The organism is Celeribacter ethanolicus (genome assembly GCF_001550095.1).
Lineage (GTDB): Bacteria > Pseudomonadota > Alphaproteobacteria > Rhodobacterales > Rhodobacteraceae > Celeribacter > Celeribacter ethanolicus.
This window is the reverse complement of record NZ_LRUC01000022.1, coordinates 1-56538: the sequence shown is the minus strand read 5'-3', so window position 1 is coordinate 56538 and position 56538 is coordinate 1. Positions and strand designations below refer to the sequence as shown.

The following is a 56538-nucleotide window of genomic DNA, read 5'->3' as shown; positions in this document are numbered from 1 at the left end:
TTTTCCTCGACCGTGAGGCCGGGAATGATGCGGCGATCTTCGGGGACAAGCGCAATGCCTTTCACGGCGGCCTCATAGGAGGTCTTGGTGTGGAGGCGCTCGTGATCGAGCCAGATCTCGCCATGGGTGACCTGCGGACTGTCGAGACGCGCGAGGGCGCGGAGCGTCGAGGTTTTGCCCGCGCCGTTCCGGCCCAGAAGGGCAAGGATTTCGCCCTCGTGGATGTTAAAGGTGACACCCTGCACGATGTAGCTTTCGCCATAATAGGCATGCACGTCCCATGCGGAGAAAAACGCAGGCGCGTTCTGGGCGTGGTTGGCGTTGGGATTGAACTGTTCTGTCATGTCTTACACCTGCTGCGTTTCGCCAAGGTAGGCTTCTTTGACTTTCGGATTGCCCTTGATCATGTCGGGCGTGTCTTCCACGAGAGGCGTGCCTTGGGCCAGAACGGTGATGCGGTCGGCGAGCGAGAAGACCACATGCATGTCGTGTTCGATGATGGCGATGGTGATGTCGCGTTTTTCTTTGATTTCCTTGAGCAAAGCGATGGTGTTGTTGGTGTCGGCGCGGGCCATGCCGGCGGTGGGCTCATCGAGCAGAAGGAGTTTCGGCTCCTGCACCAGACACATGGCGATTTCCAACCGCCGCTTGTCGCCGCGGGACATGGAAGAGGCGATCATTTCGCGTTTCTCCAACATGCCGACGTCTTCGAGCATGGCCTCCGCCTTGGCGATCAGGTCGGTCTCGGCTTCCATGCTCTCTATGGCATGCATGCGAAATGCGCCGTCGCGCTTGGCGAAACAGGGGATCATCATATTTTCCATCACCGTGAGATCGCCGAAAATCTCCGGGGTCTGGAACACGCGGGAGATGCCCAATTGATTGATCTCATGCGGTTTCTTGCCCAACACGGACGTGCCCGCGAAGGTGACGGAGCCTTCGTCCGGGATGAGTTTGCCGACGAGGCAATTGAGGAGCGTGGATTTCCCGGCACCGTTCGGGCCGATGATGGCGTGAACGGTGTTTTCCTGCACCGAGAGGTTGACGTTGCCGAGGGCCTGAAGGCCGCCGAAACGCTTGCCGACGCCTTTGACTTCAAGAATTCCCATGTTCATTCTCCTGCAACGCGTTTGCCGGGGTCGGGGCGGTGCTCCGGGTCCGGATCATCGTATTTGTCGCGCTTCTGCGAGCCATTGCGGATGCGCGAGGCGAGACGTTTCAGCCCTTCGATCAGCCCGCCCGGAAGGAAGGTCACGACCAGCATGAAGGTCACGCCAAGGGTGAGGTGCCAGCCCTCGCCGGTGAAGCGCGCAAAGACCCAGATCACCACATCTTCTACACCGTCGGGCAGGAAGGAGAACCAATCGTGCAGCACGCCCTCGTTGATCTTGGAGAAGATGTTTTCGAGATATTTGATCACGCCTGCGCCAAGGACCGGCCCCATCAGCGTGCCTGCACCGCCGAGGATGGTCATGATGACGACTTCACCCGAGGCGGTCCAAAGCATCCGGTCGGCACCCGCCAGCGGGTCCATCGCGGCGAGCAACCCGCCCGCAAGTCCTGCGTACATGCCGGAGATCACGAAGGCCGCCAGAGTGTAGGGTTTCGGATCGAGCCCGGTGTAGGTCATACGTTGCTGGTTCGATTTCACCGCGCGGAGCATCATGCCGAAGGGCGAGCGGAACAGGCGGATCGCGACATAGAAGGCGAGGATCGCGATCACGGCGCAGAAATAGAAGCCGACATTGAAGGTGAAGACCCGTCCCAGAGCCTCGACTTTATAAGACGAATTCATCGCGAGACCGAAGATGTTGGTGACCGGAAGCGAGCTGCCCTGCTGCGCGCCGTCGAGGATGCGCGGGTCGTTCAGCGTGAGTTGCAGGCCCGTTTCGCCATTGGTCAAAGGCGTGAGGACGGAATAGGCCATCTTGTAACACATTTGCGCGAAGGCCAGCGTCAGGATGGAGAAATAGATGCCGGAGCGGCGGAGGCTGACGTATCCGATGGCGGCGGCGAAGAGGCCGGAGACGACCATTGCCAGAAGGATGCCGGGGATCACGTTCATCGTCAGCAGTTTGAACATCCAGACTGCGGCGTAAGAGCCGATGCCGAGGAAGGCGGCGTGGCCGAAGGACAGGTAGCCGGTCAGGCCGAAGAGGATGTTGAACCCCACCGCGAAGATGCCGAAAATGGCGATTTTCTGCATCAGGTCGGGGTAGCCGCCGTTGAATTGCGCAAGCTCCGAGCCCGCCGCGAAGGGCTGCAACAGGATCGGGGTGAAGAGCGTCAGGAAGACGACGATCAGGAGGAATTTTGTGTCTTTCGGGTTCAGCCCGAGGATGTTCTTTTTCATGGTTTACTCCTCCATCACGCCTTTGCGCCCCATCAGCCCGCGCGGGCGGGTCAGCAGGATGACGATGGCGACGACATAGATGATGATCTGGTCGATGCCGGGGATGATGTCCTTAATCCAGTTCATCGAGGCGAAGCTTTCGAGAATGCCCAAGAGGAAACCTGCGGCGACGGCGCCCGGCAGCGACCCCATGCCGCCCACGACCACGACGACGAAGGAGAGCACGAGAAAATCCATGCCCATGTGATAGTTGGGCGAGAGGATCGGCGCGTACATCACGCCCGCCATGCCCGCGACGGCGGCGGCGAGGCCGAACATGAGGGTGAAGCGCCGGTCGATGTTGATGCCCAGAAGGCCGACGGTCTCGCGATCCGCCATGCCGGCGCGCACGACCATGCCGAAGGTGGTGAATTGCAGGAAGGAAAACACCGCGCCGATGACCACGGCGGCGAAGCCGAAATAGATCAGACGCCAATAGGGGTAGATGATCAGGTTCGGGTCGAAGCCCAGAAGCGCGCCGAAATCGAAGCTGCCTTTGAACGCATCGGGGGCGGGGGTGGAGATCGGGTTGGCGCCGTAGACATACTTGATCACCTCTTGCAACACGATGGCGAGGCCGAAGGTGACGAGGATCTGATCGGCGTGGGGGCGTTTGTAGAAATGCTTGATCAGCCCGCGCTCCATGATGAAGCCGACGGCGATCATAATCGGGATCGAGAACAGGATCGCCAGAGGCACCGACCAGTCGATGAGCGCATGGCCGAAATCGGGGCCGAACCACGCCTCGACATAGGGAGTTTTGACCTTGAGCGGGTTGCCGAGGAAGTCGGTGCGCGTGGGGTCGACGGTCTCGAACGACAGGTTCAAAAGACGCGACAGCGTCACGGCGCAGAAGGCCCCGATCATGAAGAGCGCGCCATGGGCGAAATTCACCACGCCCAGAGTGCCGAAAATCAGGGTCAGCCCCAGCGCGATGAGCGCATAGGCCGAGCCCTTGTCCAGCCCGTTGAGCAATTGCAAGAGGATGGTTTCCATGGACGTGCCGTCCTTCCCTGTGTCCTGTGTGGGTCCCCGGCGGGCAAAGCTTTCCCGATTCCGCGCACGGGCTGGGAGACGGAAGACCCGCAGTTTTTATGAGGGGGGTGGGGGCTGCCGCTTTGCGGTTCAGCCCCCAGTGAGGTGGCCAGTGAGCTGGCCTGTGAAGTGGGGATTGATCCCCGTGCGCGGAACGGTTTAACCCGCGTTGCACTCACCCAGAGCGCCGCCCGCGAACATCGGGTGATCCGGCGCATAGGTGACCTGGGCGGCGGGGGTGATCTCGACCACTTCGAGAAGGTCGAATTCCGAGGTCGGGTTTTCCTTGCCGCGCACCACGAGTACGTCTTTGAAGCACTGGTGATCCTCGGCGCGGTAGAGCGTCGGCCCGTTGCCCAGACCGTCGAACTCATAGCCTTCGAGTGCTTCGACGACGGCACAGGGGTTGAACGATCCGGCGCGGGCGACGGCATCGGCATAGAGAAGCGTCTGCACATAGCAGGTGTGCGCGGCCTGCGACGGCGGGAAGCCGTATTTCGTGCCGAAGCTCTTCACAAAGGCCTGCGAGCCCTCATCGGTCAAAGACCAGTGCCAGTTGGTCGAGCCAAGGATGCCCTTGATATTCTCGCCCGCGCCGCGCGCCATCAGACGCGAGAACAGCGGCACGACGATCTCGAATTGCTTGCCGTTGACCATCTTGTCGCGCAGGCCGAATTGCACCGCGTTGGTGAGCGAGTTGACCATATCGCCGCCATAATGGTTCAGGATCAGCACATCGGCATCGGTTTGCAGCACCGGCGTGATGTAGGACGAGAAATCGCCCGCGCCGAGCGGTGTGCGAACTTTGTTCACAGTCTGCCAACCGAGCGCCTCGGTGGCCGCCGCGATGCTCTCCTCCTGCGTCCAGCCCCAAGTGTAATCGGCGGTCAGGTGATAGGCCTTGCGATCCGTGCCATAACGCGCCGCGAGCACGGGGGCCAAGGCCGCGCCGGACATATAGGCGTTAAAGAAGTGACGGAACCCATTGGCTTTTTTGTCCTTGCCGGTGGTGTCGTTGGAATGCGTCAGACCGGCCATGAAGATCACGCCCGCTTCCTGACACAGGCCCTGCACGGCGACGGCCACGCCCGAAGACGAGCCGCCGGTGATCATCACCGCGCCGTCTTTCTCGATCATGGATTTCGCCGAGGCGCGCGCCGCGTCGGATTTGGTCTGGGTGTCGCCGGTGACATAGTCGACCTTCTTGCCGAGGATGCCGTTGCCCTCAAGCGCCTTGGAGCTGAAGGTGTTCAGCATACCACCGTCGCCCTCGCCATTCAGATGTTCGACCGCGAGCTGATAGGCGCGCAGCTCGTCGGCACCCTCGTCGGCATAGGGGCCGGATTGCGGCACGTTGAACCCGAGCGTCACTGTGCCGCCCATCGGTTCGTTGGTAAAGGCATAGGCGCCGGAGGTGAACATCGTCGGCAGCGCGAGACCCGCGCCCGCCACGGCGCCGGATTTCAAAACGCGGCGGCGCGTCAGATCGGTTTTGGTCATTGAAAACTCCTCCCTGAGTTTTTTGCCCGAGGTTTTTGGGCCCGAGCTTAATGGCCTGAGTGTTTCGGATATGATGTGGCCTGGTTTTTGCTGGCCTTGTCCGGTGATCGGCGCATCGCCCGGAGGTCCTCCCCGATCACCGGGCGATGCACGAAACCCGTTTTCTGGTCCGTGGTTTGCGGACGGCACCCGGCGCAGCGGGTATGTAAACGGGATGGGGGTATTATTGAGGGTGGATCGAAAACCGGGCAACAAGTGGCTTGGAAACAATGATTTTTTTGTTAAGAATTACACAATGTATTTGCATACAATGTAAAACCGTTTTCCCGCAGGCGCAAAAGAGCGGTGTTTGCGGGCGCGGCAGTGAGCTGAAATCGCGACGAGATTTCATGACGCAGGTGAAAACGCCACGGCCAGAGGCGGGAGCGCTCTGGCGAGAGCTTCGGGGGGATTATGCCACGCACAGCGCTGACAGGCACACGTATTCGCGAAAGGCGCACGCTTGAGGGGCTGAAACAGGCCGATCTGGCGCGCACGGTGGGCATCTCGCCCGCATATCTCAACCTGATCGAACACAACCGGCGCAGAATCGGCGGCAAGCTTCTGGTCGATCTGGCGCGTGCGCTGGGGGTTGAGCCGTCGGTTCTGACCGAAGGGGCGGATTTGCCCTTGATGGAGGGGTTGCAGGACGCGGCGAGCAATGCGGTTTTACGGGCGCGTCCGGACATCTCTCGGGCGCGGCGGGCGGCGGCGGAACCGGAGGCGGAACGAGCTGAGGAATTCGCCGGGCGGTTTCCCGGCTGGGCCGAACTGGTGGTGGCGCAGCGCGACCGGATCACCGCACTGGAGCGGCGGATCGAGGCGCTGAACGATCGCTTGGCACATGACCCGTTTCTCTCCGACAGCCTGCATGAGGTGCTCTCGACCGTGACGGCGATCCGTTCGACGGCAGGGATTCTGAATGGCATGGGCGAGATCGACCCGGACTGGCAGGCGCGGTTTCACCGCAACCTCTATGAGGACAGCCAGCGCCTTGCGCAGGGCTCGCAGGCGCTGGTGTCCTATCTCGACAGCGTCGGGCAATCGGAGGATACGCTGAGTTCGCCGCTCGAAGAGGTCGAGGCCTGGCTCGCGGCACGGGATTTCGCCCTGCCGGAGCTGGAGCGCGGTATGATGCCGGAGCTGACCGGCGAGGGCGGGCTGCGCTCGGCTCCGGCGCGGCAACTGGCGCGCAAATGGGTGCTCAGGGCGCGGGCGGAGGCGGAGAAAATGCCGCTGTCGATGGTCGAGGCGCTGATCTCGGAGCATGGCCCGGACCCGGCGGCGCTGGCGCAACTCGCGGGAGTAGATTTGGCCGCGGCGATGCGGCGTCTGGCGAGCCTTCCGGCGTTCGAGAACCGGGTGCCGACCGGGCTTGCGATCTGCGACGGCTCGGGGGCGCTGACTTACCGCAAACCGCTGGACGGGTTCGCGCCGCCGCGTTTCGGGGCGGCCTGTCCGCTCTGGCCCTTGTATCAGGCGCTTCTGCGCCCGATGGTGCCGATCCGCCGGGTGGTCGAGCAACAGGGCCAGCCCGCGCGGCGCTTCCTGGCTTATGCCATCGCCCAGCCGCAGCGCGCTGAGAGCTTCGAAGCTCCCGAGGTGGTGGAGGCGACGATGCTGTTCATCCCGCTCGACCGTCTCGACGTCACCCCGCGCGAGGCGGAGGTCTTGGGCGTCGGCACATCCTGTCGGGTCTGCGCACGAATGAACTGCCCGGCGCGGCGCGAGCCTTCGATGGTCCTGGAGGAGCCGGAGGAGGGGCTGTGAGCCTCAGGAGCGGGGCGGGTTCGGTGGGACGAGAAAGCGCGACACAAGACTGTCGGTGATCAGCGCAAGCGACAGCACAAGGGTCGCCTTGCCACTGAAAAGCAGGATGTCAAGGGCGTCGGCATCTTCGCCGTAAAGACGGGTGTTGCGCAAAGCCTCTGTTCCGACCGAGGTGACCGCAATGCCGATCAGGCCCAAGGCGATGATATGGAGGAGGATTTCGATGAGCGTGAGCCGTTTGCCGGACCGGAAAATCCGGACAAGCAAGGGCAGGATAAAGAAGAGGGGAAACGCCAGATACTCGTCCTGACCCGCCATTGAGCCGGTGCTGTCTTTGAAATACGCGATCGTTCCATTGGAGCGGATGTGGGAGACAAGGCTGTCCACGCCGAGCATGCTCCCGAGCATGAGGCCACCCATCAAAAGAAACGCGGAAGAGAGCAAGGGGCGCAGGATCATGGCTGGACCATCCCGCGCAGAACGGGGCGCGTCAAGCGAGATGTAAACTCCGAAATGGCGCGTGAATTATCAAATTTTTGACAGAGACGCGACAAATCGCCATAAGGTGCGACACGCGAGGGGGAGAAGAGGGCAATCATGGGCAAGCGCGTGCTCCTGATCGAGGACGAACCGAACATCATCGAAGCGATCCGGTTTATCCTGTCGCGCGATGGCTGGACGGTAGAGACCCATGCCGATGGGGCAACGGCCGTGGAGGCCGTGGGGCGCAAGCGTCCGGATGTGGTGATCCTCGATGTGATGCTGCCCAACAAATCCGGTTTCGACATCCTGCGCGACCTGCGCGCGGATGCCGACCATGCCGCCCGCCCGATCCTCATGCTCACCGCGCGCGGCCAGAAAAAGGACCGCGACATGGCGGAAGCTGCGGGCGTGTCGTATTTCATGACCAAGCCGTTTTCCAATTCCGAGATGCTCGAAACCGTGCGCCGTCTGGCGGGCACCTCTGATGAAGCCTCCGGTGAGGGGCATGGCTGAGCGGCGCGGGCCGCTTTATCTTGCGCGGGCGTCTTACCGGCGGCGGCGGCTGATTGATGCGCTGCGCCTCTTGCCGTTTCTGATGTTCGGGCTCTGGCTTTTGCCGCTTCTCTGGGGCGGCGAGGGTACGGACCAGCCGGTCGGCGCGGGGGCGCGAGCCTTTCTGCATGTCTTCGTGGTCTGGGCGCTGGGGCTTGTGGCGGCGGCTTTGCTCACCCGACGGCTATCGCAGGGCGAGGCCGCGGCGGAGCGTGTGGCGGCGCAGAAAGGCCCGGATGCGGAGGGCGGGCGCTAGATGCTGCGGTTCAACATTCTCGTCCTCGCCTGTCTGAGCTATGCGACGCTTTTGTTCGTTGTGGCCTTCTGGGCCGAGAAACGCGCCGAAGCGGGGCGTTTGGGCTGGCTGCGCTCGCCGATGATCTACACGCTGTCGCTGTCGATCTATTGCACCGCATGGACGTTTTACGGCGCGGTGGGCTATGCGGTGCGCTCGGGGCTTGAGTTCGTGACGATCTATCTCGGCCCGTCGCTGATGATGATCGGCTGGTGGTGGATCCTGCGCAAACTGGTGCGCATCGGACGGGTGCAGCGGATCACCTCGGTCGCCGACCTGATTTCCTCGCGCTACGGCAAGTCGACCACCCTGGGCGTGCTGGTGACACTTTTGGCTGTCATTGGCACGACGCCTTATATTGCGCTCCAGTTGCAATCCGTGGCGCTGTCCTTTGCGGTGTTCGGGGTCAATGACCCGTCGGGTGCGGTGCTGCCCGATCTCGACAAGACGGCGCTTTGGGTGGCGGTCGGGCTGGCGGTGTTCACGGCGCTGTTCGGCACGCGCAATCTCGATGCCAACGAGCGCCACCACGGGGTGGTGACCGCCATCGCGCTCGAGGCGGTGGTGAAGTTTTTCGCCCTCGTGGCGGTGGGCGTGTTTGTCGTCTGGGGCTTGGGCGACGGGATCGGCGATCTGATGGCGAAGATCGACGCCTCGCCGGTGGCGCAGCATCCGATCCAGGGCACGCGCTGGATCGCGCTCACCATGTTGTCGGCGGCGGCGCTTCTGACCCTGCCGCGGATGTTTCAGGTGCTGGTGGTGGAGAATTCGGACGAAAGCCACCTGTTCACCGCCGGCTGGGCCTTTCCGCTCTATCTCTTCGGCATGTCGCTTTTCGTGATCCCGATCGCGGTGGTGGGGCTCGAGGTGCTGCCCGCAGGCTCGAACCCCGACATGTTCGTCCTCACCCTGCCGCTCCATGCCGATCACCGGCTGCTGGCGACGCTGTCCTTTCTCGGCGGGTTCTCCTCGGCCACCTCCATGGTGATCGTGGCGGCCATCGCGCTTTCGACCATGGTGTCGAACCACATCGTCATGCCGATCTGGCTCTCGGCGCAGGGCAAGGGCGGTGCGACCGTGTCGGGCGATGTGCGCCGCGTCGTGCTCTATGCCCGCCGCCTGTCGATCTTTGGCGTTCTGGTGCTGGGCTATCTCTATTTCCATTTCTCCGGCGGATCGGAGGCGCTGGCCTCCATCGGCATGATTTCCTTTACCGGCGTGGCGCAGGTCCTGCCCGCGATGCTGGGCGGCATCTTCTGGCGGGGGGCGACGCGGTTGGGGGCGATCCTCGGTGTCGTAACGGGGTTCGTCGTCTGGGCTTACACCATGTTCCTGCCGTCCTTCGGGGCCGCCGCCGGGTTCACGCCGGAGCTTTTGGAGCACGGGCCGCTGGGCCTGACGCTTCTGCGTCCGCAGGCGTTGTTCGGCGTCACCGGGGTCGATCCGGTGGTGCATGCGGTGAGCTGGTCTCTGGCGCTCAACACGCTGCTGTTTCTGCTGGGCTCGCTGTTCTCCTTCCCGCGGCCCGTCGAACGCTTGCAAGGCGCGCAATTCGTCAATGTCTTCGAGCATTCCGGCTCGACGCGCAGTTGGTCGCATGGCTTTGCCGAGGCGGAGGATTTGCTGGTCATGGCGCAGCGTATCCTCGGCCCGTCTGAGGCGCAGGCGCTGTTTCAATCCGAGGCGCTCGCGCAGGGCAAGGAGGGCTATCTGCCCGACACCACGCCAGAATTCATCGAACGGCTGGAGCGCGAGCTGGCCGGGTCGGTGGGCGCCGCGACGGCGCATGCGATGCTGGGCCAGATCGCGGGGGGCGTGGTCGTCTCCGTCGAGGACCTGATGGCGGTGGCCGACGAGACGGCGCAGATGATGGAATATTCCTCCCAGCTTGAGCTGAAATCCGAAGAACTGAGCCGCACCGCGCGCAAGCTCCGCGAAGCCAACGAGAAACTGACCGCGCTGTCGATCCAGAAGGACGCCTTCCTGAGCCAGATCAGCCACGAGCTGCGCACGCCGATGACCTCGGTCCGGGCGTTCTCCGAAATCCTGCGGGATGGGGGCGCTGCGGGCGATCTCGATGCGGCAAGCCTTGAGCGGTTCTCGACGATCATCCATGATGAGGCTCAGCGGCTGACCCGTCTGCTCGACGATCTTCTCGATCTGTCGGTGCTGGAAAACGGGCAGGTAAGCCTAAACTGGGCGCGTGACAACCTGCATGACGTGATATCAAAGGCGGTGAACGCCAGTGCGGAGGGCCGCACGATGGCGATCCGGCGCAACGAGATCGCCGAACATATTGCCATCGAGACTGACCCGGACCGGTTGGCGCAGGTGTTCATCAACCTGATCGCCAATGCCCGAAAATATTGCGATGCGCCGACCCCGGAACTTCGGATCGAGACCCGGCGATTGGGCCGCGACCGTCTGGAGATCGACTTCATCGACAACGGTTCGGGGATTCCGAAGGACAAGCAGGCGGTGATTTTCGAGAAATTCTCCCGCCTCACCGATCACGCCAAGGCGGGCGGTGCGGGGCTTGGCCTTGCGATCTGCCGCGAGATCGTCGCCAATCTCGGCGGCACCATCGCCTATTTGCCGGGGCAAGGGGGAGCTGCGTTCCGCATCACCCTGCCACGGGTGCGTGCGCGCGGCTAAGTCGGAGGATTGGCGGAAAAAATCCGTCCGGCTTCAATGATTTGTTTACTTTGAGCATGGAAAAAGGACGGGAGAGTCCGAGCGAGTTGAGCGAGATCGTCCGTCCCCATGTCCGATGCCGACATCATTTCTGCGATGCGCCGCAAGGCGGGCGTCGGTCGCCCGCCGCCGGACGTCCAACCCTTGTCGCCCGCCAAGGCACTTCGGATCGCGGCGGCCAAGGCGGCGGAGGACACCATCGGGCTGGTGCTTCAGGTGCTTGAGGTCAGCGAGGAGAAAAGCGCGATTTCCCGCCTGCCGGGGGAGGTGCCCGAACATGCGCTCCTGTCGCTTCTGGAGGGGCCGGAGAACGCCTACGGGCTTGCCATCTTCGACCGGAATACCGTCGCGGCCATTGTCGAACAGCAGACGGTGGGGCGGGTCCTGTCGCTCGCGCCGGAGGTACGCCCGCCGACCGCCACCGATTCCGTCATGTGTGCGCCGCTCTGCGACCGGATGCTGCGGCTGTTTGAGGCGCAATTGGCCGAGTTGCCCGATCCGCCTGCGGTGGCGGGCTATCACACCGCCGCCCAGTTGCGCGAGGCGCGTTCCATCGCCATCGCCTTTGACGACGTGCCTTACCGGCTCTACCGGCTGAAACTGCTTTTGGGCCGCGAGGGGCGGGAAGGGGAGATTCTTTTGATCTTTCCGCATATGCCGGTTGCCAGCGGTCCGGCGCATGGCGCGGGGCATGATTTCGGCGCGGCCTTTCAGGAGGCGGTGAGGAGGACGGAGGCGCGGCTCGACACGGTGTTGCACCGGGTGTCCCTGACGCTCTCCGATGTGGCGGGGCTTCAGGAGGGGATGATGATCCCGATCCCGCGTGAGACGCTGTCGCGTGTCGAATTGCGCGCGGGGGAGCGGTTGATCAGCCGCGCACGGCTCGGCCAGATCAACGGCAAACGCGCGCTTCGGGTGGTGCTTGCGACCGAGGATGACGATGCGCTCGAAGCGGAGCTGTCCTCGAGCGGCGGCTTCGACATGGCAGCACTTGGCGGGGAGGGTTTTCCGGCGCTGTCCGGCGGCATGCAGGGAGAGATGGGGATGGAAGGGGATCTGCCCGCGCTCGGTGACCTTCCGGCGATGGGCGAGCTTCCCCCGCTTGGCGATCTCCCGCCCCTGGAGGATATGGCGGGGGATTCAGTGGGCGGTTTTCCGGCGGTGGACGGTCTGCCGCCGCTCGGCGACGGTGAGGGCTTTCCGACGATGGGGGAACTTCCGGCGCTGGAATGAGCCGCCGGGCGCATGGCCGCGGGGCCGCTTGCCTGAGCTTGCGTGAGACGGCATGATCCGGTTTCATGTGGGGAAACCGTGATTTCTGTTGATGTGAATCAAGGCCTGCGTGACGCTTTGGGAGGATGCTCGTTGTCCAAGGAGGAGCCGCGATGATCGACCTTGTTCAAAGAAAAGCGCAATTGCTGGAGCGCAAAACCGAGCTGACCCGGCGTCTCGAAGAGATCGACGCCGAGTTGGATGCGCATCAGTCGAAGGACTGGGAGGAACTGGCCACCGAACGCGAAGGCGACGAGGTGCTCGAAGGCATGGGGGCGCAGGGCAAGGCGGAGATCGTGATGATCAACGCGGCGCTCGAACGCATCGACGAGGGCGAATACGGCTATTGCGCCGTCTGCGGCGATGAAATCAGCGCCGAACGTCTGGATGTGCTCCCTTATACGCCGATGTGCCGCGACTGTGCCGCGCGGGTGGCGAAGCCGCATTGAAAAGGGCCGGTTGGGGCGTTTGGGAATAGGCTGCAAAGCAAGGCAGGAAACTCAGACAAGACAAGTCGGCCGGGAGAGCGATGGGACATGGATCAGGGAGGTTGAAATGACCCGTGTGACGAAGACCGAAGAAGAAATCGACAAGATCGTCGACGATCTGGTGAAGGATGAGGACACCGCCAACGCCTTGAAGGAAAAGCTGCATGACAGCTTCGAGGCCCAGGAGGCCCAGTTCCTCCATGAGGTGTCCGATCCGGCGGACGACGACGATGCGGATGATATGTGGGACAATATGCCGGTCTGATCCGGTTTGCGTGTCACGGGATGAAAGGATAGGGCCATGGCCTTTGAAGCGCTGAAAGCACAGGTCTACATGATCCTCGACGAGATCGCCGCCCGTCCGGCGGATCGCCACATCCTGCAGGAAAACCTGCGTGAGAAACTGGCCGAACTGTCGGCGCTCGGTTTGCCGCTGCCGGAGGATCTGGTGCGGCTGGAGGCCGAGTTGGAAGACCGTTCCGCCGACGATCTCTATCCCAAGGGCTGAAATCCCGGAGTGATGCGGGTTTTGCACCCGGGGCCGGGCCGGAAATCCGCGGTCTGAGGGTCTGTCGTCTTGCCAAGGCGGAGGTGTCGCCGCATGATGTGGAAAACCTGTGGATAACTTGCGCGTGGGCCTTTCGGGTACTTTGAAAGGCGCGAATGCGGGGCAAGTCGCAGGTTGTGCGGGGGCGCGGATGAGTGAGGCTGTGGGGCAGGCGCGAAAATACATGACGGAAGCGACGCAGGGCCGAGGATCGGAGAGTGTCGAGACGCCGCTTGTGCAGAGCCGCCGGGAGGGGCGGCTTGCGCTCCTGTGCCTCTCGTCGCCGCCGGTCAACACGTTGACGCCTGAGCTGCGCCGTGCCCTGCTTGCGGCGTTTGAGGCGGCGGAGAGCGCCCCGGAAGTGCAGGCCATTGTGTTGATGGCGGAGGGCACGTCGTTCTGCACCGGGTTTCCGGCGGATACTCTGGCGGCGGAGGAGCCTGCGCCCAGTCTCAACACAGTTTGCGACCGGATTGAAGCCTGCTCGAAACCGGTGATCGCGGCACTGCATGGCAGTACGCTGGAGGCGGGTTTCGCGCTTGCGCTGGCGGCGCATTATCGGGTGATCGGGCGCCGCTCCCGCCTCGGTGCGCCGGAGATCACTCTGGGGTTGGTGCCCACGGGCGGGGTGACACAGCGCCTGCCGCGGCTGGTCGGACCGGGTGTGGCACTCGAAATCCTGCTCTCCGGGCGGCCGGTGCCCGCGCCTCAGGCGCTCAAGCTGGGGCTGGTCGATGAGATGGCCGACAGCAAAAGCCCCGCCGAGGCGGCAATCGCCCTGGCTGAGCGGTTTCTGGTCGGAGAGCGCGGGCCGCGTCCGACGCGGGCGATTGCGCGGGGGCTCCGGGACGGCGAGGCCTACATGAAGGAGATCGCGGCACGGCGCGCGGAAATCAAGGGAGCACGGATCGCGGCGCCGGCGCGGATCGTCGATTGCGTCGAGGCGGCGCTGATCCTGCCGTTCGAGGCCGGAGTGGCGCGCGAAAGCGTGGCGCGGGCCGATTGTTTCGACAGCGAAGAGGCCAAGGCGCTGCGCCATGCCTATTTCTCCGAACGCCGTGCGGCGCGGCTCGATGGTGTCGAGGGGCTGCGCCCGGCGGAGATCGGGGAGCTCGGCCTCGTGGGCACCGGGTCTCTGGCGCTGGGCATCGCGGTCACGGCGCTCGATCACGGGCTCAAGGTGCGCCTGCTGGGCAGTGCCGCCGATCAATTGGTGGTGGCGGAACAGCGGATCACCACGGCCTATACCCGCGCCGAGCAACAGGGGCAGATCACCGCCGAGGTGCGGCGGGAACGGTTGGCGCAGTTCACCGCGACGACGCGCACGGACAGCCTGTCCGGGGCGGGGCTTGTGATCGAGGCGAGCGCGGCCTCGACAGAGGCGCGGGCGCGGCTTCTGGCCCGGCTCGAGGAGTTCCTGCCGGAAGATTGCGTGCTGGCGACCGTGGCGGATCACGGCTTTGCGCAGATGGCGCGCGATCTGGCTCATCCGGAGCGTTTTCTCGGGTTGCATTTCTGTGCGCCGTCGCAGGCGATCCGCGTCGTCGAACTGGCCTTGCGGGATGACGTGTCGAAGCAGGCGCTGGTGACGGCGCATGGCTTTGTGAAGCGGCTGGGCAAGGTGCCGGTGACGTTACGTGCCCGCGACGGGCTGATCGCCAATCGGGTGCAGGAGGCAGTCTGGGCGGCGGTGGATGTGCTTTTGCTCATGGGCGTGCGCCCGGCGCGAATCGATCGGGTGATGCGCGAGTACGGCTTTCCGGCGGGGCCCTGCGAGACCATGGATGCGCTGGGACTCGATCATATGCGCGGCGCGGTGGCGCAGTTTTTCGCCACCGAGGGCCGCCGGGGCAAAGAAGCCGGGCAGGGATTCTACGATTACGCCAGCGGGCAGGGGCCCGATGACACGGTGGCGGAGGCGATCCTTGCCGATCTGCGCGCCCAGGGCGGTGTGCCCGAACTCGAACTCAGCGACCGCGATATTTCCGAACGCCTTCTTTTGGCGGCGGCCAACGCAGGCGCGCGGCTGTTGCAGGCGGGCGTGGTGATGCGCCCGGTGGATATCGACGTGGTGATGATGCTCGCCAAGGGCTATCCGCGTTATCACGGCGGGCCGATGAAGGCGGCGGATCTGATGGGGATTTTTCAGGCGGAAAAACGTCTGAAAAGTTTTGCGGCTGCGGCGCCGGACATCTGGGAGCCTGCGACACTTTGGCATGAATTGTCCAAGAATGGCGACAATTTCGAGAAGCTGAATCTTCTCTGAGGCTTGCCACATAGGTTTTTCAGGTTTTTTCGCGGATTTTCGCGATTTTTTCGACCGGGACTTCCCCGATCTTTTCTGCATTTTTCCCAAGAAAATGCGGGTTTTCGCTGCGTCTGCACAGGCGTCAATACCAGAGTGAAATACCCTGTTGATCGAGATCAAGGTTCCGAGTCGCCCGCTCCCTTAGACAGGTACTCGAGCGCAGGACCTGTTCGTCAGCAGTCAGACACAGCCTCCTGCATTCCTCCCGCGGACTCTCCTTCCGATCGTCCGCGCCGTATCCTGCCTTTTGTGCGTGGGCAGAATACTACACTGGCGCTGCAGGGTTTGCGTTTCTCCTGCGGCGCCTCTTTTTTTCTGCGGATCGAATTTATGCGGCCCTGTTGACAGGCGGTTTACCTTGTCATGGCATGAGGGGAACGGCTCCGGTGAAAGACGACCATGCGCAAGGACGACAGATCATGATGTTCGGACCACGTCCACTCGCGGCGGCCAAGGGCACGCGCCTCGGGCGCGATACCGCGCTGCCCTCGGGCATGGTGTTGCCGCGTGGCACGGTGATCGGCCCGTCTGAGATCGCTGCGCTGACCATGGCGGGGCTGCGCGAGGTGATCTGTGCCGAGCTGGACCCTCATGACATCGTCGCCGATGACGCGCTCTTGCGACTTGTGGAGGCGCTGGTGCCGCATGAGGCGGATGCGGGACTCCGGCGCGGCAGGCCTTCGGGGGGGCGGCTGGTTTTGACCGCCACGGTCACGGGGGTGGTCGGGCTCGACACCGAGGGGCTGAGACGGATGAACCGGGTGGACCCGGGGCTCTCGATTGCCACCGTGTCGCAGTTTCAGAGGGTTCAGGCGGGGGAGAGGGTGGCCGTACTGCGCGCCCTGCCGCTGGCGCTGCGCCGCTCCGCCCTGTCGCGGGTGCTTGCGGAGGGGGAGGACATGATCCGGCTCCGACCGGTTCTGGCGGAGAAGGTGACGCTGATCCAGACGGTGGTGGGCGCGGCGCCGGACAGCCGGGGCGAGGGCGCGATCCGGGCAAGGCTCGCGCGGCTCGGGTTGCGGTTGACGGAAAGCCTGATCGTGGCGCATCGTGCCGATGCACTGGCGGAGACGTTGTTGTCCGCCCATGGCGAGGTGGTTCTGATCCTGCCCGCGCGCCCGACCGCCGATCTGCTCGACGTTGGCCCTCTGGCGGTGACGCAGGCGGGCGGGGTGATCACGCGCTTCGGCCTTCCGGTGGCGCCGGGGGCGGAGATGTTCGCGGGTGGCCTTGGGGCTGTGCCGATCCTCGGCCTGCCGGGGGCGATGCGTGACACGGCGGAGAACGGGGCGGATCGGGTGCTCGACCGGCTCCTGTGTGGCGTCAGCATTTCCGATGACGATTTGGCCGATCTTGGGGTCGGCGGGTTACAGTCCGGCCCGAATGCGGTCTAAGGGCAAGATTCTTCTTGCAAGGTCCTTTCGCATTTGCAGAAAATTGAGACATGTCAGGTACAGACAGGGGCACGCGACCCAGGAGCACGGCAGGGAGGTTCTGATCCGCCCCATGATAGGCCACGAGATTTGACCCCCTGACACTTTCTGAGGCCTGCCTCGAAATTCCCAAGGAAAGCAAGACCATGGCCCTTTCTCTTCCTCTTTCAGACATTGCCGTCACGACCCTCGCCCTGACGCTTGCGGGCGCCTTCGGGTTGTTGTTCGGCAAATTGCAGATCCGCAAGATCGGCCTCGGCATCGGCGGTGTGCTGTTCTCCGGCATCCTCGTCGGGCATCTGGCCTCGCGCGCCGGGATCGAATTCGACGGCGAGGTGATGCATTTCGTGCGCGAACTTGGCCTGATCCTGTTCGTTTACACGATCGGTATTCAGGTCGGGCCGAGTTTTTTCTCGTCCTTCGCCAAATCCGGTCTCAAGTTCAACCTCGTGGCCATCGCCATCGTTCTGGGCGGGGTCGCCGTGACGCTGGCGATCTGGGTGATCACCGATCTGCCGCTGCCGGTGCTCGTCGGGGTGATGTCCGGGGCGGTGACCAACACGCCGGGGCTGGGGGCGGCGCAACAGGTGCTGGGCGATGCCGGTTTTCCGGCCTCCGAAGTGGCGAATTCGGGCATGGGCTATGCCATGGCCTATCCCTTCGGCATCCTCGGCATCCTGACGGCGATGTTCGTGATCCGGGCGCTGTTCCGCATCGTGGTCGCCGATGAGGAAGCCGCCTACAAGGCCGAGACCCGCAGCGGCGAAGAGGCCTTGCCCTCGATCAACGTCGAGGTGATGAACGCCAATCTCGACGGGTTGCGCTTGGGCGATGTGCCGGATCTGTTCGATCAGGGCGTGGTGGCCTCGCGGATGAAGAAGGCGGGTGAGCTGGTGGTGCCGACGCGGGACGTGATCGTACATGTCGGCGACTGTCTGCACCTCGTCGGGCCGAAGGACAAGTTGTTGGCGATGAAGCTCATTCTGGGTCGCGAGATCGATGCGGCTCTGACCACCAAGGGCACCAAGCTGACCTGGACGCGGCTCGTGGTGACCAAGGAGCGGGTGCTGGGCAAGTCGCTGCGTGAGCTTGCCTTTCTCGAAGGCCACGGGGTGACCGTGTCGCGGATCAACCGTGCGGGGGTCGAACTTCCGGCGCAGGCCTCCTCGACGCTCGCCTTCGGCGATATCGTCACCGTGGTGGGGGCGCAGGCGGATATCGACGCCGTGGCGCATCAACTCGGCAACGAGAACGCCCGGTTGCAGGAGGTGCAATTCCCGGCGCTGTTCTTCGGCATCGCCTTGGGCGTGCTTCTGGGCTCGATCCCGCTGGCCGTGCCGGGGATTCCGGCACCTCTGAAGCTCGGGCTTGCGGGCGGGCCGTTGATGGCGGCGATCCTTCTGGGCCGTCTCGGGCACTGGGGCCCGTTCACCTGGTACATGCCGCCCGCCGCCAACCATGCGCTGCGCGAATTCGGCATCGTGCTGTTCCTCGCCGTGGTGGGGATCGTCGCGGGCGACCGGTTCTTCGAGACGCTTTTGCATGGTGACGGTTTGCTCTGGATGGGCTACGGCATCCTGATCACCGTCCTGCCGCTTCTCCTCGTGGGCATCCTTGCGCGCATCTTTGGCAAGTTCAATTACCTGAGCCTCTGCGGTGTGCTCGCGGGCTCGATGACCGATCCGCCGGCTTTGGCCTTCGCCGTTTCGATGAGCCCGACGGGGGCGGCCTCGGTGGCCTATGTCTCGGTCTATCCGCTGGTGATGTTCCTGCGCATCCTCGTGCCGCAGATCCTCGTCCTCGTGCTGGCGGGGATCGGCGCGGGGGCGTTCTGAGCGAAAAGAAAAACCCCCGGCCTTGGGTCGGGGGTCGTTTCGGAGTGTGATCTCGGTTTCCGGCCTGTGAGGCGGATCAGCCTTTCGAGGGAAGCGGGCCGATCATCATGATCATCTGACGGCCTTCCATCTTGGGCATGTTCTCGATCTTGCCGATTTCCTTGACGTCCTCGGCGACGCGTTCGAGAAGCTGGCGACCCAGATCCTGGTGCGCCATTTCGCGACCACGGAAGCGCAGGGTGACTTTCACCTTGTCGCCGTTCTCGAGGAACTTGATCACGTTGCGCATCTTGACTTCATAGTCATGCACGTCGGTGCCGGGGCGGAATTTGACTTCCTTGATCTCGATGATCTTCTGCTTCTTGCGGGCTTCGGATTCCCGCTTCTGCTGTTCGTATTTGAACTTGCCGAAGTCCATGATCTTGCAGACCGGGGGCGTGGCGTTCGGGGAGATTTCCACGAGGTCGAGCCCGGCTTCGATCGCCAGATCGAGGGCCTTGGCGGGCGTGATGACACCAATATTCTCGCCCTCTGCACCGATCAGTCGGATTTCCGGCGCACGGATGCGTTCGTTGATACGCGGTCCGGTGTCACGGGTCGGCGGGGCGTTATGCGGTCTGCGGGCTATGGTCGGCTCCTGTTCGTCGTTGCATGTGTTTCGCGGGAAAATAGGGCGTATCGCCTCTGCTTTCAACCCGCATTCGGCGGCTTCCCGCACAAGGGAGGCCTCGGGGGAAAATCCGCTCGACAGGCCCCTTTCATTTCGCCATGTGCCATGCCATATCCGCGCTGTTCGGGGGGGAAACACCCCGCAAGTATTTGTGAGGAAGACTGACATGACCAAACGTATTCTGACCGGCGCTCTCGTGGCCAGCCTCGCGCTGACGCTCGCGGCCTGTAAAGAGGAAGAGAAAGCCGCGGAAACCACGACGGAAACCACCTCCGTGATCGAACAGGCTTCCGAAGCTGCCTCCGACGCGGTTGATGCCGTGTCCGAGTCCGCCGAAGAAGTGGCCGCCGAGGCGACCGAGACCGCAACCGAGGCTGCCGAAGCCGCGTCCGAGGCCGCTTCTGACGCCGTCGAAGCTGCGACCGACGCCGCAGCCGCCGCAGGCGAAGGCGCTGTCGAGGCCGCAAGCGACGCCGCCGAAACTGCCGTCGATGCCGCGACCGATGCCGCCGACGCCGCAACCGAGGCCACGGAAGCCGCTGCCGAAGCCGCAACCGACACCGCTTCTGACGCCGCCGCTGTGGCCGCCGACACCGCCGACGCCGCGACCGATGTCGCTGCCGACGCAGCCGCCGATGCGATGGAAGCCGCCTCCGATGCCGCCGACGCCGCGACCGATGCCGTGGTGGATGTCGACCCGTCCTTCGATCTCGCCACCGCTGCCGAAGTTCTGACCGTCGACGGCTTCGATCTCGAGAAAGCCACCGATCTGGTGAACGCCTCCTCGCTGTCCGACGAAGCGAAAGCCACTGTCATCACCTCCATGGAACAGGCCGCTGACAACCCGGCGATCCTTGGCGCGATCCTCGACAAAACCAAAACCCTTCTGGGCATGTAATTATCGCTGAGTAAGAGCGAGCAGTTGAGGCCGCGCGGGGGACACCTCGCGCGGCCTTTTTATGTTTCGCCTTTCAGGCTTTCGTCCTTCCGGGTTTTCCGATGGTGGAAATACTCAAAAGAAAACCCCGCCGAAGCGGGGTTTCTCATATTCGGGAATGGGCGTGCGGGTCAGTCCACAAAGGCCTTCTCTACGACATATTCCTTGGGTTCGGAATTGGCCCCTTCGCGCAGCCCGAAGCCGTCGAGAATGGCCATGATGTCCTTGTTGAACGCCAGGTTGCCACAGACCATGCCGCGGTCGGTCTCCGGGTTCATCGGCGCGATACCCAGATCCTCGAACACCTTGCCGGAGGACAGGTTGTCGGTGACGCGGCCCATGTGATGGAACTCTTCGCGGGTCGTGGTCGGGTAATAGCGCAGCTTGCCCTGTTCGATCTCCGACAGAATCTCGTCCGACTTGATGTGCTCGACCAGTTGCCGCCCGTATTCCAGTTCCGAGACCTCGCGACAGGTGTGCATCAGGATCACCTCGTCGTATTTCTCATAAACTTCCGGCTCGCGCATCAGCGAGGCAAAGGGCGCAATGCCGGTGCCGGTCGCGAAGAACCAGAGGCGTTTTCCGGGCAGGAGCGCATCCACCACCAGAGTGCCGACGGGTTTCGGGCGCAGGATAATCTGATCGCCGGGCTCGATGTGTTGCAAACGCGAGGTCAGCGGGCCATCGGGCACCTTGATCGAGTAGAATTCCAGATGCTCTTCCCAGCTTGGCGAGGCAATGGAATAGGCGCGCAGCAGCGGTTTCTGCTTGCCGGTTTTCGGGTCCGGATCGTTCATCAGCCCGATCATCACGAATTCGCCGGAACGGAAGCGCAAGGTCTGGGGCCGCTCCACCTTGAAGGAGAACAGCCGGTCGTTCCAGTGGTGCACCTCAAGAACGGTGGCGGCATCGGGCAGGGTGGGCACGGGTTTGGTTTTTACGTCGGTCACTTGCATCAGCTCGTCGGTCAGCTCGGTCATTTGGGTCTCGCGCCATTTAAAGGGGGGATGCAGATGCATCTTTGATCCACATCATGTGTTGCGCGCAGGGTCTCGTCCCTTTTGGACTGTTCTGTGCGTGCGTGCAAGCTTGGCCGGGGGCGGGGCGCCTGCGGAGGCTATCCGCGCGCCCGCAAGCGCGTTTGGTAATCATGTGCCCGCCAATCGCACCGGGCGCGCCACTGATCCTCGGGCTGGCGGGTGGCGAGATCGGCAGGGATTTCCACCTCGTCAAAGCCCGCGCGCCGCGCCATGGCATATTGATCGGCGATCACATGACCATGGGCGCGCAACCGGCCCTGAAATCCGCCCAGCCGCAAGAGCCGCGCGAGCGTAAAGCCGCGCCCGTCCGAAAAACTCGGAAAAGCGATGCGGATCGCGGGCGCATTGCCGTGTTGTGCCAGGGTTTCAGGGTCGGTGTCGGAGGGCAGTTCAACCCAGTCGCCGGTGTAGTTTTCGGGGACAAAGCCCTCGTCGCGGATGATCACGCTCATGCTGCGTCTCCTTTGCCGGGATTGCCGATGCGGACGAATTTCCCGTCCACAATGTGAATCCCGCATTCCGTTTTGTCTTCGCCCCGCCAGCGACCCGCGCGCGGGTCTTCGCCCTCTTTGACCGGGCTGGTGCAAGGCGCACAGCCGATCGACGGGTAGCCTTTTGCGACCAAGGGATGACGCGGCAGGCGGTTGTTGATCATGTAGTCTTTCAGGTCCTCGGGCGCCCAATAGGCCAGCGGGTTGATCTTGATCCGCGTGTCATCCTCATTCTCGAAGAAATCGAGCGTGGCGCGGGTCGAGCCCTGAAACCGTTTGCGTCCGGTGATCCAGGCATCGAAATGCCCGAGCGCGTTTTGCAGCGGCACGGTTTTGCGCAGATTGCAGCAGGCGTCTTTGTCTGACAGGTGTAGCAACCCGTCGGGATCATGCGCATTGATCCGCGCAGGCGATGGCGAAATGCGTCGCACGTCCCGCAGATCAAGCTTGTCGATCAGGTCGAGCTGATACTGGATCGTTTCGGGAAACAGCATCTCCGTGTCGATGAAAATCACCGGCGTGTCCGGTTTCATCACCGAAATCATGTGCAAAAGCACGACGCTTTCCGCTCCGAAAGAGGACACAAGCGCGATCCGCCCAAGTTCGCGGTCCCTCAGCGCCAGTTCGAGTACCGAGGTCGCCGAATGATGGGCGTAGCGCGCGTTGAGGCGCTCGACACGAGTCTCGACCGTGCCGAATTCCTCCCGAAGCGCGAGATTATGCGGCATGGGCTTTTTCCTTTTCCGGATAAAGCGCGGCTTTGAACGGCGCCATGCCGAGGCGGCGATAGGCTTCGAGGAAGGTCTCCTCGGGGGCCTCGCGCAGCTCCAGATAGGTCGCAAGAATGCGCTCAATCGCGGGAATGATCTCGTCATAGGCAAAGCCCGGTCCGGTGCGCTCGCCGATCACCATGTCTTCGGTGCCATCGCCGCCGAGCGTGATCTGGTAATTCTCCACACCCGCCCGGTCGAGGCCCAGAATGCCGATATGGCCGACATGGTGGTGCCCGCAGGCGTTGATGCAGCCGGAGATCTTGATCCTGAGCGGGCCGATGTCCTGTTCGAGTTTCAGCTCTTCGAACCGGGTCGCAATGCCTTGCGCCACCGGGATCGAGCGAGCCGTCGCCAGCGCGCAGTAATCCATGCCGGGGCAGGCGATGATGTCGCTCACGAGGCCGATGTTGGCGGTGGCGAGCCCTGCGTCCTTCAGCGCCGCATGAATGGCGGGCAGGTCGGATTTATGGACATGCGGCAGGATGACGTTCTGTTCGTGCGAGATGCGCAGCTCGTCGTGGCCATAATCGCGCGCGAGTTGCGCCAGCACCCGCATCTGATCGGCGGAGGCGTCGCCCGGCGTCTGGCCCGGCGTTTTGATCGAGACGGTCGCGATGGCATAGCCCGGTGCGCGGTGGTCGGACAGGTTGGTGTCGGCCCAGGCGCGGAACACCGGGTCTGCCTCGTAAGCGCGGTCATAGGCCTCGGTTGCGGCCTCGCGGAAGGCGGGCGGGGCGAAGGCGGCTTGGATCTCTTCGAGCATCGCCATGTCGATGCCGCCGAACAGCGGTTTGACTTGGGCAAAGCGCGCTTCGACACGGGCGCGGATGTCCTCGATGCCATGCTCATGCACGGTGATTTTGATCCGGGCTTTGTATTTGTTGTCGCGTCGGCCCAAGGTGTTCCACACCGACACGGTGGCCTCGAGATAGGGCAAAAGGTCTGCGAGAGACACGAAGTCTTTCAGCACCTTGCCCACCATCGGCGTGCGGCCAAGGCCACCACCGACGATGATCTGAGCGCCGATCTTGCCGTTCTGCTCGCGCAGGTAGAGCCCGATGTCATGGGCTTTTATCACCGCACGGTCGGCTTTGGCGCCCGAGACGGCGATTTTGAATTTGCGGGGCAGGAACTGGAATTCCGGGTGATCGGTGGACCACTGACGCACCAGCTCGGCCACAGGCCGCGGATCGGCGACCTCATCGGCGGCGGCGCCCGCGAAATGATCGGCGGTCACGTTGCGGATCGTGTTGCCCGAGGTCTGGATCGCATGCATTTCGACATCCGCCAGATCCGACAGGATCGCGGGCACGTCGGGCAGTTTCGGCCAGTTGTACTGGATGTTCTGCCGCGTGGTGAAATGGCCGTAGCCGCGATCATAGGTCTCGGCGATATGCGCAAGTTGATCCATCTGGCCACTGTTGAGCGTGCCATAGGGGATCGCCACGCGCAGCATATAGGCGTGGAGTTGCAGGTAGAGGCCGTTCATCAGGCGCAGCGGGCGGAACTCTTCCTCCGTGAGGCTGCCGTCGATGCGGCGGGCGACCTGAGCGGAGAACTGCGCGACGCGGGCGCGGACAAAGGCTTCGTCGAAGTCGTTGTACTTATACATGGGCTTCGGCCTCCTGTTTTCCGTGGAAATAGTTGGACGGTCCGGTGCGGCGGAATTCCTCGCGGAAATGCGTGGGTTCCGGCCCATGTTCGCCGAGTTTGACGTCGGTCAGATAGGCGCCAACCACCATGCCGTCCTTCGCGGCCTCGGCCAAAGCGGCCTCGGCCACTTCGGCTTCGGTAAAGGCACGGGCCTGACGCAGGTCGCGGACCCACTGGCCCTTGTGGTCGAGATAGATCACATCGCCCTCCAGAAGGGCGTTGGCGGTGATGGCTTTGGGCGTGAAGGGGCGCGGCATGGCTCTTTCCATCTTGCGAATTCTTGTCGTTAATTTAGAATATTGTTCCAATAAATGGCCAGATGCGCGGAGAGATAAGGATGTTTGTTCCATTCCTCTGTGGCAGGCAGGCCGGAATTCCGAGATGAAGGGAAAAATCGAAATGGTGGACCAGATCGATGCGATGGACCGGAAAATTCTGGGTGAGCTGCAACGCGACGCGAGTCAGTCTCTGGACGAGATTGCGCGCAAAGTTGGCTCCTCGAAGACGCCGGTGTGGAATCGCATCCGCAAGATGAAAGAGGGCGGCGTGATCGGTCAGCAGACTGTCATTCTCGATCCCGAAAGCCTCGGGCTTGAGGCCTGTTTTTTTGTGCTGGTGCGCACCAATGCGCATGAGGCGGGCTGGCAGGAGAAATTCCTGAAAGTGCTGCAAAAACGGCCCGAGGTGCTGGAGGCGCACCGGCTGGCGGGGGAGATCGACTATATCCTGAAGGTCCGGGTGAAGAATGCCAAGGCTTACGATGAGTTCTATCAGGCGCTGATCAAGGAGGTGTCGATTTACAACGTGACGGCGCTGCTTTCGATGCAGGAGATCAAATCGACGACCGAACTGCCGCTTTGAAAGCGCCGGGGGTTTTGCACCCCCGGGCCCCCGCAGGATATTTGGGGACAAAAGAAAAGGCGCAGCGGAGAAACCGGTGCGCCTTCCATGTGACGAGGGTTTTCGTCAGCGATTTCCCGACCGTGTAAACAAGCCCGCATCCTCGGCGGCTTTGCGCAGCGCATTGGATTTGTTGACGGTTTCTTGGTATTCGCCCTCGGGCGAGCTGTCGTAGACGACGCCGCCACCGGCTTGGATATAGAGCTTTTCGTCCTTGAGGACGGCGGTGCGGAGCGCGATGCACATGTCCATGTCACCGCCTGCGGAAAAGTATCCCACGCCGCCGCCATAGACGCCGCGTTTCTCGGGTTCCAGCTCGTCGATGATCTCCATGGCACGGACTTTCGGCGCGCCGGAGACCGTGCCTGCGGGCAGGCCCGCGAGCAATGCGGAGAGCGCGTCTTCATCCTCGCGCAGCTCGCCCACCACATTGGAAACGATGTGCATGACGTGGGAATAGCGCTCGATGATGAATTCTTCGGTTGGATGCACCGTGCCGATCTTGGCGACCCGGCCAACATCGTTGCGCCCGAGATCCAGAAGCATCAGGTGCTCGGCCAGTTCCTTCTCGTCCGACAACAGGTCTTCTTCCAGCGCCTTGTCCTCGGCCGGTGTCGCGCCACGTTTGCGGGTGCCGGCGATGGGGCGGATGGTGACCTCGCCATCGAAGACGCGGACGAGGATTTCGGGCGAGGCGCCGATGATCTGGAATCCGCCGAAGTTGAAGAAGAACATGAAGGGCGACGGGTTGGTGCGGCGCAGCGAGCGATAGAGCGAGAAAGGCGGGAGCGGGAAGTCCTGCGTCCAGCGCTGTGCGGGCACGACCTGGAAAATGTCGCCTGCGGTGATGTAGTCTTTCGCCTTCTCCACGGCGGCTTTGTAGCCTTCGTGGGTGAAGTTCGAGGTGGCGGGTGGGGCAACATAGGCCTCGCCCATCTCATGGCTGGCTTTCGAGGGCGCGCGTTCGAGATCGCGGAGCGCATCCATCACGCGTTCGGCGGCCTGGGCATAGGCGGCTTTGGCGGAGAGACCCGAGGAGGCCCAGGCGGGGGACACAAGGATCACATCGCCTTTGACGCCATCGAGAATGGCAATCACCGAGGGCCGCATCAGAACCGCATCGGGCAGGCCGATGGGATCGGGATTCACATTGGGCAGATGCTCGACAAGGCGGATCATGTCATAGCCGAGATAGCCGAAAAGACCGGCGGCGGAACCCGGCAGATCGTCGGGGATGTCCACGCGGCTCTCGGCGATCAGCGCGCGGATCGAGGTGAGCGGGTCCTTGTCGTCCACCACATAGCTCTCTGCATCGAACCGCGCGTTGCGGTTGACCGAGGCGGTGGTGCCGTCGCATTTCCAGATCAGGTCTGGCTTCATGCCCACGATGGAGTAGCGCCCGCGCACCTCGCCGCCGGTGACGGATTCGAGGATGAAACTGTCGGTGCGGGCGCCTGCGAGTTTCAGCATGATCGACACCGGCGTGTCGAGATCGGCGGCCACCTTGGCATATACGAGCTGGTTCTGGCCTGCGTTGAACCCGGTTTCGAAATCGGTGAAGGACGGAATGAGCGTGGCCATGGGGGCGTCTTTCTTCGTGTCTTTTATTGCAACTGGCTGTGCACCGCGTTGAGGGCGGTCTGGCTCACCGTCACGCCGTCACGGGTGCGCAGCGCCCGGGCGAAGGCTTCGATCACGTCGGTGGAGACACCTTGTGCGGCGGTTTCAATATAATTCTCCGCGATGGCGGCGTTTTCGTCGGTATGTTCGGGCGCGTCGACGGTCTCGATCCGGGCGATGACCACACGGCCCTCGCCGGGGATCAGCGTGGTGCCTCCGGCCTTGAGACCCGGCGCGAAGACCGCATCCATGAAGCCCGCGGGCATGGTGGAGATGAAATCCTGACGGGTGATCGCGGTGAACTGCTCGACCGGCAGGCCGAGATCGGCGATAGCGGTGCCGGAGGCGACGCTGGTCTCAAGCTCTTCGGCGCGGGCCGTGAGTTTCTGGTTCAACGCATCGGCCTCCCAATCGGCGGCGACCTGATCGCGCACCTGATCGAGCGGTTTCACCGTGGCGGGCACGATCTCGTCGAGGCGCAGCGCGAAGACGCCGCCATCGGTCAGCTCGACGATTTCCGGGTAGTCGTCCAGCGTCACGCTGGCGGCGGCCTGTTGGAAATCGGTATAGGCGGCGATCCCGCCTTCGCTTTCGGGGGTCCAGTCGATCTGGCCCAGCTCCATGTCGGTCTCGTTCGCGAGATCCTCAAGCGTGTAGCCGCCCGCCAGATCGTTGTCGAAAGTCTCGATCTGATCGGCAATGAGGCGCGCGGCCGCATCCGCAGCCATCTCGGCAGCCAATTCGTTGCGGGCGTCTTCAAAGGAAATCTCGGTGCCCGCGAGCGTACCGTTGACGCGGTAGATCGCCGGGCCCAGATCGGACATCACCGGACCGACCACGCCCGTGCCCTCAAGCGCAAAGACCGCAGGACCGGCCGCAGAGGACAGGTCGTCTTCGGAGACGTCCCCCATATCGGTGTCGATCAGCGCGAGACCGCGCGCGGTCGTTTCGTCTTCAAAGCTGCTCTGACCCGAGGCTATGCGGTCGGCGGCGGCCTGCGCCTCGTCTTCGGTGCCAAACACCAGACGCTCGACCAGACGGCGCTCCGGCTGCACATAGCTTGCGATATTGTCCTGATAGAGTTTGCGCAGCGCGGTCTCGTCGAGATCGACCTTGTCGGTCAGCATCGCGGGGGTGAGCCAGGCATAGGTGATGCGGCGCGCCTCGGGGGCGGTGTAAAGATCGGGATGGGCGTCGTACCAGCTCTGGATGTCGCTGTCAGACGCCAGCGGGGCGCCGGTGTCGAGGGCGCTGGGGGCGAGCGTGGCGACCGTGATGGTGCGGCGTTCTCCGAGCCAGTCGACCACGGCCTGACCGTAGGAGGGCGGCATGGTGATGCCGGAGGCCAGAGCGCCAGAGAGGATCGAGCGGGCGGCCTCGCGGCGCAGATCGGCTTCGAAATCGCCCTCGTTCATGTTGTTGCGGGCCAGCAGGTCTTTGTAGGCGGCGGTGTCGAATTTGCCATCGACGCCTTTGAAGGCGTCATAGGTCAGAAGCTCGCGGCGCACCGCCTCGTCGCCGACGGAAATCCCGAGACGTGCGGTCTCGCCATCGAGGGCCGCCTGCGACAGAAGCTGATCGAGCACCTGTTGCGACAGGCCGAAATCCTGCGCCTGGCTGACGGAAAACGGCTGGCCGGTCTGGGCTTCGATTGCGCGCATCTGGCTGCGCAGCGCATTGGCGTAATCATTGACGGAAATGTCCTCGTCGCCCACCGAGGCCACGCGGGTCACGCCACCGCCGAAATTCGCCGTGCCAAATCCGCCGAGGCCGATGATGAGGAGGCCGAGAATCCCCCAGACCACCATTTTCGCGCCAGAACCCTTGCCGCTCGCCATGTTTTTCTTCTCCCATCAAGGTTGGGCAATGGTGTAGGGGCAAGCGACAGAGAGGGCAAGGCGGATCAGGGGGTGATTTGTGCCAATCGCGTGAAAAGCGTTGCGATCTCCGGCACACCGATATTGGCGAAGGCGATGCGCAATTGTCGCTCGCCGCGCGGATCGTTTGCGGGCATGAAAGCGGTGCCGGGCAAAAGCAGCACCCCCGCCTCGCGCAACAGCCAGGGCGCAAGCTCCGAGGAGGGCCTGTCGAACGGATGTTCGACATAGGCGAAGAAGGCGCCACAACCGAGCAGTTTCCAGCCCTTGAGCTGTTTGAAACCATCGGTCATCGCCGCGCGCCGGGCGAGGATTTCGGCGCGCTCTCCGGCGACCCACTGGCTGAGGTTTTGCAACCCCCAAAGCGCGGCGCGCTGGCCGATCTGGTTCGGGCAGATGGTGACCGTGTCGAGATATTTCTCCACCTCCGTCATGCGCTCCGTCCCGGTGATCAGCGCGCCGACGCGGTGGCCGGTGAGGCGAAAGGCCTTGGAGAAGGAATAGAGGTGCACCAACGTGTCGCGCCAGTCGGGCTGGCGGAACAGGTAATGCGGCACCTCCGAGCGGCTGTCGAAATCGCGATAGGTCTCGTCCAGGACCAGCATGATGCGATGTTCGCGGGCCAGCGCGTAGAATTTCGTCAAAAGCTCTGCCGGATATTCCACCCCGCCCGGATTGTTCGGCGTGATCAGCACGATGGCGCGGGTGCGCGGCGTGATCAGCCGGGCGCAGGTCTCCAGATCGGGCAAGAGATCGTCGCCGGTGGGCAGCGGTACGGCATGAACGCCCGATATGTCGCACCACATTTTATGGTTGAAATACCAAGGCGTTGCGAGGATCACCTCATCGCCCGCGCCAGCAATGGTGGTCATCGTGGCGGTAAAGGCCTCGTTGCAGCCGGAGGTGATCGCGACCTCTTCGGCTTTGATTTCGGCGTGATAGGCGGCGGACCATTGCGACGCGAGTTCGGCGCGCAGCTCCGGCAGGCCAAGGACCGGACCGTAGAGATGCGCCGCTGTGTCTTCGAGCGCGATGCGGGCGATTTCTTTGCGCAGCGCCAGTGGCGGCGCCTCCATCGGCGCGGCCTGGCTGACGTTGATCAACGGGCGCTCGGGTGTGAAGGTCATGCCCTGCATCCAGCTTTTCGACGCGACGATGGGCGAGGCCTGGGTGCGGGTCAGGGCTGGATTGATCGGGGTCGACATGGACATATCCTTTCGTGGTCAAACTGAATTTAGAAACGGCCCGCGCCGGATGCAATCGCCTCGCCGAGGCGTGATCGGCACCTGAAAACCGGTGTGCCGACGCATGCATTTCGATGAAATCCCCGGCAAGCTGCTGAAAAAATTACCTTTCACGCGGGGGGGAGCGGGTTTTGATCAGGCTTTCATGCTTTGTTTACCATTTTCGCATGAGCCTTGGATGACACTGGGTCAAAAGCGCCCCAGATGAAGGGCAAAAGACCCGGATCGTTCAATATTTCGGGCATAACAGTTGAAAGGTTCAAGATGGCAGTCATGATGCGAGGCGGGATGCAGGGCGATCCCTGTCTGATCGACGATTTGCACGCGGCGCTCGATATGGCGCGAACGGGCGATGCGGCGCGTGAGACGGAGATGACGGACCGGATCCGCGATCTTTCCTATGACATGGAGTTGCGGCAGGCGGGCTATCTGGTGCGGTCGGCCTGTGGCGCGATCGACGCGGTGCTGCGTGGCTCGGACCGGGCGGCGGGTCTGTCCTTTGCCGAGCACGAGATCGACAAGGTGCAGGACATGCTGCTGCGCGCCTCTGCCGCCTGATCATTCCTGTGGCAAAAGCCAGGCGGTGAGATAGGCGGTCAGCCGGGTCTCCAGCGCCTCCTGACTGTTCAGCGCACAAAAGGTCAGGGCGATGGCCTGAATGAGAAAGGCGCTGATGCCTTCGCCCAGAAGCTCCGGGGCGGCATCGCGACGAAACGGCCCCTCGGAGGCCCAGCGGCCATAGAGTAAGATCTGGGTATCGAACTGTTCGGCGATGGGGCCGATCTCCGCCACCGCAGCGGCGCCCGAATAGCGGATCATCACATCGAACACCCGACGTTCCGAGGTCGTGAAAGCGATCAGCGGGGCGAGCCGTGCGATCATCTCCGCGATGCTCTGCGGGGCGGGGGGCTGGGCCATCGCTTCGGTGATGTCGGCGAGACGCGCGCCGATGATCTGTTCCAGAAGCGCGTCCTTGTCCTTGAAATGGGCAAAAAAAGTCCCCTTCGCCACCCCCGCCGTACCGACCACCTCCTCGACCCGCAGGGCGTCGAATCCTTGCTCTGAAATCAAGGTGTTGGCGGCTGAGAGCAGCTTTTCCCGGGTGGCGATGGCGCGTTTCTGGATCGGTTTGGTCATGGCGACAGTTTGCATGTTTCGTGACCCCGGTCAATTTCATGAATTGACCATGGTCACGTTTTGCGCCTATTAAATTGACCACGGTCAAATTTTATGAGGGACAGCATGTCCAGGCGGATCTATATCCTGAACGGTCATCCGGCGGCGGACACGCTGTCGCACTCTTTCGCCGAAACCTATGGGACGGCGGCGCGGACCGCAGGCCATGAGGTGCGGCTGCATCACTTGCACGAGCTGCGCTTCGATATGGATTTTGAGCGCGCCGGCTATAAGGACCCGAAACCGCTCGAACCCGATCTCGAAGCGGTGCTGGCCCATATCGACTGGGCGGAGCATGTGGTGATGTTCGCGCCGATGTGGTGGGGGGGATTGCCTGCCAAGCTCAAGGGGCTGTTCGATCGGGCGTTCCTGCCGGGCCGGGCGTTTGACACGCGCAATCCGCTGCGCACGGGGATGCCGCGCCCGATGCTTTCGGGGCGCAGCGCACGGGTGGTACTGACCTCCGACACGCCGACATGGTTTCTCTGGCTCGCCTATCGCAACCCGATTGCGGCGACGCTCAAGGGCCATATCTTCGGTTTTGTCGGCATCAAACCGGTACGGGTGACGCAATTTGCAGGGGCCTCGGAGGCGACACCTGAAAAAGTGGCGCGCTGGCTGAAAACGGTTGAGGCTCTGGGCGCGAGGGGCGCATGAAAAAGGGGCCGCTTGGCCCCTTCTTGAAATCGTCTTGTGACCGGATCAGTCCCGCCCGCGATAGGGTTTGACGTATTGCATCGCCATATCCCAGGGGAAGAAAATCCACGTATCCTGAGACACTTCGGTGATATAGCTGTCGACCTGCGCGCGGCCCTTCGGTTTGGCGTAGACAGTGGCGAAATGGGCGTTCGGGTAGAGCTGACGGCACAGCTCAAGGGTGCGGCCGCTGTCCACCAGATCGTCGATCACCAGAATGCCGGTTCCGTCGCCCATCAGGTCGGCGTCGGGGGCGTTCAGAACCTTGGGTTCCGACTGGGTCTGGTGGTCATAGGATTTCACCGAAATCGTGTCGACGGTGCGGATGTCCAATTCGCGCGCGATGATCATCGCGGGCGCCATGCCGCCGCGGGTGATCGCCACGATCGCGCGCCATGCGCCATTGTCGGGGCCTTTGCCGTCAAGCCGCCACGCCAGCGCACGGCTGTCGCGGTGAATCTGGTCCCAGCTGACGTGAAAGCCTTTTTCATGGGGCAGGAGGTCGGACATCGTTTGATCCTTTCATCATCTTGGCGGGGCCGGGGGCAACTCCGGGGCTTAACTGGTGGCGATCCGCAGACCGAAAGCGGCAATCACGCCGCCCAAGATGCGGTCGGTCCAGAGCTTGGCCCGGCCATAGGCTTGTCGTGCTTTTTGCCGCGAAAAAAGCCGCGCGACAATCACATACCACAGGGTTTCGTCAAAAAAGACGAAAAACAATAAGACCGCCTTAACGACAAGCGGGGTTTCCGGCGGGATCAGCCCGGCAAACACGGCGCCATAGAACACCGCCGGTTTCGGATTCGACAGCTGGGTCATCAGGCCGAGGCGAAACGCGTTCGGCAAAGAGCGCGGGCTGGCCAGTGTCGTGGCCTCGGGCAGGGGATCGGCAGCATGGCGGAAGGTCTTGACCCCGATCCAGATCAGGAACAGCCCGCCAGCGAGTTTGAAGGCGAGATAGGCGCGGGGGAAAATCTCGAACAGGACCGACAGGCCGGAGAGCGCCGCCAGCGCCCAGATCACCGCACCCAGCCCGAAAGCCACGGCAAGGCCGAAGGCGGGGCGGAACCCGTCTGAGGCGGCGGTGCGCACGGCGACCACGAAAGACGGGCCGGGGCTCATGGCCGCGATCAGGTGAATGCTGAGGATCGACAGGAAAATCGCGAGTGTCATGTCTCCTCCCAAAGACATTGAGGAAAGAAAAACGGGAGCCGAAGCCCCCGTTTTTATATCATTATCCGAGGCGGATCAGCCTTTGGAAATGTCCGGCGCGTCCACGGCCTTCATGCCGACGACGTGATAGCCCGCATCGACATGGTGGGTTTCGCCCGTGACACCCGCACCCAGATCGGACAGCAGGTAGAGCGCGGAGTTGCCGACATCGTCGATGGTCACATTGCGACGTAGCGGCGAGTTGTATTCGTTCCACTTCATGATGTAGCGGAAATCGCCGATCCCGGAGGCGGCGAGGGTTTTGATCGGACCGGCGGAGATCGAGTTGACGCGGATACCGTCTTTGCCGAGGTCTTCGGCGAGGTAGCGCACGGAGGCCTCCAGAGCGGCCTTGGCGACGCCCATCACATTGTAATGCGGCATCACGCGCTCGGCGCCATAATAGGTCATGGTCAGCATCGAGCCGCCCTCGGGCATCAGCTTCGCCGCGCGTTGTGCGACGGCGGTGAAGGAGAATACCGAGATGTCCATGGTCAGGTTGAAGTTGGCGCGCGTGGTGTCGACATAGCGGCCGCGCAGCTCGTTCTTGTCGGAGAAGCCGATGGCGTGCACGATGAAATCGAGCTTGCCCCATTTCTCCTTGATCGCCGCAAAGAGCGCATCCATCGAGGCCTCGTCGGACACATCGCACTCTTCCACGAAGTCGGACCCGAGGCGTTCGGCCAGCGGATCGACACGTTTCTTGAGTTGCTCGCCCTGATAGGAAAAGCACAGCTCCGCGCCGTGATCCGAGAGCGCTTTCGCAATGCCCCAGGCAATCGATTTGTCATTCGCAAGGCCCATGATCAGCCCGCGTTTGCCTTCCATCAATTTCGTCATGGTCTTCCTCGAACCCATTATTTTTTGTGTTATCTCGTGCTTTAGGGGTTTTCAGATAGGCGATCAAGTCTGCGCAGGGTCAATTTCGTGACGCCGCATCACGGTTTGGCGAAAATCGCCGGAGCTCATCATCGGGGCTCAGGGGGGCTTCCGGGCCGCGGCGCAGCGATGCACAGGCGGTGACCCGTGATGGCGCTTGCCGCCCCGGAGCGCAGGGGCTATCCCGTGAAGTCAGACAGGGCGGTCCAATCGGGCTGCAAAGACAGGAGGGCGTCATGGTGTCACACACGGTTCCGCGCAAGGGCATCTTCGCAGGCGACGATCCGTTCGAGATCGCGCGCAAATGGCTCAAAGAAGCCGAGGCCAGGGAGGTCAACGATCCGAATGCCATCGCCATCGCGACGGTGGACCCGGAGGGCCTGCCGAACGTGCGCATGGTGCTGTTGAAGGAGATCGCCGACGACGCGTTCGTCTTCTACACGAATTACGAAAGCGCCAAGGGGCAAGAGATCGAAGCGGCCGGCAAGGCGGCCTTCGTGATGCATTGGAAATCCCTGCGCCGTCAGGTGCGGGTGCGCGGCCTCGTGACGCGTGAAAGCGACGAACATTCCGATGCCTATTACCGCTCGCGTGCTTTGGGCAGCCGGATCGGCGCCTGGGCCAGCCAGCAGTCGCGACCGCTCGAAAGCAAGGCGGCGCTGATGGAGGCGGTGGCGAAAGAAGGGCTCAAGCACGGGCCGAACCCGAAACGTCCCCCCTTCTGGGGCGGGTATCGGATCACGCCGGTGGAAATCGAGTTCTGGGCCGATGGCGAGTTCCGCCTGCACGACCGCTTCCGCTGGCGCCGGGCCGCGCCGGATCAGCCCTGGGACATCTTGCGACTCAATCCGTGAGGAGAAAGCCCAAGATACAGGCTGACGCGGGGGAACCCGTCCGCTTGGTCAAAAAGACAGGCCAGAGGGGGCTTGAACCTTCGGCCCGAATGGCACAGGGTCTGGCAGGGATGAGGGGCTCACGCCCCATGGCTTCGGGCCCTGCCGTTCGGTCGGGGCCCCAGTGAGTAATAGAGAGAATGAACGAGACTGACTTGGGCCAGGTTGTATCGGGCCATGTGAAATGGTTCGATCCGGCACGCGGATTTGGATTTGTGGTCGCCGATGACGGCGGGCCGGATATTTTGTTACACGCCAATGTGCTGCGCAATTTCGGGCAAAGCTCCGTCGCCGATGCGGCGGGCATTCGCCTTGTCGTGCAACGCACCGATCGTGGTGTGCAAGCGGTCGAGGTGCTCGAGATCCTGCCACCGGCCCCGGGCAGCGGCGCGGTGCTGGAAGATCTGGAAGACATCGACGAGAGCAGCCTGAGCCTGCCTCTGGAACCCGCGCGGGTCAAATGGTTCGACAAGGGCAAGGGGTTCGGTTTCGCCAATATCTTCGGCCGACCCGAGGATGTGTTCATCCATATCGAGGTGTTGCGGCGCTCCGGTCTGGCCGATCTGATGCCGGGCGAGGCCGTGGGCCTGCGCGTCATCGAAGGTCGTCGGGGCCGGATGGCGGCGCATGTCACCGCCTGGGATGCAGCGCTGCGCGAGCCCGTGGAAGAGCACATGGAAGATCATGGCTGAGCGGCGTGCGGTCCTGGCCTCTGTGGCGATCGGGGCCGCGCTGCTCGCCTCTGTCTCCGTCGCAGCGGCCCAAAGCACATGCGACCAGACCGAGGTGATCGTGACGGGGGAGGGCACATCCGCGCGCTTTTCCGTCGAGATCGCGGATGACGCTGGCGAGCGGGCGCTCGGTTTGATGAACCGGACCGAGATGGCGCATTCGCATGGCATGCTCTTCGTCTATGAAAAGCCGCAACCTGTGGCCTTCTGGATGGCCAATACGCTGATTCCACTGGATATGATCTTCATCGACCGGCGCGGTGTCGTGACCCGTGTGCATGAAAATGCCGTGCCGCTCGATCGCACGCCCATTCCGGGTGGCGATGCGGTCTTTGCTGTGCTGGAGATCAACGGCGGGCTGGCTTCGGGGCTTGGTATCGAAGCGGGCGATGTGCTGCGTCATCCGGCTTTCGGGCCCGAGGCGGCCGATCCCTGCGCGGAACAATAAGCCCTCTGCAACAAAGCCCTTTTCAACCGCGTCCCGGCACGGTAGGAGAGGCGCACGGTCGGGGCGTGGCGCAGTCTGGTAGCGCACCTGTTTTGGGTACAGGGGGTCGTGAGTTCGAATCTCGCCGCCCCGACCACTTTCCAAATTTTTGTTCGTCGGGGCATGTGGCCTTTGGGGTAAGACGTGCCCTCTGGGAGCCGTTGCATGAAAGACGGCGGGCCGGATTGAGGCCACTTTACAAGTTTTCTACATTGCAGCGAACGTCCGCTAGCTATGCTGCTTGAGGATTGGTTGTACTGGACATTAAGAGCCCAATGCGGACCGATAGCAGTTGAGCGCACACTTGACTATCATCGTTCACCCGATGTTAGCTGACGGCAGTTTCTGAGGTCCTTCTATGTCGATATTTCTGATGAAGTCCACGAGCCCGGGTTCTTCTCTACATTTCTCATACCGGTCACAAGACTATTTTGATGTGACTATCGAAACGCCGAATCTACGCGCGATGAAGAGCGTCTTCGTCTATGACTACACTTCGACCAACGGTTTTGTTGAATATTTTCAGATGTTAGCAGGGCATGCGGGCCCTTGGCTGGGCGAGAAGGTCTGGGAAACGCTAGAGGGAGAACTCAAGCTGGGGGCCACCTGCGATGCTTGGGGCCATGTCCGATACGAGATAGCTTTGAGAGACAGTAACCTCGACTGGTTGGTCCGGTGCAGTCTACTGTTTGATTTGGGGATGCTATCACAACACGCGAGTGATGCTGAAAACTTCATGATGTCGTCGCCGAGTTGATGACCGCTTCGTCCGCAGAGCTGCCTCACCGACTGCGCCGACCTCGGATAAATTCCCTAGGGAAATAGCAAGCTTTCGTCGCCGATCCCAAAGCGCCCCGTGTGCTTTCAAGAAGGAGCCGAATTTCAAACGGCCCCCGGTGTTTCGCGACATAACCCTCGGCGACACAGAAAAGGGCACGCCTCCCGGCATGCCCTTTATGTTTACGCGCTCACCGTCTCGCCCGCAAAGTGGCAGGCTGTGTGGTGGCTGCCGGTCAGGTGATCCGCCGGCACGGTCTCGCAAATGGCCTGCGCTTTCGGGCAGCGGGTGCGGAACACACAACCCTTGGGCGGCGCCATCGGCGAGGGCAGGTCGCCGTCGAGCGGGATCACCTGTTTGGTCTTCTCGATCTTCGGGTCCGGGATCGGTACGGCGGACAAAAGCGCCTGCGTGTAAGGGTGCCGCGGTTCGGCGAAGAGCTCGTCCGAACTGGCCTTTTCCATCATCCGCCCGAGATAGAGCACCATCACCTCGTCCGAGAGGTGTTTCACCACGGAAAGATCATGCGCGATGAAGATGATCGTCAGACCTAGATCGCGGCGCAGCTCTTCCAGAAGTCCGATCACCTGCGCCTGAATCGACACGTCGAGGGCGGAGACCGGTTCGTCGCAGATCAGTAGTTTCGGCTCCACCACCAAAGCGCGGGCGATGCCGATGCGCTGACACTGGCCGCCGGAGAACTCATGCGGGTAGCGGTTGATCTGGTTCGGCAGAAGTCCCACGCGTTCCATCACCGCGCGCACCTTGTCCTTGCGTTCCTTCGCACTCATGCCGGGGCGGTGGGTGCGCAGGGGTTCGGCGATGATGTCGCCCACGGTCATGCGCGGGTTCAGGGACGCCAGAGGGTCCTGAAAGATCATCTGGATTTCGGACCGGTATTTCAGCATCTGACGAGGCGAAAGCGTCAGAAGGTCGGTGCCATCCTGCCAGATCACCTGACCGCTGGCGGGCAGCATGCGGATGAGCGCGCGTGCCAAAGTGGACTTGCCACAGCCGGACTCGCCGACGATGCCAAGCGTCTGTCCCGGTTCCAGCGTGAAACTCACGCCATTGACGGCATGGAGCTGCGCGGGCGGGGTCCAGGGCAGGTCCGAGGGGCGGTGAATGTCGAAGGTGACCCGCACGTCGCGGGCTTCGATCAGGGGACGGCTCATGCGGCGACCTCCTCGATGGAGCGGAAACAGGCGCGGGCGCGGCCTTCGGCGAATTCCATGAGCGCGGGCGTCTCGACCCGGCATCGCTCATCGACCAGAGCGCAGCGCGGCGCAAACGGGCAGCCTTTCGGTGCGCCGGTCATATTGGGCGGGTTGCCCGGAATGGCGCGCAGCGCCTCCTGATCCTCGTCCACCCGCGGGATCGCATCCAGAAGCCCGCGCGTATAGGGATGGGTCGGGGTCTCGAACAGCGGATCGACCGGCGCCTCTTCCATGATCCGCCCGCCATACATCACGATGGCGCGCTCGCAGAAGCCGGCCACGACGCCCAGATCATGGGTGATCAGGATCGTCGCCATGCCGAATTCGCGCTGAAGTTCGGCCAGAAGCTCCATGATCTGCGCCTGCACTGTCACATCGAGCGCGGTGGTCGGCTCGTCGGCGATGAGGATTTCGGGGTGGCACAAAAGCGACATGGCGATCATCACGCGCTGGCGCATGCCGCCGGAAAACTCATGCGGATAAAGCCGCACGCGGTTCCTGGCGTCGGGGATTTTCACCGCGTCGAGCATCGCGACGCTTTCGGTAATGGCGGCGCGTTTCGACAGGCCTTTGTGCAGCATGAGCACCTCCGCCATCTGGTCGGAGATGCGCATATAGGGATTGAGCGAGGTCATCGGGTCCTGAAACACCATCGCGATGCGATTGGCGCGGATCTTGTTCAGTTCGCGTTCGGAGATCGACAAAAGGTCTTTGCCGTCGAACAGAGCCTGCCCGGTGGTATGCCCGTTCTTGGCCAGAAGCCCCAGAAGCGCAAAGTTGAGCTGGCTCTTGCCGGAGCCGGATTCGCCCACGATGCCAAGGGTTTCACCCTTCTCAAGGCTGAAACTCACACCGTTGACGGCATGAATCTCGCCCTCGGGCGTGTCGAAACGAACGGAGAGGTCTTTGACGTCCAGAAGTGCCATGTCAGCGATCCTTCGGGTCCAGAGCGTCCCTGAGCCCGTCGCCGACAAAGAAAAAGCCGAAGAGGGTGAGGACGAAGAAAAGAAGCGGGAAAGCCAGTTGCCAGAGCGTCCCGTAAGCGATGGTGCCGGCGCCTTCGGAGATCAGCGCGCCGAGCGACGTCATCGGTTCCTGAACGCCGAGGCCCAGAAACGAGATGAAGCTTTCGGTCAGGATCATGTTCGGCACCAGAAGGGTGGCGAACACCGTCACCACGCCGATCAGGTTGGGCAGGATATGACGGCGGATGATCACGGGGGCAGGGACGCCGATGGCGCGCGCCGCCTCGATATATTCGCGGCCCTTGAGGGTCAGCGTCTGGCCCCGCACGATCCGGCTCATCTCAAGCCATGAGATCAGGCCGACACCGACGAACAGCATGGTGATCGACCGGCCGTACATCACCAGAAGCAGGATCAGCACGAACATGTAGGGGATCGCGAGCAAAATATCGACGGCGCGCATCATGAAATTGTCGAGCCGCCCGCCGAAATAGCCGGCGGTGGCACCATAGATCGTGCCGACGACCACGGCGATGGCGGAGCCGATGATCCCCACGGCCAAGGAGATCTGTGTGCCCTGCACCGTGCGGGCAAACAGATCGCGGCCCAGATCGTCGGTGCCGAAATAATGCCCGTTGGAGAGCGAGGGCCCGCCTTGCTCGGCAACCATGCCCATGACTGAAAAGTCGATTTCCTCATTCGACCATTGCGCAATGGAATTGCCTAAAAGCGCAAACAGCGACACGAAGACGAGCAGAACCAGCCCGAACATCGCCGCCTTGTTGCGGAAGAACCTGCGCCGTGCATCGGCCCAGAGCGAGCGGCCCGCCACATCCTCGCGCGAGGTGGCTTCGGCCAATGACTTCATTTTCTGACTGTCGATGACCATGGTTCAGTACCGGATTTTCGGGTCGATCCATCCGTAGACGATATCGACGATGAGGTTGAACAGGATGGTGAGCGCGCCGACGAGGATCGTGACCCCCATCATCACCGCGTAGTCGCGGTTCAGTGCGCTGTCGACAAAGGCTTTGCCGATGCCACCCGTCGAGAAATAGATGTCCACGATCACCGAGCCGGTGATCATCGCAACAAAGGCCGGCCCGAGATAGGAGATCACCGGCAGAAGCGCCGGTTTGAGGGCATGGCGCAGGATCACCCGATGTCCCGGAAGGCCTTTGGCCCGCGCCGTGCGGATGTGGTTCGAGTTCAGAACCTCTAACATCGAGGAACGCATGATCCGCGCGATCGAGGCCATGTAGGAGGTCGAAAGCGCGATCACCGGCATGATCCAGAACGACGGGTCGGAAAAGCGCCATCCGCCGCCCGGCAACCAGCCGAGGATCAGGGTGAAGACGATCACGAGGATCGGCGCCATGACGAAGTTCGGCAGCACCTGCGCGCCGATGGAGATGCCGACCGCGAAATAGTCGATGATCGTGTTGTGTTTGACGGCGGCCACGGCGCCGAGCGTCACGCCCGCGAAGACCGCGACGAGGAAGGAAATGCCGCCATAGGTCAGCGTGACCGGAAAGCCCTGCGCGATGATCTCGTTCACGGTGCGATCCTTGTAGACAAAGGACGGGCCGAAATCGAAATGCGCGACGATGCCCCAGATGTAACTGGTGATCTGTTTCCACAGAGGTTGGTCGAGACCGTATTTGGCGTTGAGATTGGCAAGCACCTGCGCGGGCAGCTCGCGTTCCTGCGTGAAGGGGCCGCCGGGGGCCGCATGCATCAGCAGGAATGAGAATATAATCAGCAGGAGCAGCGTCGGAATGGCAATCGCCACACGCTTGAGAATGTAGACAATCATGGATGTGTCCCTATGGGTGGACGCGGGGGAAAAGCCCCCGCATCCTGCCTGTTTTCAAACTGAGATCACTCGGCGACGCGGTACAGGTCACGCCCGTACCAGGTCTGCATCACGTTCTCGGTCGGCAGGCCTTTGATGTCGGATGCGATCATATCGACCTTCGCATAGTGGTAGATCGGAATAAACGGCATTTCCGTCGCAAGAATTTGCTCGGCCTGGGTATAAAGCGGTTGAGGATCGGCCGCCGTCTTGGACTCTTTCATGATCGCATCGTATTCGTCATTAAAGAAGTGACCGTTGTTATGACCGGAATACGAGGTGAAGAAGTCGAGGTAGGTCGAGGCCTCGTTATAGTCGCCACACCAGGCGTAACGCGCCAGATCGAAGTCCTGGTTCTGCATGCGGTCGGTGTGAACTTTCCACTCCATGTTGTTGAGGGTCAGGTTCACGCCGAGAGGCTTGAAGAACTGTTGGGCCGCGATGGCGATTTTCTTGTGGCTGTCATCCGTATTGTAGTTCAGCGTCAGATCGAGCGGGTTCTCCGGCCCATAGCCCGCCTCGGCCAGAAGCTCCTTCGCTTTCGCGGTGCGCTCCTCCTGGGTCCAATGAGAATAATCGATCTCCGGCATGACAAAGCCCGCGGTCGCCCAATGGGTCCAGTTGTAGGAGGCACGCTGGCCGCCCTGAAGGATGTTATCCACCACGATGTCGCGGTTCATCGCATAGGACAGCGCCTTGCGCACGCGCACGTCTTTGAGTGCTTCCGGACCCTTTTCCGACAGGTTCATGTTGTAGATGTAGGAACAGGAATAGGGCAGCGAGGTCGCCTCGTCCGGATATTCCGCTTTCAGGCGGGGGTACTGACCGGCGGGGATTTGCACCCGGTCCAGCTCGCCCGCGAGGTAGCGGGTCAGCGCCTGATTGTTGTCATTGATCGTCAGGCCGGTGAGATGGGTCATCACCGTCTTGTCGGCATCCCAATAGGTGGCGGATTTGTCCATCTCGACGCGTTCGCCAAGGATGTGCTCGGACAGCGTATAGGCGCCGTTCGACACCATGTTCTCCGGTTTGGTCCAGTCGGCACCGAAGGCCTCGATCACGTCCTGACGCACCGGGAAGGTCGAGCCATGCACCAGCATCTGCGGGAAATAGGGCAGCGGCGTCTCGATCGTCACCTCAAGCGTGTGATCGTCGATGGCTTTCACGCCCAGATCGGAGGGCGGCAGCTCGCCCGCGGTGATTTTCGACGCGTTCACCACCTGCATCAGTTCCATGTACCAGGCATATTCCGACGCGGTCGCCGGATCGGCCAGACGCTGCCAGGCGTAGACGAAGTCGCCTGCCGTCACCGGTTTGCCATCGGACCACACCGCTTCGGGGCGCAGGTGGAACGTGTAGGTCAGACCGTCGTCCGACAGATCGTGGCTCAGCGCCACGCCCGGAATGAGATCGCCCTTGGCGTCTTCGTTGTAGAGGCCTTCGAACAGGTTGCGCAGGATGTCGGAGCCTTCGACATCCGTGTTGATCTGCGGATCCATCGACTTGATCGCGTCCAGAAGCCAGAACGTATAGGTCTGGTTCTCGGAGAGCACCGTGCCTTCGGGAATATCGGCGGCAAAGGCCGCGGGCGTGGCGGCAAGGATCGCCAGCGCGGAAAGGGCGGTGGTGAGTTTCATAAAGACCTCCTGGGTACTGTTTATCTTTTCAGTTCTTTTTGCACAGGCGGCGCCAACCGCTTCGGCGGGCGCAGCTAGAATGCATGAAAGGAAATGTATTCAGCCGCAGAAGGCAAGGCTTCGTGAAAAAAGTGACCGTAACGTCAACCATTCCCGCCCCGCAGGTGGCGCTCTGCCCTGTCTTTCGGCAAATGTTCCGGAGTTTTCGGGTGTTACCTTTGCGTTTCTGCTGCGTTTCGGCCTCTTGCGGGGCTACACCGGGCCGGGTCCGAGTCGAAAACCGGCACTGTCGGCGAAGATCTGCCTAGGGGCTGCCCCGCATGCCCCTGCCTGTATCCTTCTGCCTGCGTCCTTTTGTCGGGCGGTCCTGCGCCGTGTTGCGCCTACATCAGGGAAAAGGAGATCCGCATGACCGATACACAGATGACCCTCACCCCCATCGGACGCATCCGCACGCCGTACAAGACGCTCGAAGACTGCCCGAAAGGGCCGGGGCGCGCAGGGCAGGAGGCGCGCATCGAGCTTGACCCCGCCTTCGCGCCCGGTCTCAAGGGGCTCACCGCAACGGAGGTCGATGTGCTCTACTGGTTCGACCGCGCGCCGCGCGATGTGCTGCAATCGGTGCGGCCGCATGACGGGGTGCATTGCGGCGTCTTCGCCATGCGTTCGCCGCATCGTCCGAACCCCATTGCACTGTCTCGGGTGCGGGTGCGCGCCGTCGAGGAGACGGCCCTCGTGGTCGATGGGCTCGACTGTCTCGACGGCACGATTCTGGTCGATCTCAAGCCCGTGCCGGGCGCGATGTTGCAAAAATGATTCGTCACGTTCCGGGCACACGCTCTGGCATGGCTTCTGTGTGACTTTTGCCTTCGAAATTCACCTCAAGGTTGTGTTTTCCGGCTTTTTCCCAGCAAAACCGGGGGCTTTCTGCGCATGCGAAAGGTCGATTTCGACCACTAGATATAGTGTGCTGAGGGATTGGGCACACAGGGCGCGGCGGGCGATTTCTTATCCTCCACAGCCTTGCCGGACTTATCCACAAACACTCGCTTAAATTCTTAACATTTTGCGTGAAACCCATGGGAAACAAAGGAAAAAGAGTTAACGCTGCGAGAGACGAATCGAGACCTCCTGTGGGCAAAATCCGTCAACGAAATTTTGCCCGTAAAAAGGGTAAATTTTGCGTTGACCAGCGGGGCGGAGCCGCTGCACATTGTGTAAGCCGGATGGGACACACACTACATTTAGTTGATCCTGAGCGGCGAGGGACAAGGGTCCCGGGGGACAGATCCGACAAAGGGCCGTGCGGGATCGAGGCGAAGATGCCTTGTTTTCGCGGAAACGGACGGGGTGAAAACGGATATGACCGCGGTGACCGGGGCGACGCACTGAGGCGAATCTCTCTTCGGACCGAACCTGCGCTGCGGGATCGGATCGCAGAGGTTCTGCCTGCAGCCCAAGGCCGTCTTTCGTCGGATCAGACCACAAGATGTAGCAGGGGCCGGAAGGCGGCAGGCGACGGAAAGGGCCAAGGGCCAGGCTCCGGAGCTTGCAGGTCGCAAATGGTGCGGTGTCGGGGACGTCTCTGGGACGGTTCGGGCCGCGGTAACAAGATTTGGTCGGGGCAGACATGAAGATCGAACGCAAGTTTACGACGGCAGGCAAGGACGCATATTCGGAGCTTGAGTTCTCCACGACGAGCTCGGAAATCCGCAACCCGGACGGGACGGTGGTGTTCAAACTCGATGATTGCGAAGTGCCTTCGAAATGGTCGCAGGTCGCCTCCGACGTCATCGCCCAGAAATATTTCCGCAAGGCCGGCGTGCCTGCGGCGCTGAAAAAAGTCCGCGAAAAGGGCGTGCCCTCCTTCCTGTGGCGTTCGGTTCCCGATGAGGACAAGCTGGCGCAGCTTCCCGAAGGCGACCGTTTCGGCGGGGAATCCTCCGCCAAGCAAGTGTTCGACCGTCTGGCGGGCGCCTGGGCCTATTGGGGCTGGAAGGGCGGCTATTTCTCTTCCGAGGACGACGCCCGCGCCTATTACGACGAAATGCGCTTCATGCTCGCCGCCCAGATGGGCGCGCCGAACTCGCCGCAATGGTTCAACACCGGCCTGCATTGGGCTTACGGCATCGACGGTCCGGGGCAGGGGCATTATTACGTGGATCACGCTACCGGCGAGCTGACCCGTTCGGCGTCGGCCTATGAGCATCCGCAGCCGCATGCGTGCTTTATCCAATCCGTCGCCGACGATCTCGTGTCCGATGGCGGCATCATGGATCTTTGGGTCCGCGAAGCGCGCCTGTTCAAATACGGCTCCGGCACCGGCACCAACTTCTCCTCGCTGCGTGCGGCCAATGAATCGCTGTCTGGCGGGGGCAAATCCTCCGGCCTCATGGGCTTTTTGAAAATCGGCGATCGGGCCGCGGGGGCGATCAAATCCGGCGGCACCACGCGCCGCGCGGCCAAGATGGTGATCTGTGACATGGATCACCCGGACATCGAAGAATTCATCAACTGGAAGGTCATCGAAGAGCAGAAAGTGGCGTCCATCGTCGCGGGCTCGAAGATGCATGAACGCCAGCTCAACGCCATCTTCGCCGCGATCCGCGAATGGGACGGCACCGAGGCCGACGCCTTCGATCCGGCGAAAAACACCGCTTTGAAAGCCGCAATCCGTGGCGCGAAACAGGTGGCGATCCCGGAAACCTATGTCAAACGCGTGCTCGATTACGCGAAACAGGGCTATTCCTCGATCGAATTCCCGACCTATGACACCGACTGGGATAGCGAGGCTTACGCATCGGTCTCCGGCCAAAACTCCAACAACTCCGTGCGCGTCACCGATGCCTTCCTCAAGGCTGTGAAAGACGATGCCGAATGGGAGCTTCTGCGCCGCACCGATGGCAAGGTTTCGAAAGTCGTGAACGCCCGCGAGCTTTGGGAGCAGGTCGGTCACGCCGCCTGGGCCTGTGCCGATCCGGGCATCCAGTTCCACGACACGATCAACGCCTGGCACACCTGCCCGGAAGACGGTCAGATCCGCGGCTCCAACCCGTGTTCCGAATATATGTTCCTCGACGACACGGCTTGTAACCTTGCCTCGATGAACCTGCTGACCTTCCTCAAGGATGGCGAGTTCGACGCGGAAAGCTATATGCATGCGACCCGCATCTGGACGCTGACGCTTGAGATTTCCGTCATGATGGCGCAGTTCCCGTCCAAGGAAATCGCGCAATTGTCCTATGATTTCCGCACCTTGGGTTTGGGCTATGCCAATATCGGCGGGCTGTTGATGAACATGGGGCTGGGCTACGATAGCGACGAGGGCCGCGCCTTGGCCGGTGCCCTGACCGCGATCATGACCGGCGTTTCCTATGCGACTTCCGCCGAGATCGCGGGCGAGCTGGGCACTTTCTCGGGCTATCAGCGCAACGCCGAGCACATGCTTCGCGTCATCCGCAATCACCGCACCGCCGCCTATGGCAAGACCACGGGCTACGAAGGTCTCGCGGTCAAACCGGTTGCTTTGGATCACGCCAATTGCCCGGACGCGCATCTTGTGGAACTCGCGAAATCCGCTTGGGACGAGGCGTTGAGCCTTGGCGAGAAAAACGGCTATCGCAACGCGCAGGTTTCCGTGATTGCGCCCACCGGCACCATCGGTCTGGTGATGGATTGCGACACCACCGGGATCGAACCGGATTTTGCACTGGTGAAATTCAAGAAACTCGCGGGCGGTGGCTATTTTAAAATCATCAACCGTTCCGTGCCGGCCGCTCTGGAAAAGCTGGGCTATAGCTCCAGCCAGATCGAGGAAATCGTGTCCTACGCCGTGGGTCATGGCACCATCGGCAATGCGCCGGGGATCAACCACACGGCGCTGATCGGCCACGGCTTCGGTCAGGCCCAGATCGACAAGATCGAAGCGGCGCTGCCCTCGGCCTTCGACATCCGCTTCGTCTTCAACCAGTGGACGCTGGGCGAAGAGTTCTGCACCGGCACGCTCGGCATCCCGAAGGACAAGCTGAACGACCCGTCCTTCGACCTGCTGCGCTCGCTCGGCTTCACCAAGAAGGACATCGACGCCGCCAATGACCACGTTTGCGGCACGATGACCCTCGAAGGTGCGCCTTTCCTCAAGGAAGAGCATTACCACGTCTTCGATTGCGCCAATGCCTGCGGCAAGAAGGGCAAACGCTACCTCTCCGTCGAAAGCCATATCACCATGATGGCGGCGGCGCAGAGCTTCATCTCCGGCGCGATCTCCAAGACGATCAACATGCCGAACGATGCGACGATCGAGGATTGCCTCGCGGCTTATGAGCTGTCCTGGTCGCTGGGCACCAAGGCCAATGCGCTCTACCGCGACGGCTCGAAACTGTCGCAGCCGCTCGCGACCGCGCTGATCGAGGATGACGAAGAGGCCGAGGACATCCTCGCCACCGGCTCCGCACAGGAAAAAGCCGCAGTTCTGGCCGAGAAGATTGTCGAGAAGCTGGTGATCAAGGAAGTGGCGCGGGGGCGGGAGAAGCTTCCCAGCCGTCGCAAGGGCTACACCCAGAAATCCATCGTCGGCGGGCATAAGGTCTACCTGCGCACCGGCGAATACGAAGACGGCTCTCTGGGCGAGATCTTCATCGACATGCACAAGGAGGGTGCCGGCTTCCGGGCGATGATGAACAACTTCGCCATCGCGGTCTCCGTGGGTCTCCAGTACGGCGTGCCGCTTGAGGAATTCGTCGATGCCTTCACCTTCACCAAATTTGAGCCTGCGGGCATGGTGCAGGGCAACGACAGCATCAAGAACGCCACCTCGATCCTCGACTATATCTTCCGCGAACTGGCCGTGTCTTACCTCGACCGCACCGATCTGGCCCATGTCAAACCGCAGGGCGCAAGCTTTGACGATCTGGGACGGGGCGAGGAAGAGGGCGTCTCCAACGTCAAGGACATTTCGGAGAATGCGGCCTCCAAGTCTTTGGAAGTGCTGAAACATATCTCCTCCACCGGCTATCTGCGCAAACGCGTGCCGCAAGAGCTGATGGTGCTTCAGGGCGGCATGCACACCGGCGCCACCGCGCTGACCGGATCCGTCGATCCGCAGGTCGCGCTCCAGACACTGGTGCCGGAAACCAAGGCCGCCGCGAAACCGACGACGGCCGACACGGCGCTGTCCACTGGAACGGTCTCCATGGATGCGCGGACCAAGGCCAAGATGCAGGGCTACGAAGGCGAGGCCTGCGGCGAATGCGGCAACTACACGCTGGTGCGCAACGGCACCTGCATGAAATGCAACACCTGTGGCGGCACTTCGGGCTGTTCGTAAGGAGAGATGAATGCTTTGTGAGGACATCTCTTGGGAAAGTGGAGTGTTGTGTTGGCCAAATGGTTATCAGAGAGAAGTTCACTTTGAACTTGCTAGAAAAGAGAGCGAAGGGCGTTGGAGTAGAAGGGCGTGGCTGGTTTTCGATAAGGATCAGATACCTTCCTCAAAACCGCAATTTGTTCCGGATGCCGGATCGCCAAAGTTGGTATGCGACGTTTGGAATGAGCCGTGCGGACAAGACGGAAAAGTCGCGCTCAAACTGTATGTCGCATAGCTCTATGGCATGTCGCGCCATCGCATCTTTAGAAGGACTAGGTAGCAGACAATGAACCTCGTTTTCGACATCGCCGGTCAACTCTGCGCGGCAGATCGCGTGACCATGCGCGGCAACACGCTTGAGGCCGAGTTCGACCGCAACGTGATGGGCGCGCTGGCCGATGCCTATCAGGGCGCGCGGGTGGTCTCCGTCCTGGGCGTGCCGTCGCTTTCGGTGACCTATTCGGTGCAGGACTACCGCGACACGGGCGAGGCGGGCTGCAAGGCGGTGTTCTCCGTCAACAGCTCGGCGGGGCGTGTGTTGCACTGAGAAAAGAATACGTTTCGCCCTTTGGGGCGAAACGGGGTGGGGCATTTCCAGTCGACCCGGAAAGCCCCGAGTGAAGGGTCTGAATGACACCTTTCCGGCGTGGGTGCGCTCACGCCAGACGCGGATCGGGCCGCAGGCATAAAATCTACCGGGCGGTATCAACATGAGCCCGATCAGCGAACCTCAGGGGGGTCTTCGGACCTCCCTTTTTTCTTTTCGGACGTGGAACGACTGCAACTTTGTGCGGCAACAGCTTCTCATTGTGACAGTCCTGCGGACCGACGTCCTGCCTCCTTGCGCCCTGTCGTGACAGCCCTTAGGACTGCGCGGAAGCACTCAAGCGGCAGGTTTCGCTGCGAAATTGCGCAGGGCTTCGGCCAGTTCCGGCGCGGCAAAGCGTTGAATGGGGCGCAATCGGGTGCAGATTCTGATGCCGTTTTCCATATGTGCTTCGCACTGTACCATGGTGCCCGCCTCGGGCATGTTGAAGGAACCAAGAAGCGTTTCGGGGCCGGTGGCATAGGCGAGATCGCCGTGGTCGCTGCACCAAATCACCGCTTTATGGGTTTTTGGATCGGCCCAAAGTACTATTCCATCCATTCCAATGACTCTTGTGAATGTTATCCGTTTGAGCATCTGTTTTTACCATGAGCATAAAGCGCATAATATTCAGATTTATGTATCATCTCGGAACTAAAATGACGCTGTTCGGCGTCATTTTTTCCAAAAATCCAGTAAATTGGCGCAAATCAGTATCAATATTCTCCGCGATGGCGCATAATTTTTCAGAAGATTGGGTAAGCCCCGGTTTCGGTTTCAGGTCACTTGACCTGCATGTGGGGTGTTTGACTGAGGAGTAGCGGTGCGCGCAGAAGACCTGTCACCCGCGCAGTTGCGCCATGTGTTCGGCTCGAATTTGCGCAGCCTGTCGGCCAGCGCGCGGTCGATTTCGGCGCTTTGTGTCGAACTTGGCATCAACCGGACGCAATACAATCGCTACCTGAACGGCGAGGCCTTTCCCCGCCCGGATGTGCTCTATCGGATCTGTAGCCATTTCGACGTCGACGCGCGGATTCTGCTCGAACCGCTGGAGACGATCCAGCGCGCCAGCCGGGTAGGGGCGATCGGTGAAATCTCCCGGCTGCTCTCCGATCTCGACATGCTCGACATCCCGCAACAGGCCCTTCCCGAAGGCGCCTATCTGCATTACCGCGTGTCCTATTTCGTCCCCACGGAGATCAGCTGCACCCTCGTGGGGTTTCAGCGCGACAGCCATGGTGTGATGCGCCTGAGGGGCTATATGCCCTATGCCTCAAGCGACCGGATCGGACTGCCGCGCGCCGCCGCCGCCCGGCGGTTTCGCGGTGTGGCGTTTCGTCAGTTGATGGGGTTTTCCTTCATTCTGTCGATGGAGCGCACGCCGCTCATGGTGTTGGGCGGCTTCGAACCGAGCTATCTCGGACAGGAAAATTTCTATTTCGGAAGTTCGGTTTCGACCCAGGACGTGCTTTCCCCGGCGCCCATCCTGTTGCAGCGACTGGAGCCGGGCGTCGCCGCGATGATCGCTGTCCGGGGCAAGATCGGCATCCACCCCAGGGCGCATTATTCGCCGCTGATCCGGGGCTATTTCGACAAACATCAGCCGGCATGAAAAAAGGGCCCCTTGGGGCCCTTTCGTGCAGATCGGCGTTCAGGCCTTGCCACCCCGCGCCAGAGCCGCGACCCCGGTCCGCGCGGTTTCCACCAGACCCAGCGGGCGCATCAGCTCGGCGAAGGCGTCGATCTTCTCGGACGTACCGGTCATCTCGAAGACAAAGCTTTCCAGCGTGCTGTCCACCACATTGGCGCGGAAAATCTCGGCGAGGCGCAGCGCTTCGATCCGGTTGTTGCCCGTGCCTTCGACCTTGAACAGCGCCAGTTCGCGCTCAATGGACGGGCCTTCGACGGTCAGGTCATGCACCTCGTGCACAGGAACGATCCGGCCCACCTGCGCCTTGATCTGTTCGATCACATCGCGCGTGCCGGTGGTCACCACCGTGATGCGCGAACGATGCCCTTCGTGATCGACCTCGGCCACGGTCAGGCTTTCGATGTTGTAGCCCCGGCCGGAGAACAACCCGATGACACGGGCCAGAACACCCGCCTCGTTGTCGACCAGAACGGCGAGCGTGTGTTTTTCGATGACTTCGGCGTGGTAGTCGCGAAGGTCATAGGCGGAATGGCTCGAGGAGCCGTGTTGGATACGTAGGGCGGACATGCTTTTCTCCCTTAATCCACGCGGTGCGTGGCGAATATCTTTACGCCGGGATTATCCGGCCAGACCCCAGGTCGCGACCAGCGCGGCCAGAGCCCGGCGGATGAGTTTCCCGACCCGTTTCATCAGACCAGAACCGCCCCGTCGGACTTGATCGCCCCTTCGACCGAGGCCTCGCCCAACAGCATCTCGTTGTGCGGTTTGCCCGATGGGATCATCGGGAAGCAGTTCTCATGCTTCTCGACGAGGCAGTCGAAGATCACCGGACCGTCGTATTTGATCATCTCCATGATCGCATCATCGAGGTCTTTCGGGTCCGAACACTGAATGCCCTTGGCGCCAAAAGCTTCGGCCAGCTTCACGAAATCCGGCAGGCTTTCCGACCAGCTCGACGAATAGCGCTCACCGTGCAGCAATTGCTGCCACTGGCGCACCATGCCGAGGCGTTCGTTGTTCAGGATGAACTGTTTCACCGGCAGGCGATATTGCATCGCCGTGCCCATTTCCTGCATGTTCATCAACCACGAGGCCTCACCCGCGACGTTGATCACAAGGCTCTGCGGGTGTGCCATCTGCACCCCGATTGAGGCCGGGAAGCCATAGCCCATGGTGCCCAGACCCCCGGAGGTCATCCAGCGGTTCGGGTCTTCAAAGCCCAGGAATTGCGCCGCCCACATCTGGTGCTGGCCCACTTCGGTGGTGACATAGCGATCCATGCCCTTGGTCAGCGCTTCGAGGCGCTCCAGCGCATATTGCGGTTTGATCACCGTCTCGGAATTCTTGTAGGTCAGGCAACGGACCTCTTTCCATTCCTCGATCTGCGCCCACCAGGCGGAGAGATCCGCCTTTTTGCGCCCGCGCGATTTCCAGACTTTCAGAACGTCTTCCAGCACATGGCCGACATCGCCGATCACCGGCAGGTCGACATGGATGATCTTGTTGATCGAGCTCGGGTCGATGTCGACATGGATTTTCTTGGAATTCGGCGAGAAATCCTGAATCCGTCCGGTGATCCGGTCGTCGAACCGCGCGCCGATGTTGATCATCAGATCGCAGCCGTGCATCGCCATATTGGCCTCGTAGAGACCATGCATGCCGAGCATCCCGAGCCAGCCTTTGCCCGAGGCGGGGTAGGCGCCCAGACCCATCAGAGTCGAGGTGATCGGGAAGCCGGTGGCATCGACCAGTTCGCGCAGCAGTTGCGACGCGCCGGGGCCGGAGTTGATCACACCGCCGCCGGTGTAGAACACCGGACGCTCCGCCTTCTCGATCAGCGCAACGATGTCGTTGATCTCCTCGATGGAGGCTTTCAGTCGCGGCTTGTAATGGCCCATCTTAACCTTGGCTGGCGGCGTGTATTCGCCATCGGCGAACTGCACATCCTTCGGCAGGTCGACGAGAACCGGGCCGGGGCGGCCGGAGGTGGCGACATGGAACGCCTGATGCAGGGTCTCCGACAGCTTGTCGGTGTCTTTCACCAGCCAGTTGTGTTTCGTGCAGGGGCGGGTGATGCCAACCGTGTCGGCCTCCTGAAACCCGTCGGTGCCGATCATGAAGGTCGGAACCTGACCTGAGAGCACGACGATCGGAATGCTGTCCATCAGCGCGTCCGTCAGCCCGGTGACCGCATTGGTCGCGCCGGGGCCGGAGGTCACCAGAGCGACGCCGACCTTGCCGGTTGAACGGGCATAGCCCTCGGCGGCATGAACCGCGGCCTGCTCGTGACGCACCAGAACGTGCTTGATGTCGTTCTGCTGGAAAATCTCGTCGTAGATCGGAAGGACAGCGCCCCCCGGGTAGCCAAATACCGTGTCCACACCCTGATCCTTCAGGGCCTGAACCACCATTTTCGCTCCGGTCATCTGACGTGTCATGTTGTTCTCCGTCTGCACATCGTCACTTTGTTTTTTGCAATAAAAAAGCCCCCGGTGTTCAATCGGGGGCGCATGGGTTCCATTATGGTCAACCGTCACCGGCCCATGCGCGTTTTCCCTACGAGTACAAGAATGCCAGACATGGCGGTTCCTTTTGAGGCTTTTACCCTTCCGGGCGCTTCATTGCGTGGGCCGGACATTAGGACTCGGTTGATCAGGCGTCAACCGCAAAACACCCGGTCGTATGAATAAAATGTCGCAGCGCGGCATGTGTGCGAAATAATGTTAAAAAGGCTGACCTATTTTGCCTCCGCCCCGGGGCTCCAGACCCGCCGGGGCAAAGGCGACGTTTCAGTCCTGCACGACCAGTTCCACGCGCCGGTTCTTGGCACGGCCTGCCTCGCTTGTATTGCTGGTGACCGGAGCGACGGGACCGACGCCGTAAGGGGTCAGACGTTCTCCCGCGATGCCGTACTGCGCGGTCAGGGATGTGGTGACCGCCCTGGCGCGCGCCTCGCTCAGGTCACGGTTGTAGCTCAACGTACCTTTGCTGTCGGTGTGGCCGACGACATAGAAGCTCTTGTCGGGATGTGCATTGAGATAGCGCGCAATGACATCGAGCGCCGGTGCCGAAGCGGCGGTCAGCGTCGCCTTGTCGAAGTCAAAGAACAGTCCGTCGAGCACCACATGCCCGTCCTTTTCGATGTCGTCCGTCAGGCCCTCGAGGTTGATGCTGATCCGTTCGTCATTCAACTCCTCGGTCTGGCTGATGTCGAGCACGATGCTGGCCGGGAAATTCATCGCCGTGTGCTGCGCCACCAAAAGCGAGATGATATAGGTGCCGTCCTCGGCCTCTCCGGTGCCGGACCAGTAGTAGTAGCTGTGCCGATCGCCATGCCGGTTTGGAGCGCCGAGATAGGGATTTTGCCCATGACGTTGCGGATCGCCATACCAGTAGAGTTGGCGTACGAAGCGGTCGCCACATTCGGCGTCGGATTTGCAGGTGAACACCGGCTCGAACCCGGCGTTGTCAAAGGCTTTCTCGAAGTTGCGGAAGATCGCCAGCGCCGACAGAGAGCTGTCTTGTGCGCGGTAGGTCAAGGTGGTCGATTTGCCTTCGAAGCGCTCCACCGGCGGAAGCTCCTGGCCCGGTCTGAGCGGACCGGTTGCAATCATGAATTCCTGAAAATCGGCAGTATGATAGCCAACGATGTCCGTGCCGGGCATGCGGGAGATCAGCGGGTGATCCGCGGCACCTTTGATGTCGTTCTGGGCCACGAGGGGCTGGGCGAGGCAAAGACAAAGCGCGGTGGCGCTGCAAATACGTTTCAACATGAAATGTCCTTGTGGGAGTGGAAAGTGCCGCCGACTGTCACAGACAGGACAAAGGCCATCATCCGGCCTGAAGGCCGTTGTGAAGCGGGCGGGCGTCGGGTGCGTGGCGAGCTGCCGACGCACCCGGCGATGTTTTATTCGAAATGCTCTTCCGCCTGCTCCAGGATCACCCGCCACCAGTCGAACGTGTCGTCCAGAGCCTCGCGGGTGATGCCGCCCTTGAAGGCGAAGGAATAGTTGATCTCCAGATCGCCGTCGCCATCGACCGAGGCTTTGCCGAAGCGATAGCCGTTGTTGTAATCGTTGATCGTCTCGGCGTCGGTCGAATAATCCGCGCCGTCGAAATAGGCCACGAAGGTGCCGTTGTTGCAGTCCCTGTGTTCCTCGCAGCCGTAGAAATACAGCGTGTAGGGCACGCCGCTGATCCGGCCGCGGAACATCGGGTCGTCCTCGCCATCCGTGTCGCGTTCGACCGAACCGAAGCCGCTGAGAAGCTCTTCGAACGTGTCGAGATCGTCGAAAGTGAGGACGGAGGTCTCCGCCCAAGCGGGCAGGGTGGTGAGGGTCATGAGGGCGCCGAAAGTGGCGGAGAGAGCTGTGGAACGCAGCATGTCGGGTCCTTTCCGTTGCGGGGCCGGGCCCCGGTCATCCGTGTTGCGGCGAGTGTGACCGCTCCGATGTCCCGGGGGCAAGGGGTAAAGACAGGTAAATTTTCCCAATTGGATTAAAATAAAAACCGCCGGAGCCTTGCGGTTCCGGCGGTTCTGTTTTGCGTGTCGCTGTGGATCAGGCGGTGAGGATGATCTTCATCGCCTTCTCGCGTGCCGCATTGCCGAAGATTTCATAGGCGTCCATGATCTCGTCGAGCTTGAGCCGATGGGTCACAAGCTTCGCCGGATCGACCTTGCCCGAACCGAGTGTCTTGAGCAGCATCGGCGTGGTGTTGGTGCTCACCAGACCCATGGAGATGTTGATGTTCTTGATCCAGAGCTCCTCGATATGCAGCTCCACGGGTTTGCCATGCACGCCGACGTTGGCGATCGAGCCGCCAGCGGAGACGATCTTCTGACAGGTGTCGAAGGTGGCGGGCACGCCCACCGCCTCGATCGCCACATCGACGCCGAGACCCCCGGTCATCTTCATGATTTCCTCGACCACATCGACCGAGCCGACCTGAAGCGTATCGGTGGCACCGAATTGTTTGGCAAGCTCAAGCCGCGCCGGGTCCATGTCGATCATGATAAGCTTGCCCGGCGAATAGAATTGCGCGGTCAGAAGCACGGACATGCCCACAGGCCCCGCGCCGACGATGGCCACGGTGTCGCCCGGTTTCACGCGACCGTATTGCACACCGATCTCAAGCCCCGTCGGCATGATGTCGGAAAGCATCACCAGCGCCTCCTCATCGGCCCCTTCCGGGATCGGGTAGAGCGAGTTGTCGCCATGTGGGATACGCACGTATTCGGCCTGGGTGCCGTCGATCAGGTGGCCGAGAATCCAGCCGCCGTCATCGCAATGGGCATAGAGCTGACGCTTGCAATTGGCGCATTTGCCACAGGAGGTGACGCAGGAGATCAGCACCGGATCGCCCGGTTTGAAATTGGCGACAGCATCGCCCACGGCCTCGACGATGCCCACACCTTCGTGGCCCAGCGTCCGGCCCGGGGTGACGGCGGGCACATCGCCCTTGAGAATGTGCAGATCGGTGCCGCAGATCGTGGTTTTGGTGACCTTGACGATCACGTCGGTGGGTTTCTCGATGCCGGGTTTGTCTTTTTCGATCCAGTCCTTTTGACCGGGACCCTGATAGACGAGCGCTTTCATCGCGTGTCTCCTCCTGAAACTTGTGTTTTTAGGTGAGGCGAGGGTGGGCCTCGCGTCATGACCGGAACCTAATGATCCCGAAGAGAGAGGGTAGACCGCCGCATACCGAAGCCCGATCCGGAGCGGAAATTCCGGTTCGAAACCGGAAACAAACCACGCCGCAGCGCCGCATTCGGGGTTGTAGGATGTGTGATATTATATCATTTTATGCGTTTGTACCGATACAGATACGACAGGCTTGTTTCGTATGTATATAGCTCGTCTTTTACCCAAATCGTGCACTGGGCGTTGAAAGGCCGCTATCCGGATATTTTGTTGAAAAACTCGTGCTTGATCGGTGTGTGATCTGCTGTTTCAATTCTTCCAACGGACGGGAGGATTGACCGATGATGGGTCCGAGGCAGGAAGCGCAGGCATCGCTGTTTTACGAGTTCTCGCTTGAGGATCACGTCCCTCAGGATCATTTGCTGCGGTCGATTGATCGGTTCGTCGACTTGGGCAGCATCCGTGCTCATCTTGCTGAGTTCTACAGCCGCACGGGCCGGCCTTCCGTTGACCCCGAGCTGCTGATCCGGATGCTTCTGGTCGGCTATTGTTTCGGCATCCGGTCGGAGCGGCGGCTCTGCGAAGAGGTGCATCTGAACCTCGCCTATCGCTGGTTCTGCCGCCTCGATCTGAACGACCGGGTGCCTGATCATTCGACGTTTTCGAAGAACCGGCACGGTCGTTTCCGCGAGAGCGAGCTGCTGCGCCATCTATTTGAGACAACGGTGGCGCGCTGCATCGAAGAAGGCCTGGCGAGTGGCCAGCGCATGGCGGTGGATGCCAGCCTGATTGAGGCAGATGCGAACAAACAGAACTCGACGTCAAAGGAAGACTGGGATGCTTCAACCATCGAGCCCGCTGATGCGCCTCGTGCCGTACGCGAGTATCTCGACACCCTTGATGAGGCTGCATTTGGCGCA

General features: G+C 61.9%; 55 protein-coding genes and 1 tRNA gene (1 of these 56 only partly in view). 26 read left to right on the top strand and 30 right to left on the bottom strand.

Annotated elements, in window-relative coordinates:
• From NH195_RS10640 to NH195_RS10620, 5 genes are all read right to left on the bottom strand, one after another.
• Positions 1 to 344: the beginning of an ABC transporter ATP-binding protein gene (locus NH195_RS10640; protein ID WP_066706553.1), read on the bottom strand. Its footprint begins 406 nt before the window's first position; the window shows 344 of its 750 coding nt (coding positions 1-344); it begins with the start codon at positions 342 to 344; its stop codon lies off the left edge, out of view.
• Positions 345 to 347: 3 nt separating this feature from the next.
• Complete coding sequence (locus tag NH195_RS10635) at positions 348 to 1109, bottom strand: ABC transporter ATP-binding protein (RefSeq protein WP_066706550.1); 762 nt, start codon at positions 1107 to 1109, stop codon at positions 348 to 350.
• Between the two features lie 2 nt (positions 1110 to 1111).
• Positions 1112 to 2341: a branched-chain amino acid ABC transporter permease gene (locus NH195_RS10630; protein ID WP_155846141.1), complete on the bottom strand. Its 1230-nt coding sequence runs from the start codon at positions 2339 to 2341 to the stop codon at positions 1112 to 1114.
• Positions 2342 to 2356: 15 nt separating this feature from the next.
• Positions 2357 to 3388, bottom strand: a complete 1032-nt coding sequence (locus NH195_RS10625; protein WP_066706543.1) for a branched-chain amino acid ABC transporter permease — start codon at positions 3386 to 3388, stop codon at positions 2357 to 2359.
• A gap of 198 nt (positions 3389 to 3586) precedes the next feature.
• Positions 3587 to 4927 (bottom strand): substrate-binding protein, encoded by a 1341-nt coding sequence (locus NH195_RS10620; protein ID WP_066706540.1) that lies wholly within the window; start codon positions 4925 to 4927, stop codon positions 3587 to 3589.
• A 453-nt stretch (positions 4928 to 5380) separates the two neighbouring features.
• Between NH195_RS10620 and NH195_RS10615 the strand changes: the two genes are divergently transcribed.
• Positions 5381 to 6736 (top strand): helix-turn-helix domain-containing protein, encoded by a 1356-nt coding sequence (locus NH195_RS10615; protein ID WP_066706538.1) that lies wholly within the window; start codon positions 5381 to 5383, stop codon positions 6734 to 6736.
• Between the two features lie 3 nt (positions 6737 to 6739).
• On the opposite strand, the gene NH195_RS10610 is transcribed toward NH195_RS10615, so the two are convergent.
• Positions 6740 to 7195: a hypothetical protein gene (locus NH195_RS10610; RefSeq protein WP_066706535.1), complete on the bottom strand. Its 456-nt coding sequence runs from the start codon at positions 7193 to 7195 to the stop codon at positions 6740 to 6742.
• A gap of 138 nt (positions 7196 to 7333) precedes the next feature.
• On the opposite strand from NH195_RS10610, the gene NH195_RS10605 reads away from it, so the two are divergent.
• From NH195_RS10605 to NH195_RS10560, 10 genes are all read left to right on the top strand, one after another.
• Positions 7334 to 7732, top strand: a complete 399-nt coding sequence (locus NH195_RS10605) for a response regulator transcription factor (RefSeq protein WP_066706532.1) — start codon at positions 7334 to 7336, stop codon at positions 7730 to 7732.
• Positions 7725 to 8027 carry a hypothetical protein gene (locus NH195_RS10600; protein ID WP_198403477.1) on the top strand — a complete coding sequence of 101 codons (303 nt, stop codon included), beginning with the start codon at positions 7725 to 7727 and terminating at the stop codon, positions 8025 to 8027. The genes NH195_RS10605 and NH195_RS10600 overlap by 8 nt, the downstream gene beginning before the upstream one ends.
• The gene (locus NH195_RS10595) at positions 8028 to 10721 is read left to right on the top strand and encodes an ATP-binding protein (protein WP_066706529.1); all 2694 of its coding nucleotides are present in this window, start codon (positions 8028 to 8030) and stop codon (positions 10719 to 10721) included.
• Positions 10722 to 10829: 108 nt separating this feature from the next.
• On the top strand, positions 10830 to 11993 hold the full coding sequence (locus NH195_RS10590; protein ID WP_066706526.1) for a FliM/FliN family flagellar motor switch protein: 1164 nt from the start codon (positions 10830 to 10832) through the stop codon (positions 11991 to 11993).
• Between the two features lie 152 nt (positions 11994 to 12145).
• Positions 12146 to 12481, top strand: coding sequence for a TraR/DksA family transcriptional regulator (locus NH195_RS10585; protein WP_066706522.1), 336 nt, complete (start codon positions 12146 to 12148; stop codon positions 12479 to 12481).
• Positions 12482 to 12587: 106 nt separating this feature from the next.
• Complete coding sequence (locus NH195_RS10580) at positions 12588 to 12785, top strand: hypothetical protein (protein WP_066706520.1); 198 nt, start codon at positions 12588 to 12590, stop codon at positions 12783 to 12785.
• A gap of 36 nt (positions 12786 to 12821) precedes the next feature.
• Positions 12822 to 13028, top strand: coding sequence for a hypothetical protein (locus tag NH195_RS10575; protein ID WP_066706518.1), 207 nt, complete (start codon positions 12822 to 12824; stop codon positions 13026 to 13028).
• A 190-nt stretch (positions 13029 to 13218) separates the two neighbouring features.
• The gene (locus NH195_RS10570) at positions 13219 to 15333 is read left to right on the top strand and encodes an enoyl-CoA hydratase-related protein (protein ID WP_081423881.1); all 2115 of its coding nucleotides are present in this window, start codon (positions 13219 to 13221) and stop codon (positions 15331 to 15333) included.
• A gap of 461 nt (positions 15334 to 15794) precedes the next feature.
• On the top strand, positions 15795 to 16769 hold the full coding sequence (locus NH195_RS10565) for a molybdopterin-binding domain-containing protein (RefSeq protein ID WP_066706514.1): 975 nt from the start codon (positions 15795 to 15797) through the stop codon (positions 16767 to 16769).
• A 185-nt stretch (positions 16770 to 16954) separates the two neighbouring features.
• Positions 16955 to 18643, top strand: a complete 1689-nt coding sequence (locus tag NH195_RS10560) for a putative transporter (protein ID WP_066706512.1) — start codon at positions 16955 to 16957, stop codon at positions 18641 to 18643.
• 76 nt (positions 18644 to 18719) lie between these two features.
• Here NH195_RS10560 and infC read toward each other — a convergent pair whose 3' ends face one another.
• Entirely contained in the window at positions 18720 to 19361 is a 642-nt protein-coding gene (gene infC, locus NH195_RS10555; protein WP_338012192.1) for a translation initiation factor IF-3, read from the bottom strand.
• A gap of 118 nt (positions 19362 to 19479) precedes the next feature.
• On the opposite strand from infC, the gene NH195_RS10550 reads away from it, so the two are divergent.
• On the top strand, positions 19480 to 20211 hold the full coding sequence (locus NH195_RS10550) for a hypothetical protein (protein WP_066706510.1): 732 nt from the start codon (positions 19480 to 19482) through the stop codon (positions 20209 to 20211).
• A gap of 170 nt (positions 20212 to 20381) precedes the next feature.
• Here the strand turns inward: NH195_RS10550 and NH195_RS10545 are convergent, their stop codons facing one another.
• The 5 genes from NH195_RS10545 to NH195_RS10525 all read right to left on the bottom strand — a co-directional run bounded on the left by NH195_RS10545 (position 20382) and on the right by NH195_RS10525 (position 24464).
• Positions 20382 to 21230 carry a ferredoxin--NADP reductase gene (locus NH195_RS10545; protein WP_096807086.1) on the bottom strand — a complete coding sequence of 283 codons (849 nt, stop codon included), beginning with the start codon at positions 21228 to 21230 and terminating at the stop codon, positions 20382 to 20384.
• Between the two features lie 137 nt (positions 21231 to 21367).
• Positions 21368 to 21742: a DUF934 domain-containing protein gene (locus tag NH195_RS10540; protein WP_066706507.1), complete on the bottom strand. Its 375-nt coding sequence runs from the start codon at positions 21740 to 21742 to the stop codon at positions 21368 to 21370.
• Entirely contained in the window at positions 21739 to 22509 is a 771-nt protein-coding gene (locus NH195_RS10535; protein ID WP_066706504.1) for a phosphoadenylyl-sulfate reductase, read from the bottom strand. Before NH195_RS10535 ends, NH195_RS10540 begins: the two co-directional genes overlap by 4 nt.
• Positions 22499 to 24166 carry a nitrite/sulfite reductase gene (locus NH195_RS10530; RefSeq protein WP_066706501.1) on the bottom strand — a complete coding sequence of 556 codons (1668 nt, stop codon included), beginning with the start codon at positions 24164 to 24166 and terminating at the stop codon, positions 22499 to 22501. Before NH195_RS10530 ends, NH195_RS10535 begins: the two co-directional genes overlap by 11 nt.
• Positions 24159 to 24464, bottom strand: a complete 306-nt coding sequence (locus NH195_RS10525; protein WP_066706564.1) for a DUF2849 domain-containing protein — start codon at positions 24462 to 24464, stop codon at positions 24159 to 24161. The genes NH195_RS10530 and NH195_RS10525 overlap by 8 nt, the downstream gene beginning before the upstream one ends.
• 142 nt (positions 24465 to 24606) lie before the next feature.
• Between NH195_RS10525 and NH195_RS10520 the strand changes: the two genes are divergently transcribed.
• Complete coding sequence (locus tag NH195_RS10520; protein ID WP_066706561.1) at positions 24607 to 25068, top strand: Lrp/AsnC family transcriptional regulator; 462 nt, start codon at positions 24607 to 24609, stop codon at positions 25066 to 25068.
• A gap of 105 nt (positions 25069 to 25173) precedes the next feature.
• On the opposite strand, the gene trpE is transcribed toward NH195_RS10520, so the two are convergent.
• From trpE to NH195_RS10505, 3 genes are all read right to left on the bottom strand, one after another.
• The gene (gene trpE, locus NH195_RS10515) at positions 25174 to 26688 is read right to left on the bottom strand and encodes an anthranilate synthase component I (RefSeq protein WP_066706499.1); all 1515 of its coding nucleotides are present in this window, start codon (positions 26686 to 26688) and stop codon (positions 25174 to 25176) included.
• Positions 26689 to 26711: 23 nt separating this feature from the next.
• Positions 26712 to 28565, bottom strand: a complete 1854-nt coding sequence (locus NH195_RS10510; RefSeq protein ID WP_066706494.1) for a SurA N-terminal domain-containing protein — start codon at positions 28563 to 28565, stop codon at positions 26712 to 26714.
• A 65-nt stretch (positions 28566 to 28630) separates the two neighbouring features.
• The gene (locus NH195_RS10505) at positions 28631 to 29809 is read right to left on the bottom strand and encodes an aminotransferase (RefSeq protein WP_066706490.1); all 1179 of its coding nucleotides are present in this window, start codon (positions 29807 to 29809) and stop codon (positions 28631 to 28633) included.
• Positions 29810 to 29912: 103 nt separating this feature from the next.
• On the opposite strand from NH195_RS10505, the gene NH195_RS21460 reads away from it, so the two are divergent.
• Positions 29913 to 30056: a hypothetical protein gene (locus NH195_RS21460; protein ID WP_162265867.1), complete on the top strand. Its 144-nt coding sequence runs from the start codon at positions 29913 to 29915 to the stop codon at positions 30054 to 30056.
• Between the two features lie 56 nt (positions 30057 to 30112).
• Positions 30113 to 30406, top strand: coding sequence for a hypothetical protein (locus tag NH195_RS10500; RefSeq protein WP_155846140.1), 294 nt, complete (start codon positions 30113 to 30115; stop codon positions 30404 to 30406).
• Here the strand turns inward: NH195_RS10500 and NH195_RS10495 are convergent, their stop codons facing one another.
• On the bottom strand, positions 30407 to 30985 hold the full coding sequence (locus NH195_RS10495; protein WP_066706483.1) for a TetR/AcrR family transcriptional regulator: 579 nt from the start codon (positions 30983 to 30985) through the stop codon (positions 30407 to 30409).
• Between the two features lie 105 nt (positions 30986 to 31090).
• On the opposite strand from NH195_RS10495, the gene NH195_RS10490 reads away from it, so the two are divergent.
• A complete protein-coding gene (locus tag NH195_RS10490) occupies positions 31091 to 31681 on the top strand; it encodes an NAD(P)H-dependent oxidoreductase (RefSeq protein WP_066706481.1) in 591 nt (196 codons plus the stop codon).
• A gap of 45 nt (positions 31682 to 31726) precedes the next feature.
• On the opposite strand, the gene gpt is transcribed toward NH195_RS10490, so the two are convergent.
• The 3 genes from gpt to fabI all read right to left on the bottom strand — a co-directional run bounded on the left by gpt (position 31727) and on the right by fabI (position 33772).
• On the bottom strand, positions 31727 to 32230 hold the full coding sequence (gene gpt, locus NH195_RS10485; RefSeq protein ID WP_066706478.1) for a xanthine phosphoribosyltransferase: 504 nt from the start codon (positions 32228 to 32230) through the stop codon (positions 31727 to 31729).
• Positions 32231 to 32278: 48 nt separating this feature from the next.
• On the bottom strand, positions 32279 to 32893 hold the full coding sequence (locus NH195_RS10480) for a LysE family translocator (protein ID WP_066706476.1): 615 nt from the start codon (positions 32891 to 32893) through the stop codon (positions 32279 to 32281).
• A gap of 75 nt (positions 32894 to 32968) precedes the next feature.
• On the bottom strand, positions 32969 to 33772 hold the full coding sequence (fabI, locus tag NH195_RS10475) for an enoyl-ACP reductase FabI (protein ID WP_066706474.1): 804 nt from the start codon (positions 33770 to 33772) through the stop codon (positions 32969 to 32971).
• 275 nt (positions 33773 to 34047) lie between these two features.
• On the opposite strand from fabI, the gene pdxH reads away from it, so the two are divergent.
• From pdxH to NH195_RS10450, 5 genes are all read left to right on the top strand, one after another.
• Complete coding sequence (gene pdxH / locus NH195_RS10470; protein WP_066706472.1) at positions 34048 to 34665, top strand: pyridoxamine 5'-phosphate oxidase; 618 nt, start codon at positions 34048 to 34050, stop codon at positions 34663 to 34665.
• A gap of 179 nt (positions 34666 to 34844) precedes the next feature.
• Complete coding sequence (locus NH195_RS10465) at positions 34845 to 35396, top strand: cold-shock protein (protein WP_066706470.1); 552 nt, start codon at positions 34845 to 34847, stop codon at positions 35394 to 35396.
• Positions 35389 to 35883, top strand: coding sequence for a DUF192 domain-containing protein (locus NH195_RS10460; protein ID WP_066706466.1), 495 nt, complete (start codon positions 35389 to 35391; stop codon positions 35881 to 35883). Before NH195_RS10465 ends, NH195_RS10460 begins: the two co-directional genes overlap by 8 nt.
• Positions 35884 to 35942: 59 nt before the next feature.
• Positions 35943 to 36019, top strand: a tRNA-Pro gene (locus NH195_RS10455).
• Between the two features lie 261 nt (positions 36020 to 36280).
• Positions 36281 to 36679: a DUF6228 family protein gene (locus tag NH195_RS10450; protein WP_066706457.1), complete on the top strand. Its 399-nt coding sequence runs from the start codon at positions 36281 to 36283 to the stop codon at positions 36677 to 36679.
• Between the two features lie 203 nt (positions 36680 to 36882).
• Here the strand turns inward: NH195_RS10450 and NH195_RS10445 are convergent, their stop codons facing one another.
• The 5 genes from NH195_RS10445 to NH195_RS10425 all read right to left on the bottom strand — a co-directional run bounded on the left by NH195_RS10445 (position 36883) and on the right by NH195_RS10425 (position 42374).
• On the bottom strand, positions 36883 to 37875 hold the full coding sequence (locus NH195_RS10445; protein ID WP_066706456.1) for an ABC transporter ATP-binding protein: 993 nt from the start codon (positions 37873 to 37875) through the stop codon (positions 36883 to 36885).
• A complete protein-coding gene (locus NH195_RS10440) occupies positions 37872 to 38843 on the bottom strand; it encodes an oligopeptide/dipeptide ABC transporter ATP-binding protein (RefSeq protein WP_066706455.1) in 972 nt (323 codons plus the stop codon). The genes NH195_RS10445 and NH195_RS10440 overlap by 4 nt, the downstream gene beginning before the upstream one ends.
• Position 38844: 1 nt before the next feature.
• A complete protein-coding gene (locus NH195_RS10435; RefSeq protein WP_238379743.1) occupies positions 38845 to 39750 on the bottom strand; it encodes an ABC transporter permease in 906 nt (301 codons plus the stop codon).
• Positions 39751 to 39774: 24 nt separating this feature from the next.
• Positions 39775 to 40698, bottom strand: a complete 924-nt coding sequence (oppB, locus tag NH195_RS10430) for an oligopeptide ABC transporter permease OppB (protein WP_066706451.1) — start codon at positions 40696 to 40698, stop codon at positions 39775 to 39777.
• Between the two features lie 65 nt (positions 40699 to 40763).
• The gene (locus tag NH195_RS10425) at positions 40764 to 42374 is read right to left on the bottom strand and encodes a peptide ABC transporter substrate-binding protein (RefSeq protein WP_066706449.1); all 1611 of its coding nucleotides are present in this window, start codon (positions 42372 to 42374) and stop codon (positions 40764 to 40766) included.
• Between the two features lie 408 nt (positions 42375 to 42782).
• Here NH195_RS10425 and tsaA point away from each other — a divergent pair, with 408 nt between their 5' ends.
• From tsaA to NH195_RS10410, 3 genes are all read left to right on the top strand, one after another.
• Positions 42783 to 43190, top strand: coding sequence for a tRNA (N6-threonylcarbamoyladenosine(37)-N6)-methyltransferase TrmO (tsaA, locus tag NH195_RS10420; RefSeq protein ID WP_066706443.1), 408 nt, complete (start codon positions 42783 to 42785; stop codon positions 43188 to 43190).
• Positions 43191 to 44004: 814 nt separating this feature from the next.
• Entirely contained in the window at positions 44005 to 47700 is a 3696-nt protein-coding gene (locus tag NH195_RS10415; RefSeq protein WP_066706439.1) for a vitamin B12-dependent ribonucleotide reductase, read from the top strand.
• A 325-nt stretch (positions 47701 to 48025) separates the two neighbouring features.
• The gene (locus NH195_RS10410) at positions 48026 to 48286 is read left to right on the top strand and encodes a hypothetical protein (RefSeq protein WP_066706434.1); all 261 of its coding nucleotides are present in this window, start codon (positions 48026 to 48028) and stop codon (positions 48284 to 48286) included.
• A 336-nt stretch (positions 48287 to 48622) separates the two neighbouring features.
• On the opposite strand, the gene NH195_RS10405 is transcribed toward NH195_RS10410, so the two are convergent.
• On the bottom strand, positions 48623 to 48886 hold the full coding sequence (locus NH195_RS10405; protein WP_066706430.1) for a hypothetical protein: 264 nt from the start codon (positions 48884 to 48886) through the stop codon (positions 48623 to 48625).
• Between the two features lie 262 nt (positions 48887 to 49148).
• Here NH195_RS10405 and NH195_RS10400 point away from each other — a divergent pair, with 262 nt between their 5' ends.
• Positions 49149 to 49937: a helix-turn-helix domain-containing protein gene (locus NH195_RS10400; protein ID WP_066706425.1), complete on the top strand. Its 789-nt coding sequence runs from the start codon at positions 49149 to 49151 to the stop codon at positions 49935 to 49937.
• 39 nt (positions 49938 to 49976) lie between these two features.
• Here NH195_RS10400 and ilvN read toward each other — a convergent pair whose 3' ends face one another.
• The 5 genes from ilvN to NH195_RS10375 form a co-directional block, all read right to left on the bottom strand.
• Positions 49977 to 50543, bottom strand: coding sequence for an acetolactate synthase small subunit (gene ilvN, locus NH195_RS10395; protein ID WP_066706422.1), 567 nt, complete (start codon positions 50541 to 50543; stop codon positions 49977 to 49979).
• A gap of 122 nt (positions 50544 to 50665) precedes the next feature.
• Complete coding sequence (locus NH195_RS10390) at positions 50666 to 52414, bottom strand: acetolactate synthase 3 large subunit (protein WP_066706558.1); 1749 nt, start codon at positions 52412 to 52414, stop codon at positions 50666 to 50668.
• A 351-nt stretch (positions 52415 to 52765) separates the two neighbouring features.
• Positions 52766 to 53749: an OmpA family protein gene (locus NH195_RS10385; protein ID WP_066706418.1), complete on the bottom strand. Its 984-nt coding sequence runs from the start codon at positions 53747 to 53749 to the stop codon at positions 52766 to 52768.
• Positions 53750 to 53883: 134 nt separating this feature from the next.
• Positions 53884 to 54360 carry a YbjN domain-containing protein gene (locus NH195_RS10380; RefSeq protein ID WP_066706415.1) on the bottom strand — a complete coding sequence of 159 codons (477 nt, stop codon included), beginning with the start codon at positions 54358 to 54360 and terminating at the stop codon, positions 53884 to 53886.
• 175 nt (positions 54361 to 54535) lie between these two features.
• The gene (locus tag NH195_RS10375) at positions 54536 to 55573 is read right to left on the bottom strand and encodes a zinc-dependent alcohol dehydrogenase family protein (RefSeq protein WP_066706411.1); all 1038 of its coding nucleotides are present in this window, start codon (positions 55571 to 55573) and stop codon (positions 54536 to 54538) included.
• Between the two features lie 386 nt (positions 55574 to 55959).
• On the opposite strand from NH195_RS10375, the gene NH195_RS10370 reads away from it, so the two are divergent.
• On the top strand, positions 55960 to 56538 hold a 579-nt coding region (locus NH195_RS10370; RefSeq protein WP_066703577.1), incomplete at its 3' end, for an IS1182 family transposase.

Coding starts and splice junctions, on each gene's coding strand:
- NH195_RS10425 (WP_066706449.1), bottom strand. CDS start 42,374: ATGAAACTCACCACCGCCCTTTCCGCGCTGGCGATCCTTGCCGCCACG.
- NH195_RS10565 (WP_066706514.1), top strand. CDS start 15,795: ATGATGTTCGGACCACGTCCACTCGCGGCGGCCAAGGGCACGCGCCTC.
- oppB (WP_066706451.1), bottom strand. CDS start 40,698: ATGATTGTCTACATTCTCAAGCGTGTGGCGATTGCCATTCCGACGCTG.
- NH195_RS10620 (WP_066706540.1), bottom strand. CDS start 4,927: ATGACCAAAACCGATCTGACGCGCCGCCGCGTTTTGAAATCCGGCGCC.
- NH195_RS10445 (WP_066706456.1), bottom strand. CDS start 37,875: ATGAGCCGTCCCCTGATCGAAGCCCGCGACGTGCGGGTCACCTTCGAC.
- NH195_RS10545 (WP_096807086.1), bottom strand. CDS start 21,230: ATGACCGAGCTGACCGACGAGCTGATGCAAGTGACCGACGTAAAAACC.
- NH195_RS10385 (WP_066706418.1), bottom strand. CDS start 53,749: ATGTTGAAACGTATTTGCAGCGCCACCGCGCTTTGTCTTTGCCTCGCC.
- NH195_RS10435 (WP_238379743.1), bottom strand. CDS start 39,750: ATGAAGTCATTGGCCGAAGCCACCTCGCGCGAGGATGTGGCGGGCCGC.
- NH195_RS10375 (WP_066706411.1), bottom strand. CDS start 55,573: ATGAAAGCGCTCGTCTATCAGGGTCCCGGTCAAAAGGACTGGATCGAA.
- NH195_RS10495 (WP_066706483.1), bottom strand. CDS start 30,985: ATGACCAAACCGATCCAGAAACGCGCCATCGCCACCCGGGAAAAGCTG.
- gpt (WP_066706478.1), bottom strand. CDS start 32,230: ATGTCCGACCTCCTGCCCCATGAAAAAGGCTTTCACGTCAGCTGGGAC.
- NH195_RS21460 (WP_162265867.1), top strand. CDS start 29,913: ATGCATTTCGATGAAATCCCCGGCAAGCTGCTGAAAAAATTACCTTTC.
- NH195_RS10380 (WP_066706415.1), bottom strand. CDS start 54,360: ATGCTGCGTTCCACAGCTCTCTCCGCCACTTTCGGCGCCCTCATGACC.
- trpE (WP_066706499.1), bottom strand. CDS start 26,688: ATGGCCACGCTCATTCCGTCCTTCACCGATTTCGAAACCGGGTTCAAC.
- NH195_RS10605 (WP_066706532.1), top strand. CDS start 7,334: ATGGGCAAGCGCGTGCTCCTGATCGAGGACGAACCGAACATCATCGAA.
- NH195_RS10405 (WP_066706430.1), bottom strand. CDS start 48,886: ATGGATGGAATAGTACTTTGGGCCGATCCAAAAACCCATAAAGCGGTG.
- NH195_RS10615 (WP_066706538.1), top strand. CDS start 5,381: ATGCCACGCACAGCGCTGACAGGCACACGTATTCGCGAAAGGCGCACG.
- NH195_RS10560 (WP_066706512.1), top strand. CDS start 16,955: ATGGCCCTTTCTCTTCCTCTTTCAGACATTGCCGTCACGACCCTCGCC.
- NH195_RS10480 (WP_066706476.1), bottom strand. CDS start 32,893: ATGACACTCGCGATTTTCCTGTCGATCCTCAGCATTCACCTGATCGCG.
- NH195_RS10600 (WP_198403477.1), top strand. CDS start 7,725: ATGGCTGAGCGGCGCGGGCCGCTTTATCTTGCGCGGGCGTCTTACCGG.
- NH195_RS10465 (WP_066706470.1), top strand. CDS start 34,845: ATGAACGAGACTGACTTGGGCCAGGTTGTATCGGGCCATGTGAAATGG.
- NH195_RS10450 (WP_066706457.1), top strand. CDS start 36,281: ATGTCGATATTTCTGATGAAGTCCACGAGCCCGGGTTCTTCTCTACAT.
- NH195_RS10535 (WP_066706504.1), bottom strand. CDS start 22,509: ATGCCGCATAATCTCGCGCTTCGGGAGGAATTCGGCACGGTCGAGACT.
- NH195_RS10410 (WP_066706434.1), top strand. CDS start 48,026: ATGAACCTCGTTTTCGACATCGCCGGTCAACTCTGCGCGGCAGATCGC.
- NH195_RS10540 (WP_066706507.1), bottom strand. CDS start 21,742: ATGAGCGTGATCATCCGCGACGAGGGCTTTGTCCCCGAAAACTACACC.
- NH195_RS10595 (WP_066706529.1), top strand. CDS start 8,028: ATGCTGCGGTTCAACATTCTCGTCCTCGCCTGTCTGAGCTATGCGACG.
- NH195_RS10440 (WP_066706455.1), bottom strand. CDS start 38,843: ATGGCACTTCTGGACGTCAAAGACCTCTCCGTTCGTTTCGACACGCCC.
- NH195_RS10575 (WP_066706518.1), top strand. CDS start 12,822: ATGGCCTTTGAAGCGCTGAAAGCACAGGTCTACATGATCCTCGACGAG.
- NH195_RS10590 (WP_066706526.1), top strand. CDS start 10,830: ATGTCCGATGCCGACATCATTTCTGCGATGCGCCGCAAGGCGGGCGTC.
- NH195_RS10505 (WP_066706490.1), bottom strand. CDS start 29,809: ATGTCGACCCCGATCAATCCAGCCCTGACCCGCACCCAGGCCTCGCCC.
- NH195_RS10530 (WP_066706501.1), bottom strand. CDS start 24,166: ATGTATAAGTACAACGACTTCGACGAAGCCTTTGTCCGCGCCCGCGTC.
- NH195_RS10510 (WP_066706494.1), bottom strand. CDS start 28,565: ATGGCGAGCGGCAAGGGTTCTGGCGCGAAAATGGTGGTCTGGGGGATT.
- pdxH (WP_066706472.1), top strand. CDS start 34,048: ATGGTGTCACACACGGTTCCGCGCAAGGGCATCTTCGCAGGCGACGAT.
- NH195_RS10625 (WP_066706543.1), bottom strand. CDS start 3,388: ATGGAAACCATCCTCTTGCAATTGCTCAACGGGCTGGACAAGGGCTCG.
- NH195_RS10550 (WP_066706510.1), top strand. CDS start 19,480: ATGACCAAACGTATTCTGACCGGCGCTCTCGTGGCCAGCCTCGCGCTG.
- fabI (WP_066706474.1), bottom strand. CDS start 33,772: ATGACGAAATTGATGGAAGGCAAACGCGGGCTGATCATGGGCCTTGCG.
- NH195_RS10490 (WP_066706481.1), top strand. CDS start 31,091: ATGTCCAGGCGGATCTATATCCTGAACGGTCATCCGGCGGCGGACACG.
- NH195_RS10580 (WP_066706520.1), top strand. CDS start 12,588: ATGACCCGTGTGACGAAGACCGAAGAAGAAATCGACAAGATCGTCGAC.
- NH195_RS10520 (WP_066706561.1), top strand. CDS start 24,607: ATGGTGGACCAGATCGATGCGATGGACCGGAAAATTCTGGGTGAGCTG.
- ilvN (WP_066706422.1), bottom strand. CDS start 50,543: ATGTCCGCCCTACGTATCCAACACGGCTCCTCGAGCCATTCCGCCTAT.
- NH195_RS10585 (WP_066706522.1), top strand. CDS start 12,146: ATGATCGACCTTGTTCAAAGAAAAGCGCAATTGCTGGAGCGCAAAACC.
- NH195_RS10415 (WP_066706439.1), top strand. CDS start 44,005: ATGAAGATCGAACGCAAGTTTACGACGGCAGGCAAGGACGCATATTCG.
- NH195_RS10635 (WP_066706550.1), bottom strand. CDS start 1,109: ATGGGAATTCTTGAAGTCAAAGGCGTCGGCAAGCGTTTCGGCGGCCTT.
- NH195_RS10570 (WP_081423881.1), top strand. CDS start 13,219: ATGAGTGAGGCTGTGGGGCAGGCGCGAAAATACATGACGGAAGCGACG.
- tsaA (WP_066706443.1), top strand. CDS start 42,783: ATGACCGATACACAGATGACCCTCACCCCCATCGGACGCATCCGCACG.
- NH195_RS10525 (WP_066706564.1), bottom strand. CDS start 24,464: ATGCCGCGCCCCTTCACGCCCAAAGCCATCACCGCCAACGCCCTTCTG.
- NH195_RS10390 (WP_066706558.1), bottom strand. CDS start 52,414: ATGACACGTCAGATGACCGGAGCGAAAATGGTGGTTCAGGCCCTGAAG.
- NH195_RS10460 (WP_066706466.1), top strand. CDS start 35,389: ATGGCTGAGCGGCGTGCGGTCCTGGCCTCTGTGGCGATCGGGGCCGCG.
- NH195_RS10500 (WP_155846140.1), top strand. CDS start 30,113: ATGGCAGTCATGATGCGAGGCGGGATGCAGGGCGATCCCTGTCTGATC.
- NH195_RS10610 (WP_066706535.1), bottom strand. CDS start 7,195: ATGATCCTGCGCCCCTTGCTCTCTTCCGCGTTTCTTTTGATGGGTGGC.